This window comes from Bradyrhizobium sp. HKCCYLS3070, from assembly GCF_051167575.1.
In the GTDB taxonomy this organism is placed as follows: Bacteria; Pseudomonadota; Alphaproteobacteria; order Rhizobiales; family Xanthobacteraceae; genus Bradyrhizobium.
In genome coordinates this window covers 115,343-161,798 of record NZ_JBNPTI010000013.1, presented here as the reverse complement: position 1 = coordinate 161,798, position 46,456 = coordinate 115,343, and the positions used below count along the sequence as shown (strand labels likewise).

General features: G+C 66.0%; 41 protein-coding genes and 1 other RNA gene (1 of these 42 only partly in view). 25 read left to right on the top strand and 17 right to left on the bottom strand.

The annotated features are described in order from the left end of the window. Window positions 1–151 precede the first annotated feature (151 nt). The 4 genes from ACQR03_RS28820 (at window position 152) to dapE (ending at window position 3,836) form a co-directional block, all read left to right on the top strand. Window positions 152–844, top strand: coding sequence for a pyrimidine 5'-nucleotidase (locus ACQR03_RS28820; RefSeq protein WP_434842094.1), 693 nt, complete (start codon window positions 152–154; stop codon window positions 842–844). 255 nt (window positions 845–1,099) lie between these two features. Then, the gene (gene dapD / locus ACQR03_RS28815; RefSeq protein WP_434842093.1) at window positions 1,100–1,945 is read left to right on the top strand and encodes a 2,3,4,5-tetrahydropyridine-2,6-dicarboxylate N-succinyltransferase; all 846 of its coding nucleotides are present in this window, start codon (window positions 1,100–1,102) and stop codon (window positions 1,943–1,945) included. 68 nt (window positions 1,946–2,013) lie between these two features. After that, window positions 2,014–2,664 carry a DUF805 domain-containing protein gene (locus tag ACQR03_RS28810; RefSeq protein ID WP_315825869.1) on the top strand — a complete coding sequence of 217 codons (651 nt, stop codon included), beginning with the start codon at window positions 2,014–2,016 and terminating at the stop codon, window positions 2,662–2,664. Window positions 2,665–2,681: 17 nt separating this feature from the next. Continuing rightward, window positions 2,682–3,836 (top strand): succinyl-diaminopimelate desuccinylase, encoded by a 1,155-nt coding sequence (gene dapE / locus ACQR03_RS28805; protein WP_434842092.1) that lies wholly within the window; start codon window positions 2,682–2,684, stop codon window positions 3,834–3,836. Window positions 3,837–3,919: 83 nt separating this feature from the next. On the opposite strand, the gene truA is transcribed toward dapE, so the two are convergent. The 3 genes from truA to def form a co-directional block, all read right to left on the bottom strand. Next, window positions 3,920–4,657 (bottom strand): tRNA pseudouridine(38-40) synthase TruA, encoded by a 738-nt coding sequence (truA, locus tag ACQR03_RS28800; RefSeq protein ID WP_315752208.1) that lies wholly within the window; start codon window positions 4,655–4,657, stop codon window positions 3,920–3,922. Between the two features lie 120 nt (window positions 4,658–4,777). Continuing rightward, window positions 4,778–5,713, bottom strand: coding sequence for a methionyl-tRNA formyltransferase (gene fmt / locus ACQR03_RS28795; RefSeq protein ID WP_315752209.1), 936 nt, complete (start codon window positions 5,711–5,713; stop codon window positions 4,778–4,780). A 141-nt stretch (window positions 5,714–5,854) separates the two neighbouring features. After that, complete coding sequence (def, locus tag ACQR03_RS28790; protein ID WP_315715353.1) at window positions 5,855–6,382, bottom strand: peptide deformylase; 528 nt, start codon at window positions 6,380–6,382, stop codon at window positions 5,855–5,857. A gap of 169 nt (window positions 6,383–6,551) precedes the next feature. Between def and ACQR03_RS28785 the strand changes: the two genes are divergently transcribed. Beyond that, the gene (locus tag ACQR03_RS28785) at window positions 6,552–7,787 is read left to right on the top strand and encodes a DNA recombination protein RmuC (protein WP_315752210.1); all 1,236 of its coding nucleotides are present in this window, start codon (window positions 6,552–6,554) and stop codon (window positions 7,785–7,787) included. Between the two features lie 116 nt (window positions 7,788–7,903). After that, the gene (locus tag ACQR03_RS28780; protein ID WP_315752211.1) at window positions 7,904–9,289 is read left to right on the top strand and encodes an AmpG family muropeptide MFS transporter; all 1,386 of its coding nucleotides are present in this window, start codon (window positions 7,904–7,906) and stop codon (window positions 9,287–9,289) included. Between the two features lie 159 nt (window positions 9,290–9,448). Here ACQR03_RS28780 and ACQR03_RS28775 read toward each other — a convergent pair whose 3' ends face one another. The 5 genes from ACQR03_RS28775 to ffs form a co-directional block, all read right to left on the bottom strand. Next, complete coding sequence (locus tag ACQR03_RS28775; RefSeq protein WP_315715350.1) at window positions 9,449–9,874, bottom strand: hypothetical protein; 426 nt, start codon at window positions 9,872–9,874, stop codon at window positions 9,449–9,451. A gap of 20 nt (window positions 9,875–9,894) precedes the next feature. Beyond that, window positions 9,895–10,494, bottom strand: coding sequence for a recombination mediator RecR (gene recR / locus ACQR03_RS28770; protein ID WP_315715349.1), 600 nt, complete (start codon window positions 10,492–10,494; stop codon window positions 9,895–9,897). 25 nt (window positions 10,495–10,519) lie between these two features. Continuing rightward, window positions 10,520–10,840 (bottom strand): YbaB/EbfC family nucleoid-associated protein, encoded by a 321-nt coding sequence (locus ACQR03_RS28765; protein WP_315715348.1) that lies wholly within the window; start codon window positions 10,838–10,840, stop codon window positions 10,520–10,522. A gap of 103 nt (window positions 10,841–10,943) precedes the next feature. After that, window positions 10,944–12,782, bottom strand: a complete 1,839-nt coding sequence (locus ACQR03_RS28760; RefSeq protein WP_434842091.1) for a DNA polymerase III subunit gamma/tau — start codon at window positions 12,780–12,782, stop codon at window positions 10,944–10,946. Between the two features lie 131 nt (window positions 12,783–12,913). Continuing rightward, window positions 12,914–13,010, bottom strand: an RNA gene (ffs, locus tag ACQR03_RS28755) — signal recognition particle sRNA small type. 145 nt (window positions 13,011–13,155) lie between these two features. On the opposite strand from ffs, the gene ACQR03_RS28750 reads away from it, so the two are divergent. The 5 genes from ACQR03_RS28750 (at window position 13,156) to ACQR03_RS28730 (ending at window position 17,083) form a co-directional block, all read left to right on the top strand. After that, a complete protein-coding gene (locus tag ACQR03_RS28750; RefSeq protein WP_316201554.1) occupies window positions 13,156–13,575 on the top strand; it encodes an HIT family protein in 420 nt (139 codons plus the stop codon). Window positions 13,576–13,578: 3 nt separating this feature from the next. Continuing rightward, on the top strand, window positions 13,579–14,523 hold the full coding sequence (gene nudC, locus ACQR03_RS28745; protein ID WP_315752214.1) for an NAD(+) diphosphatase: 945 nt from the start codon (window positions 13,579–13,581) through the stop codon (window positions 14,521–14,523). A 130-nt stretch (window positions 14,524–14,653) separates the two neighbouring features. Further along, window positions 14,654–15,154, top strand: a complete 501-nt coding sequence (locus ACQR03_RS28740; protein WP_315715344.1) for an Lrp/AsnC family transcriptional regulator — start codon at window positions 14,654–14,656, stop codon at window positions 15,152–15,154. Window positions 15,155–15,266: 112 nt separating this feature from the next. Then, on the top strand, window positions 15,267–15,596 hold the full coding sequence (locus tag ACQR03_RS28735) for a hypothetical protein (protein ID WP_316169643.1): 330 nt from the start codon (window positions 15,267–15,269) through the stop codon (window positions 15,594–15,596). A gap of 20 nt (window positions 15,597–15,616) precedes the next feature. Next, entirely contained in the window at window positions 15,617–17,083 is a 1,467-nt protein-coding gene (locus ACQR03_RS28730) for a methyl-accepting chemotaxis protein (RefSeq protein WP_316167266.1), read from the top strand. A gap of 53 nt (window positions 17,084–17,136) precedes the next feature. Here ACQR03_RS28730 and ACQR03_RS28725 read toward each other — a convergent pair whose 3' ends face one another. The 4 genes from ACQR03_RS28725 to ACQR03_RS28710 form a co-directional block, all read right to left on the bottom strand. Further along, window positions 17,137–18,636, bottom strand: coding sequence for a phosphomannomutase/phosphoglucomutase (locus ACQR03_RS28725; RefSeq protein ID WP_315825862.1), 1,500 nt, complete (start codon window positions 18,634–18,636; stop codon window positions 17,137–17,139). A 224-nt stretch (window positions 18,637–18,860) separates the two neighbouring features. Continuing rightward, window positions 18,861–19,361 (bottom strand): TIGR02281 family clan AA aspartic protease, encoded by a 501-nt coding sequence (locus ACQR03_RS28720; protein WP_315799204.1) that lies wholly within the window; start codon window positions 19,359–19,361, stop codon window positions 18,861–18,863. Between the two features lie 161 nt (window positions 19,362–19,522). Beyond that, complete coding sequence (hrpB, locus tag ACQR03_RS28715) at window positions 19,523–21,997, bottom strand: ATP-dependent helicase HrpB (protein ID WP_434842097.1); 2,475 nt, start codon at window positions 21,995–21,997, stop codon at window positions 19,523–19,525. 116 nt (window positions 21,998–22,113) lie between these two features. Beyond that, window positions 22,114–23,433 carry a UDP-glucose dehydrogenase family protein gene (locus ACQR03_RS28710; protein WP_434842090.1) on the bottom strand — a complete coding sequence of 440 codons (1,320 nt, stop codon included), beginning with the start codon at window positions 23,431–23,433 and terminating at the stop codon, window positions 22,114–22,116. 151 nt (window positions 23,434–23,584) lie between these two features. Here ACQR03_RS28710 and ACQR03_RS28705 point away from each other — a divergent pair, with 151 nt between their 5' ends. Next, window positions 23,585–24,637, top strand: a complete 1,053-nt coding sequence (locus tag ACQR03_RS28705; protein WP_434848911.1) for an acyltransferase family protein — start codon at window positions 23,585–23,587, stop codon at window positions 24,635–24,637. Window positions 24,638–24,645: 8 nt separating this feature from the next. Here ACQR03_RS28705 and ACQR03_RS28700 read toward each other — a convergent pair whose 3' ends face one another. Continuing rightward, the gene (locus ACQR03_RS28700) at window positions 24,646–25,614 is read right to left on the bottom strand and encodes a quinone oxidoreductase family protein (protein ID WP_434842088.1); all 969 of its coding nucleotides are present in this window, start codon (window positions 25,612–25,614) and stop codon (window positions 24,646–24,648) included. 99 nt (window positions 25,615–25,713) lie between these two features. Here ACQR03_RS28700 and ACQR03_RS28695 point away from each other — a divergent pair, with 99 nt between their 5' ends. From ACQR03_RS28695 to ACQR03_RS28680, 4 genes are all read left to right on the top strand, one after another. Beyond that, window positions 25,714–26,565 (top strand): LysR family transcriptional regulator, encoded by an 852-nt coding sequence (locus ACQR03_RS28695; RefSeq protein ID WP_316201558.1) that lies wholly within the window; start codon window positions 25,714–25,716, stop codon window positions 26,563–26,565. A 72-nt stretch (window positions 26,566–26,637) separates the two neighbouring features. Next, window positions 26,638–29,670, top strand: a complete 3,033-nt coding sequence (gene polA / locus ACQR03_RS28690) for a DNA polymerase I (protein WP_434842087.1) — start codon at window positions 26,638–26,640, stop codon at window positions 29,668–29,670. 1,007 nt (window positions 29,671–30,677) lie between these two features. Next, window positions 30,678–31,877: a glycosyltransferase family 87 protein gene (locus tag ACQR03_RS28685; protein WP_434842086.1), complete on the top strand. Its 1,200-nt coding sequence runs from the start codon at window positions 30,678–30,680 to the stop codon at window positions 31,875–31,877. A gap of 84 nt (window positions 31,878–31,961) precedes the next feature. Then, the gene (locus tag ACQR03_RS28680; protein ID WP_316193313.1) at window positions 31,962–32,597 is read left to right on the top strand and encodes a LysE family translocator; all 636 of its coding nucleotides are present in this window, start codon (window positions 31,962–31,964) and stop codon (window positions 32,595–32,597) included. A gap of 129 nt (window positions 32,598–32,726) precedes the next feature. Here the strand turns inward: ACQR03_RS28680 and ACQR03_RS28675 are convergent, their stop codons facing one another. Next, window positions 32,727–33,353: a glutathione S-transferase family protein gene (locus ACQR03_RS28675; RefSeq protein ID WP_315715332.1), complete on the bottom strand. Its 627-nt coding sequence runs from the start codon at window positions 33,351–33,353 to the stop codon at window positions 32,727–32,729. Between the two features lie 168 nt (window positions 33,354–33,521). On the opposite strand from ACQR03_RS28675, the gene pyrE reads away from it, so the two are divergent. Together pyrE and ACQR03_RS28665 are read left to right on the top strand one after the other, a co-directional pair. Continuing rightward, window positions 33,522–34,079 (top strand): orotate phosphoribosyltransferase, encoded by a 558-nt coding sequence (gene pyrE / locus ACQR03_RS28670; RefSeq protein ID WP_315752224.1) that lies wholly within the window; start codon window positions 33,522–33,524, stop codon window positions 34,077–34,079. A 188-nt stretch (window positions 34,080–34,267) separates the two neighbouring features. Beyond that, on the top strand, window positions 34,268–35,092 hold the full coding sequence (locus ACQR03_RS28665) for a DUF2865 domain-containing protein (protein WP_316200376.1): 825 nt from the start codon (window positions 34,268–34,270) through the stop codon (window positions 35,090–35,092). A 95-nt stretch (window positions 35,093–35,187) separates the two neighbouring features. On the opposite strand, the gene ACQR03_RS28660 is transcribed toward ACQR03_RS28665, so the two are convergent. Then, entirely contained in the window at window positions 35,188–35,619 is a 432-nt protein-coding gene (locus tag ACQR03_RS28660) for a hypothetical protein (protein WP_316193312.1), read from the bottom strand. A gap of 138 nt (window positions 35,620–35,757) precedes the next feature. Here ACQR03_RS28660 and ACQR03_RS28655 point away from each other — a divergent pair, with 138 nt between their 5' ends. The 4 genes from ACQR03_RS28655 (at window position 35,758) to ACQR03_RS28640 (ending at window position 40,029) form a co-directional block, all read left to right on the top strand. Further along, entirely contained in the window at window positions 35,758–36,006 is a 249-nt protein-coding gene (locus ACQR03_RS28655; RefSeq protein WP_316200366.1) for a hypothetical protein, read from the top strand. 218 nt (window positions 36,007–36,224) lie between these two features. Then, a complete protein-coding gene (locus ACQR03_RS28650) occupies window positions 36,225–38,732 on the top strand; it encodes a glycogen/starch/alpha-glucan phosphorylase (protein ID WP_434842085.1) in 2,508 nt (835 codons plus the stop codon). Between the two features lie 126 nt (window positions 38,733–38,858). Further along, a complete protein-coding gene (locus tag ACQR03_RS28645; RefSeq protein WP_316167258.1) occupies window positions 38,859–39,218 on the top strand; it encodes a hypothetical protein in 360 nt (119 codons plus the stop codon). Further along, window positions 39,208–40,029, top strand: coding sequence for an acyl-CoA thioesterase (locus ACQR03_RS28640; protein ID WP_316167257.1), 822 nt, complete (start codon window positions 39,208–39,210; stop codon window positions 40,027–40,029). Before ACQR03_RS28645 ends, ACQR03_RS28640 begins: the two co-directional genes overlap by 11 nt. Before the next feature lie 254 nt (window positions 40,030–40,283). Here ACQR03_RS28640 and ACQR03_RS28635 read toward each other — a convergent pair whose 3' ends face one another. Together ACQR03_RS28635 and ACQR03_RS28630 are read right to left on the bottom strand one after the other, a co-directional pair. Then, complete coding sequence (locus ACQR03_RS28635) at window positions 40,284–41,897, bottom strand: phosphoenolpyruvate carboxykinase (protein ID WP_316167255.1); 1,614 nt, start codon at window positions 41,895–41,897, stop codon at window positions 40,284–40,286. A gap of 679 nt (window positions 41,898–42,576) precedes the next feature. Then, complete coding sequence (locus ACQR03_RS28630; protein WP_316167253.1) at window positions 42,577–43,302, bottom strand: HugZ family protein; 726 nt, start codon at window positions 43,300–43,302, stop codon at window positions 42,577–42,579. Between the two features lie 218 nt (window positions 43,303–43,520). Between ACQR03_RS28630 and ACQR03_RS28625 the strand changes: the two genes are divergently transcribed. The 3 genes from ACQR03_RS28625 to ACQR03_RS28615 all read left to right on the top strand — a co-directional run. Further along, the gene (locus ACQR03_RS28625; protein WP_006611449.1) at window positions 43,521–44,222 is read left to right on the top strand and encodes a response regulator transcription factor; all 702 of its coding nucleotides are present in this window, start codon (window positions 43,521–43,523) and stop codon (window positions 44,220–44,222) included. Between the two features lie 222 nt (window positions 44,223–44,444). Beyond that, complete coding sequence (locus tag ACQR03_RS28620; RefSeq protein WP_315825852.1) at window positions 44,445–46,250, top strand: sensor histidine kinase; 1,806 nt, start codon at window positions 44,445–44,447, stop codon at window positions 46,248–46,250. After that, a protein-coding gene (locus ACQR03_RS28615; protein WP_315752232.1) for an HPr kinase/phosphorylase crosses the window boundary here: on the top strand, window positions 46,247–46,456 show its beginning. 252 nt of this gene lie beyond the right edge of the window; the window shows 210 of its 462 coding nt (coding positions 1–210); its start codon is at window positions 46,247–46,249; its stop codon lies off the right edge, out of view. The genes ACQR03_RS28620 and ACQR03_RS28615 overlap by 4 nt, the downstream gene beginning before the upstream one ends.

Here is a 46,456-nt window from a genome sequence, read left to right as displayed (position 1 = left end):
TTCTAACCATCCTGAATGCCATGATGCGCGACCGAAAACCTTATGCGATCACTCCATCAACATAACAGTTGCCGGCGTTCGCCGGGACGACAGCGGAATATGCCGCCTTAGCCGGGCATGATGACCGAAGGCAGGATGGACCGACGCCCACATGACAAAATCCCCCCGCAGCTTCGACCACGTCGACACCTGGGTGTTCGATCTCGACAACACGCTGTATCCGCATCACGTCAACCTGTGGCAGCAGGTCGATGCCAGGATCGGCGAGTTTGTCTCCAACTGGCTCGAGGTCGATGCGGACGAGGCGCGGCGCATCCAGAAGGACTACTACCGCCGCTACGGCACCACGATGCGCGGCATGATGACCGAGCATGGCGTGCACGCCGACGACTTCCTCGCCTACGTGCACAAGATCGACCACTCGCCGCTGGAGCCGAACCCGGCGATGGGCGCGGCGATCGAGAAGCTGCCTGGGCGCAAGCTGATCCTGACCAACGGCTCGGTCGACCACGTCGACGCGGTGCTGGCGCGGCTCGGCATTGCCGCGCATTTCCACGGCGTATTCGACATCATCGCCGCCGAGTTGACGCCGAAGCCGGCGCGCGAGACCTACGACAAATTCCTCAAGCTCCATGACGTCGATCCTGCCAGGGCCACGATGTTCGAGGATCTCGCCCGCAATCTCGTCGTCCCGCACGACCTCGGCATGACGACCGTGCTGGTCGTGCCCGACGGCACCAAGAAGGTGGTGCGCGAGGACTGGGAGCTGGCGGGGCGCGATGATCCGCATGTCGATCATGTCACGGACGATCTGACCGGGTTCTTGCAGCGGCTGGTGGGGTGAAGCCCGCCACGCATTGAGCTGTCATTCCGGGGCGATGCGAAGCATCGAACCCGGAATCTCGAGATTCCGGGCCTGGTCCTTCGGACCATCCCGGAATGACGGAGCATGATAAGCCGCACCTCCCGCGCGGACGGCCCCCGCCACCGATGCGTCCTTGACTCTCCGGGTCCAAATCCCGAAAAAGCCGCCCTGCCCACCATGCTCGTACACGGCCGTCCCCGGCTTTCTGCCCAGGGACCAAGCGAGGATCGACCGATGTCACTGTCCGCCCTGGAATCCACCATCAACAGCGCCTTCGATGCCCGTGATGGCGTCTCGACCACGACCAAGGGCGAGATCCGCGACGCCGTGGAGAGCGCGCTGGAGCTGCTCGACAAGGGCGAGGCCCGGGTCGCCGAGCGCGGATCGGACGGCAAGTGGAGCGTCAACCAGTGGCTCAAGAAGGCCGTGCTGCTGTCGTTCCGCCTCAACGACATGAGCGTGATCCCCGGCGGCCCCGGCCAGGCGTCGTGGTGGGACAAGGTGCCGTCGAAGTTCGAGGGCTGGGGCGAGAACCGCTTTCGCGACGCCGGCTTCCGCGCCGTGCCCGGCGCGATCGTGCGCCGCTCGGCCTTCATCGCCAGGAACGTCGTGCTGATGCCGTCCTTCGTCAATCTCGGCGCCTATGTCGACGAGGCGACCATGGTCGACACCTGGTCGACGGTCGGCTCCTGCGCCCAGATCGGCAAGCGCGTGCACATCTCCGGCGGCGTCGGCATCGGCGGCGTGCTTGAGCCGCTGCAGGCCGGCCCCGTGATCATCGAGGATGACTGCTTCATCGGCGCGCGCTCGGAGGTTGCCGAGGGCGTGGTCGTACGCAAGGGGGCGGTGCTGTCGATGGGCGTTTTCCTGGGCGCGTCGACCAAGATCGTCGACCGCGAGACGGGCGAGGTTTTCGTCGGCGAGGTGCCGGAATATGCCGTCGTGGTGCCGGGCGCGCTGCCGGGCAAGCCGATGAAGAACGGCCAGATCGGCCCCTCCACCGCCTGCGCCGTCATCGTCAAGCGCGTCGACGAGCGCACCCGCTCCAAGACCTCGATCAACGAGCTGTTGCGCGACTGATTGAACCGCGGCTGCGGCCGCGGCAACGAATCTCCGGGCCGGCCAAGCCATCGGTCCGGAGGACGTCCATGGACTGGACCTGGTTTCTGTTTCGCTTCCACGGCCGGATCAACCGCGCCAAGCTCTGGCTGTCGTTGCTGGTGGTGCTCTGCTGGATGGTCTTTGCCGCCGCGCTGGTGGCGGGCGCGAGCAGGCTGCTGGGCGGCCCGACGGCCTTCAGCTTCAATCTGACCGACATCTTCGCGGTCCTCGACCCGGACACCTTTCGCGGCTTGACCCGCGCCGATATCGTCCCCGCCACCTTCCACGTCATCCTCACCCCCGTGTTCGTCTGGGTGTTTGCCGCAGGCGCCATCAAGCGGCTGCATGACCGCGACAGAAGCGGCTGGTGGACGGTTCCGTTCTTCGTCGTGCCCGGGCTGGTCAACCAGTACGCGGAGCGGATTCCCGGGACGGTCATTCCAGCGATCGTGGGCGGCGCTGGTGCGCTGCTCTCGCTGTGGGCCTTCATCGAATTGTACTGCCTTGCCGGCGATCCCTGGACCAATCGCTTCGGGCCCAACCCGTTGCCGAAGGTCCGATCCAGCGAACGCTCCGGCCAGCCAAGACCGCCCGCGCCCGCCTGGAACCAGCACAAGGAGCTGGAGTTCACCCCGCACGTTGCGAGCCCGCCGCGAGGGGAAGCGGCAATCGGCAGCACTAGCCCGCCGGCAAAATAGCATGTTAAGCGAAAGGCATGACCGATGCCCTCGCCATCACCCGCGACCTGATCCGCTGCCCCTCCGTCACCCCGGCCGATGCCGGCGCGCTCGGCGTGCTCGAGGCCCTGCTGAAAGACGCGGGCTTCACGACGCATCGCGTGACGTTCTCCGAAGCAGGCACGGCCGACATCGACAACCTCTATGCCCGCATCGGCACCGAGGGGCCGCACATCACCTTCGCCGGTCACACCGATGTGGTGCCGCCCGGTGATGAAGCGGCGTGGAGCCTGCCGGCGTTCTCGGGCGAGGTGAAGGACGGCTACATCTATGGCCGTGGCGCCGTTGACATGAAGGGCGGCATCGCCTGCAGCGTCGCGGCTGCGCTCGACTATCTGCGCGATCACAGCGGACAGCCGAAGGGCTCGATCTCGTTCCTGATCACCGGCGACGAGGAGGACGTCTCGATCAACGGCACCATCAAGCTGTTGCAGTGGGCGGCCGAGCGCGGCGAGCGGTTCGACCATTGCGTGCTCGGCGAGCCGTCCAATCAAGAGGTCATGGGCGACTGCATCAAGATCGGCCGCCGCGGCTCGCAGTCCGGTACCTTGATCGTCGAGGGCAAGCAGGGCCACGTCGCCTACCCGCACCGCGCCTCCAACCCGGTGCCGGACATCTCGCGCCTGATCGTCGCACTGTCGGACGAGCCGCTCGATCATGGCAGCGCGCAGTTCCAGCCGTCGAATCTCGAATTCACCACCGTCGATGTCGGCAACACCGCCAGCAACGTCATTCCCGGGCTGGCGCGGGCGAAATTCAACATCCGCTACAATGACTGCCATACGCAGGAGACGCTGCGCGCGCTGGTCGAAGAGCGGCTCGCCAAGGCTTGTGGCAACCGCATCCGCGCCTACATCGACTGGCTGCCGTCGAACTCCAACGTGTTCCTGACCAAGCCCGGACCGTTCACCGAGCTCGCCGTCGCCGCGATCGAGAGCGTGACGGGGCGAAAGCCGGAGCTGTCGACCACCGGCGGCACCTCGGACGCGCGTTTCATTTCGAGCTACTGCCCGGTGATCGAGTTCGGCCTGGTCGGCCAGACCATGCACCAGATCGACGAGCGCGCCTCGGTCGCCGACATCGCCACCCTGACGAAGATCTATCGCGGCATTCTCGATCGCTACTTCGCGTGACCCCCTCTCTGCGCATCATTGCGAACGCAGCGAAGGAATCCAGGACGTCTCCGCGGCAGCGATATCGAGTGGAGCGGCCGCAATTAGTAGTCGACCTTCACGAGGTAAAGCCCTTCCGGCGGCGCGACGACGCCGCAGGCGGCGCGGTTGCGCGCGGCGAGCGCGGCGGCGAGATCATCGGCGGTCCAGCGACCCTGCCCGACCCACACCAGTGAGCCGACCATCGAGCGGACCTGGCTATGCAGATAGGAGCGGGCGGAGGTGAGGATGGTGATCGCATCGCCGTCCCTCACGACGTCGAGCTGATCCAGCGTCTTCTCCGGCGATTTCGCCTGGCATTCGGTATCGCGGAACGTCGTGAAGTCGTGCTTGCCGATCAGCCGCTGCGCGGCTGCATGCATTGCATCGGAATCGAGCCGCTGCGGCACCCGCCAGACGCGGCCGACCTCCAGCGCGAGGTTGGAGCGGCGATTGACGATCCGGTAACGGTAGTGCCGCCTGCGCGCGGAGAACCGCGCTTCGAAGGTGTCGGGCATGATCTCGGCGGCGAGCACCGCGACCGGGTTCGGCCGCAGATGCGCGTTGAGCGCGTCGCGCAGCTTGTCCGGGCGGAACTCCTTGGCGATGTCGCAATGCGCAACCTGGCCGGTAGCGTGGACGCCGGCGTCGGTGCGGCCTGAGCCGTGCACACGCGTGGGCACGCCGCAGGTCGCCTGCACCGCCGCTTCGAGCGCGCCCTGCACCGACGGCAAGGTCTCCTGCAGCTGCCAGCCGCAGAACGGCGCGCCGTCATATTCGATGGTGAGCTTGTAGCGGGGCATTCGGTCTATTGCTGCCGTCATCGCCCGCGCAGGCGGACGATCCAGTATTCGCCGACGTCTCGGCGCGACAATGCACGTCTCGGCGTACTGGATACCCCGCTTTCGCGGGGTATGACAGCGTTACGAAAAACGAGCACCGCGATTCAATGGGGTGCCGCGCAGGAAATCCGCGGCCTTCATCGGGCCCTTGCCGGCGCGCTGCAGCTCGGTGATGCGGATCGCGCCGTCGGCGCAGGCGATGGTGAGCTGCTCGTCGAGCACGGCGCCCGGCTCGCCCGCGCCGCTGGCGAGCGCGCAGCGCAGGAACTTCAAACGCACCGCCTCGCCATCGAGCGTGACCTCGCTCCAGGCGCCGGGAAATGGCGACAGGCCGTGGATGTGCCGCAGCACCGCATGCGCCGGCTTCGTCCAATCGATCCGCGCCTCCGCCTTCTCGATCTTGGCGGCGTAGGTGACGCCCTCCTCGGCCTGCTTCGTCAACGTCAGCCCGCCGCGCTCCAGCGCCGCCATCGCGCGCACCATCAGGTCGGCACCGATCCGCGAGAGGCGATCGTGCAGATCGGACGCCGTCATCGCGTCAGTGATGGGCAGACGCTCGGCCATCGCGACGTCGCCGGTGTCGAGACCGACATCCATCTTCATGACCATCACGCCGCTTTCAGCGTCCCCTGCCATGATGGCACGGTTGATCGGCGCGGCGCCGCGCCAGCGTGGCAGCAACGAGGCGTGGAGGTTGTAGCAGCCGAGTTTCGGTGCATCGAGAATCGCCTGCGGCAGGATCATGCCATAGGCGACGACAACGGCGGCATCGGCCTCATGGGCGCGGAACGCAGCCAGCGCGTCCTCGGTCTTCAGCGTCTTCGGCGTGAGCACGGGAATGCCGAGCCGGCGCGCCTCGGTCTCGATCGGCGTCGGCACCAGCGCCAGGCCGCGGCGGCCGCCGGGTTTGGGCGCGCGCGTATAGACCGCCGCGATCTCGTGGCCGTGGCCGGCGAGTTCGAGCAGGGTCGGCACGGCGAAATCCGGCGTGCCCATGAAGATCAGGCGAAGCGGCATCTGGTGGAAGATCCTGCATTGCCGAATCCTCCGCGTCATGGCCGGGCTTGTCCCGGTCATCCACGTCGAGCTGCCTGTAACGCGCGGCGCGACGTAGATGCCCGGGTCAAGCCCGGGCATGACGGAGGAGAGAGTTGATCGTTACTCGCTGGCGCGCTTGGCGGCCTTGGCGAACTTCTTCATCACGCGGTCGCGCTTGAGCTTCGACAGATAGTCGATGAACAGCACGCCGTTGAGATGGTCGATCTCGTGCTGGATGCAGGTGGCGTAGAGCCCCTCGGCATCCTCCTCGCGAACCAGCCCGTCGAGATCGGTGAAGCGCACGCGCACCCGCGCCGGCCGCTCGACCTCCTCGTAATATTCGGGGATCGACAGGCAGCCTTCCTCGTAGACCGACAGCTCGTCCGACTTGGCAACGATCTCCGGATTGATGAAGACGCGCGGCTCGCGCTTGCCTTCGCCGTTCGCGTCGGGCTTGGCCAGATCCATGGTGATGACGCGCAGCGGCTGCGCGACCTGAATCGCTGCGAGCCCGATGCCCGGCGCGTCGTACATGGTCTGAAACATGTCGTCGACCAGCTGCCGGATCTCCGGCGTGACCTTCTCGACCGGCTTGGACACCAGCCGCAACTGCCGGTCCGGCAGGATGATGATTTCTCTTAGGGACATGGCGCGCGATTTAAGCCGCGGAACCGGCGCGGTCAATGTGAGGGTGCGCGGTTAAGACTTCGCTAACCATGAATTTCAACGCCTCGTTAACCATGATTCTTAACCTGGCCTTAACCATAAATGTTCTCTCTTCGTTCGCGAGCTTGTGCGAATCGGATAGACGGGCGTGATGACCGCCGCCAGCCAGTCCCTCAATCCTGTCGTCATCATGATCGGCGACCTTCCGGTCCGCGCCAGCGATGCGCTGATCGGATTTGGCGTGCTGGTGGTGCTGCTGCTCGTGATGATCGTGGCGGCCGTGGTGCGTTCCGGCCGGCGCGGCGCCGAGCTCGCGGCCCAGCAGGCGATGCGCAGCGATGAGATCGAACATCGGTTCAGCGAGATGATCCGCGTCCAGAGCGAGGCCTCCGGCCGGGTCGACGCGATGGCGCAGCTGCTCGCCGGCCGGCAGGTTGATCTTGCCCGCAGCGTCAACGAGCGGCTCGATGCGGTGACTCATCGCGTCGGACAGTCGATGGAGCAGAGTACGCGCCACACCATGGATAGTCTGCGCGTGCTGCACGAGCGGCTCGGCATCATCGACAATGCCCACCGTGATCTCAGCGAGCTGACGACCCAGGTCACGACCCTGCGCGACGTCCTCGCCAACAAGCAGTCGCGCGGCGCGTTCGGCCAGGCGCGGATGGAGGCGATCGTGCAGGACGGACTGCCGAAGGGCAGCTACGCGTTCCAGTACACGCTCGCCAGCGGCAAGCGGCCGGACTGCGTCGTGTTCCTGCCCGACGCGCGACCGCTGTGCATCGACGCCAAGTTTCCGTTGGAAGCCGTGACCGCGCTGCATGATGCGGAGACGGACGAGGAGAAGCGCACCGCCGCACAGCGCCTGCGTACCGACGTGCTGCGTCACGTCAACGACATCGCGGAGAAATATCTGGTGGTCGGCGAGACGCAGGACACCGCGCTGATGTTCGTGCCGTCGGAATCGGTCTATGCCGAGATCCATGATGGCTTCGACGACGTCATCCAGAAAGCGTATCGCGCGCGCGTCGTGCTGGTGTCGCCGTCGCTGCTGATGCTCGCGATCCAGGTCATGCAGCAGATCATGAAGGACGCACGCATCCGCGACGCCGCCGACCAGATCCGCAACGAGGTGATCCATCTCGGGGACGATCTCGGCCGCCTGCGCGAGCGCGTGCTCAAGCTGCAGAAGCATTTCGGCGATGTCGGCGAGGACATCCGCCAGATCCTCATCTCGGCCGACAAGATCGAGAAGCGCGCCGCCCGCATCGAGGAGCTCGACTTCAGCAAACAGGACACGCCGGTGGAGTCGCCACGCATCGCGCCGGCTACGGGCACCGCGCCGGATTTGTTTCCGCTGGCGGGACGCGTGCAGGCGGGCGAGTGATTGGGCAGCTGCCCCTGTCGCAGCTTGAATTTTGCCAAGACTGTCATCGTCCGGCTCGCGGACGATGACAGCTGAGATGGGGAGCGTTTCTTGCGCCAATCTGCTACCACCCATCCATGACCGTACCTGAGGCTTCTTCCGACATCACCGCGACCGGCGCAAAGCCCGAGGCTGCGCCAAGAGCCCCCACCTGGCGCGAGAGCATGGCCGTCTATCTGCAGCCGCGCGTGCTCGTGGTGCTGTTCCTCGGATTTTCGTCGGGGCTGCCGCTGGCGCTGTCCGGCTCGACCTTGCAGATCTGGATGCGCGAGCTCGGCGTCGACCTCGGGACCATCGGGCTATTCGCGCTCGTCGGCACGCCCTACACGCTGAAATTCCTCTGGGCGCCGCTGGTCGACGCGCTGCACGTGCCGCTGCTGACGCGCGCCTTCGGGCGGCGACGCGGCTGGCTGGTGTTCGCGCAACTGCTGCTGATCGCCGCCATCCTGCTGCTGGCGTTGACCGATCCGGCGCACGCGCCGTTCATGGTGGCGCTGGCCGCGCTGCTGGTCGCCGCGATGTCGGCGACCCAGGACATCGTGGTCGACGCCTTCCGCGTCGAGAGCCTGCCGGAGAGTGAGCAGGCCGCGGGCATGGCGGCGTATGTCGCCGCCTACCGCATCGGCATGCTGGTCTCGACCGCCGGCGCACTGGTGGTGGTCAGTGCATTCGAGAACTCGGGGCTGACGCGTCCGTCGTCCTGGATGTGGGGCTATGTTGCGATGGCCGGACTGGTGCTGATCGGCACGATCACGGCCCTCGCGGCGACCGAGCCGGCCCAGTCGCAGCAGGCGGAGGCCGCGATGGGGGCGGACACCGCGCTCACCCGCGTGATGCATGCGGCTGCCGGGGCCTTCGTCGAGTTCCTCGGCCGACGTGATGCGCTCACGGCGCTCGCCTTCGTCGTGCTGTTCAAGTTCACCGACGCCTTCTCCGGCACGATGACCGCGCCGTTCGTGATCGATCTCGGCTTCAGCAAGGTCGACTACGCCGCGATCGTGAAAGGCGTCGGCCTCGCCGCCACGCTCGCCGGCGGCTTTGCCGGCGGTTTCGTCGCGCGGCGCTATTCGCTCGCCATCAGCCTGTGGATCGGCGGCATCGTGCAGGCGCTGGCCAACCTGTCGTTCTCATGGCTCGCCATCGTCGGCGTCAATCAGTGGGCGCTGGCGCTGGCGATCTCTGCGGAGAACCTCACCAGCGCGATCGGCACCGTGATCTTTGTCGCCTATCTCTCTGCGCTGTGCCAGAACCCGCTGCACACCGCGACCCAATATGCGCTGCTCACCGCGCTCGCCGCGGTTGGACGAACCTATCTGTCATCGGGCGCGGGCTATGTGGCGAAAGCGACCGGCTGGCCTGCATTCTTCGTCATCTGCGTGCTCGTCGCGATCCCGAGCCTCGTGCTGCTCGCTTGGCTGCAACGGCGTGGGCATTTCGATGATTTGGGGCCGGTGAAGTTGTAGCTGCCGCCTCACCGTCAACTGTCGTCACTCGCGAAGGCGGATGACCCAGTATTCCAGAGACGTCAGCTATCAACCGAGGGCCGCGGCGTACTGGATCGCCCGGTCGAGCCGGGCGATGACTGCAGAAGTCAGGAGGCGGCGCTCGCAGCGTCCCAAGTGTCACCGCTTCACCAAGCTCCACTTGGTCACGACCGCCTCGCTCATCTGCCCCGCATCCTGGGCGCAGGCGATCTCGTCGACCTTGACCGCGATCTGCTTGCCGAGCAGGCCCTTGAGCTGCGAGGCCTGCGCCGTGTTCGCGGTGACGAGCTGGAACGTCTCCGGTCCGGTCTCGAGATTGCACAGCCCGCTCGGCGGCGGCAGGCGGCGCGGCTCGCTGGTGATCTGATAGGCGGCGGAGGGCTGGCCCGATTTGGCGCCTTTCAGCTTCAGCGCCGTCAGCTCGCCCGACAGCACGTCACCGGCATTGAGCGGACGCCCCGCCTTCTGCGGTGCCTCGCTTTGCTGCGCCAGCACCGACGGCGCCGAGAGTGCCGCCAGAATCGCGCCCAAAGCCAGCCGTTTGCCGAATCCGCGTTTCGTCATCAATTCACTTCCGTCTGTGCTTAGAACAAGGTCCGCTGCCGCATCGCGGCCGAGAGCGTGCCTTCGTCGAGATAGTCGAGCTCGCCGCCGACCGGCACGCCATGCGCCAGCCGCGTGACCTTGACGTTCGCCTCCTGCAGGAGGTCGGTGATGTAGTGCGCCGTCGTCTGGCCGTCGACCGTCGCGTTCAGAGCGAGGATGATCTCCTGCACCTCCGGCGCATGCGCGCGCTGCACCAGCGCGTCGATGGTGAGATCCTGCGGACCGACTCCGTCGAGCGGCGACAAGGTGCCGCCGAGCACGTGATAGCGGCCGTTCGAGGCCTTGGCGCGCTCCAGCGCCCAGAGGTCGGCGACATCGGCGACGACGACGATCATCGCGGGATCGCGCCGCGGATCGGTGCACACCGTGCAGGGATTCTGCGTATCGATGTTGCCGCAGGTCTTGCAGACCTGGATGCGATCGATCGCGACCTGCAGCGCCGAGGCAAGCGGCACCATCAGCGCCTCGCGCTTCTTGATCAGATGCAGGGCGGCGCGCCGCGCCGAACGCGGCCCGAGGCCGGGCAGGCGCGCGAGCAGCTGGATCAGGCGTTCGATCTCAGGACCAGCGACGGCCATCAGTTCACGAATGTCATCAGGTCAACTAACCAAAACCGAAGCCGGGCGGCAGGCCGAGCTTGCCGGTGATGGCCTGCATCTTCTCCTGCATCGCGGCTTCCGCCTTGCGCCGTGCATCGCCATGCGCGGTCACCAGCAGGTCCTCCAGGATCTCGGCCTCCTCCGGCTTGAGCAGCGACGGATCGATCTTGATGCTCTTCACGTCCATCTTGGCGGTCATGCGCACGGCAACCAGACCGCCGCCCGAGATGCCCTCGACCTCGACGTTGCCGAGTTCCTCCTGCATCTCCTGCATCTTCGTCTGCAGCTGCGCCGCCTGTTTCATCATGCCGAGAAAGTCAGCCATCGGAGCACCTCATCATCAGCCACCTTGTTGAGCATGATCTCCGCGCAAACGCCTCTGGCGTTTGTCGCGAGGAAAACCGGTTTCCACTTTTCCGGATCATGCTCTAGAAATCATCATCGTCGGACTCGTCGGGCGGCTCGACAGCACTGGCGTCCGATTCGGGCGGCTCGGGGGCGAGCCGGCGCACTTCGACCACCTTGGTGCCCGGGAACCGCGCCAGGATCTCCTGTACGCGCGGATCGGCCTCCGCCGCCGCCTCTCGCTCGCTCTTGGCGCGCAGATTCTGCTCGCGCAAGGTCGCCTGACCCGGCTCGTTGGAAACGATCACCGTCCAGCGCCGGCCGGTCCAGTCTTCCAGCTTGCGGCCGAGGTCCGAGACAAGCGAGCGCTGCGCCGTCCGTTCCAGCGCGATCTCCAGCCGTCCCTCCTCGAAGCGGACCAGCCGCACGTCCATCTCCAGCGCGCTCTTGGTGATCAGGTCACGATTCTTGCCGGCCAGCGCGACGAGTTCCTGAAAGCTCGCGATGCGTAGCGCGGGCTGGTCGTGTGTTGCCGGCGCCGGCTGTGACGACATCGCCTGCGGGCGCATCGAACCGCCGACCGCGGCGAGCGTCGGGCCTTGCGCGCGCGGCGCCTGCATCGGCGCCGACGTCATCACAGGCGGCGTTCCCGCGCTCATGGTGGATGCCGGCGCAGCACGCGCTCCGCCGCCGTTCGTGACAACGGGAGATCCGCCGCCGTTCTGGTCGATCATCCGAATGGCTTCGTCGGGCGTCGGCAGATCGGCCGCGTAGGCAATCCGTACCAGCACCATTTCCGCGGCGGCGGCCGGGCGCGTCGCACCTTGGGTCTCGGCGATGCCCTTGAGCAGCATCTGCCACATCCGCGACAGCACCCGCATCGACAGCTTGGTGGCGAAGTCGCGCGCGCGCAGCCGCTCGGTCTCGCTGAAGGCGACGTTGTCGGCCGTGGCCGGCACGACCTTCACCCGGGTGACGAAGTTCACGAACTCGGCCAGATCCGACAGCACGACCACGGGGTCGGCGCCGACGTCATATTGCTCGCGGAATTCCTTGAAGGCGGCGGCGATGTCGCCGCTGGCGAGATGGTGGAACAGGTCGATCACGCGGGTGCGGTCGGCGAGGCCCAGCATCTGACGGACATCGTCGGCGCGGACTTCGCCGGCGCTGTGCGCGATCGCCTGATCGAGCAGCGACAACGAATCGCGCACCGAGCCTTCGGCGGCGCGCGCGATGATGCCGAGCGCCTCGGGCTCGATCGTCACGCCTTCCTTGGTCGCGATGCCCGAAAGATGCTTCATCAGCACGCCGGCCTCGACGCGGCGCAGATCGAAGCGCTGGCAGCGCGACAGCACCGTCACCGGCACTTTGCGGATCTCGGTGGTCGCAAACACGAACTTGGCGTGCTCCGGCGGCTCCTCCAAGGTCTTCAGGAAGGCGTTGAACGCCGCTGTCGACAGCATGTGGACTTCGTCGATGATGTAGACCTTGTAGCGCGCGCTGGCCGGCGCATAGCGGACGCTGTCATTGATCTGGCGGACGTCATCGACGCCGGTGTGGGACGCCGCGTCCATCTCGAGGATGTCCATGTGCCGGCTTTCCATGATCGCCTGGCAATGGGTGCCGAGCACCGGCATATGGATGGTCGGCCCCTTCACCGAGCCGTCCGGCAGCTCGTAATTCAATGCGCGGGCGAGAATGCGGGCGGTGGTCGTCTTGCCGACGCCGCGGACGCCGGTCAGAATCCAGGCCTGCGGAATCCGGCCGGTCTCGAACGCGTTCGAGACGGTGCGCACCACGGCCTCCTGGCCGATCAGATCTGCGAAGCTGGAGGGGCGGTATTTGCGCGCCAGCACCCGGTAGGGCTTGGCGGGAGCGTCGGCGCTGTCAGGCGGAACAGGTGGGGCGCCAGCGTCGGTCATCGAGCGATCCGCAAGTGAGCATTCCAGGCCGGCATCGATCGCGATCGTCGACGCAATCAGCCGGAGCGCGGTCGAGCGCCCGCCCTGCGCGGGGTCCCCGCCATCTTTGCGCGATTCGCTCGAGAAAACAGGTAGGAGACTGACGAGCGACCCGATCCGGACCTCGTTAGGGCTGCTTCCTTCCGGACCTGACCCGGTTGGCGAGTGGCTCGTCCACCGCCAATCTCCCGCTGCCTATTTGGGGCCAAATGGTCCGGAAAGCAAGCGCGAGCTTCGCCGGCCTAGTCTACCGCCCCGCGGGCTTGTGCCGCAGCTCGGAAAGGCTTTAGGTGCCCGCGAGCTCCCCACCTGACCATCCGCCAGGAACCGCCGCATGCCCGAATCATCCTGGTCGCTGCATCCGCAACTTGCGAAGGATACGATCGACATTGGCGACCTGCCGCTGTCCCGCGTGCTGGTGATCAAGGACGCGAACTATCCTTGGCTGCTGCTGGTGCCGCGGCGCGAGGGCGCGGTCGAGATCATCGATCTCGACGAGGTCGCGCAGGCGCAGCTGATGACCGAGATCACGCGGGCGTCACGCGCGCTCAAAGAGATCACCAAATGCGACAAGCTCAACGTCGCCGCGCTCGGCAACATGGTGCCGCAGTTGCACGTCCACATCATCGCGCGACGCACAAGTGACGTGGCCTGGCCGCGACCGGTGTGGGGCGCCGCGCCGCCTGTGCCCCACGATGCGCAGGAGGTGCAGCAGTTCATCAGCGCTATCAGGCGCAAGATCTGGCTAGGGTGAGAGATGTCGCCATTCGACTTGTTTCCGTTGGGCAAGCCGGCCTTCGTCGGCCATCCGATCGATCGCGCCGCCCATCTGCGCTTCCATGACGAGAGGCTGCTCGGCTTCGAGAGCAAGCCGTCGACGCGGGCCTATGTCGTGCATCGCGATTCGCTGGTGCTGAAGCGCGAGGGCGACAAGCTGCGCGCGCTGCTGTCGATCGACGAGGCGCTGAAGTTCGGTGCCAATCCGGGAACGATCTTCCTCGGGCTGCAGGACGGCGCGGCGGTGTTCGGCATGGGCATCTCGCCGGCGGCCGTCGAGAAGCTCGCCGGGCGCGACGATGTGGCGGTCACCGAGCTGCGCGGGGTGGCGATGCAGGGCGCGATCCCGGTCGACCAGTTGGCGACGATCGCGATGGCGAAGTCCCTGGTATCATGGCATCAGCGCCACGGCTTCTGCGCAAATTGCGGCGCCAAGACCGCGATGCGCGAGGGCGGCTGGAAGCGCGAATGCCCGAGCTGCAAGACGGAGCATTTCCCGCGCACCGATCCGGTCGTGATCTCGCTGGTCGCCTCGGGCGACAAGTGCCTGCTCGGGCGGCAGAAGCAGTTTCCGGCCGGCATGTATTCCTGCCTCGCCGGCTTCGTCGAGGCGGCTGAGACGATCGAGGACGCCGTCCGGCGCGAGGTGTTCGAAGAATCGGGCATTCGCTGTACCGACGTGACTTATTACATGACCCAGCCTTGGCCCTATCCGTCGTCGTTGATGATCGGTTGCAGCGCCCGAGCGCTCAACGAAGACATCGTCATCGACCGCACCGAGCTCGAGGACGTGCGCTGGTTCAGCCGCGACGAGGCCCGGCAGATGCTACTGCGGCAGCATCCGGATGGCTTGGCGGGACCGCATCCGTTCGCCATTGCTCATCATCTGGTCGGCCGCTGGCTGAAGGAGAACGACGAGCGGTAACAGGAAACCAGCCCGGCCCTCTGCGGAAACGGCCAGACCCGGCCGCAAAGGGCTGAACGGCCGATCCTTGCCTTGGAACGATTTTCTCTATATGAGGGTTTTATAGCCTTCCTATGGAACAAGTTTCTCCATGACCGATGTCGCCGCCCAAGGCTCCGAGGCCAATCGCCGGCTCGATGCCATTGACCGCAAGATTCTGATGGTCCTGCAGGAGGACGCATCGCTCTCCGTCGCCGAGATCGGCGATCGGGTCGGATTGTCGTCGACACCGTGCTGGAAGCGCATCCAGCGGCTGGAGGCCGATGGCGTGATCCTGCGCCGGGTGGCCCTGGTCGATCAGAACAAGATCGGGCTCGGCATCTCCGTGTTCGTGTCGGTGGAGAGTGCCGACCATTCCGAGGCCTGGCTGCGCAAATTCGCCGAGGCGGTCAGCTCGATGCCGGAGGTGATGGAGTTTTACCGGATGGCCGGCGACGTCGACTACATGCTGCGCGTCGTCGTTGCGGACATGCAGAGCTACGATGTCTTCTACAAGAAGCTGATCAGCGCGGTGCCCCTGAAGAACGTCACCTCGCGCTTCGCCATGGAGAAGATCAAGTCGGTCACGGCGCTGCCGGTGCCGCCGGTCTGAGCCGAGCATTCCGGGCCGCTTGGACGTTGCAGCGCCGGCGTCCCGAACTCCAGTCGTCATCCCTAACGAACGTTTACCGGAAGTTATTCCCATCCCTCTATTCTTGGATGTGATGACGTCCGGTGCAACCATACCTCCGTCTTCGCGCCCGTGGCTCAATGCCACGGCGCTTCTGATCGCGAGCTTTGTCGCGGTCGCAGCGCTGTCACTCCAAGTGCGCGCGGGGAGCGAAATCGTGGCCGTCGCTTTCCCACCTTGGTGGAGCGCGCAACACGCGATGCTCGCTGCGGCCTCGGCTGACGCCGCGCTCGTGCGCACAACGACCATTTCATCGCTGCTGGTCGTTCGTCCCGGCGAACACGACGGCTCGGCGCGGCTGCGCGAGGCCGGAGCCTGGCTCATCATCGATCCGCAGGCGGTCTCCGCCTGCCTTGCAAAATGATCTCTTTGGGGGAATCGGAAATGAACGTCGAGACCAGCGATCTGGCAACCCTCCGGCACACGACCAGCAAGCTTCTGCTGGCGGTACTCTGGGTTCACGTTCCGCTCTCCCTCATCATCGGGCTGTCGCGCGGCGACTGGCTGATGCCGACCATGCTCATGGTCGTCATGGCGGTGGTGGCGACCCTTTCCTGGCGCAGCGCCGGCGACACCTTGTCGACCCAGCTCACGGTCGCGGTCGCCGTCATGGGCGGTGTATCTGTGCTTGTCTACCAGATGTCCGGACATGCCTGGCAGATCGACATGCACATGTATTTTTTCGCCGCGCTCGCCTGTCTGGTCGCATATTGCGACTACCGGCCGATCCTGGCCGGCACCGTCGCCGTCGCGCTTCACCATCTGGTCCTGAACTTCGTCTTTCCTGCAGCGATCTACCCGGGCGGCGCTGATTTCGGCCGCGTTGTGCTGCATGCGGTCATCCTGCTGATCGAGGCCGGTGTTCTCATCGCCCTTGCGCTCAAGCTGACGCAGTTGTTCGAAACCAGCGCGCGCAAGACCGCGGAAGCCGAATCGGCGATCGCTGCCGAGGCGCGCGCCACCGCCGAGCGGTTCGAGGCCGAGCAACGCGTCAAGCAGCAGGCTGATCTTGCCCGTCGCGAGCTTGCGGAAGGCTTCGAGCGCAAGATCGGCGGCATCGTCGAGGCGGTGGCCGTCGCCGCCAACGAGATGCAGAGCCTGTCCTCGTCGATGAGCCGGAGCAGCGCGGAGTCCTCGCGCCAGACGTCGGCCGCGGCCGGCGCCTCGCAACAGGCGTCGACCAATGTCGAGACGGTCGCTGCCGCAACGGAAGAGCTGACTGCGTCGATCAACAGTATCTCACAGCAGGTGACGCGGTCGGCGGAGATCGCCGCGAAAGCGGCGGACGAAGCTCGCCGCACCAACACCGTGGTCGCGAGCCTGGCTGCCGGCACTCAGAAGATCGGCGAGGTGGTGACGCTGATCCAGACGATCGCCAGCCAGACCAACCTGCTGGCGCTGAACGCCACCATTGAGGCGGCGCGCGCCGGCGAGCACGGCAAGGGCTTTGCCGTCGTGGCAAGCGAGGTCAAGGCACTCGCCAACCAGACCGCGAAGGCCACCGAGGAAATTTCCAGCCAGGTGCAGAGCATCCAGAGCGCAACGGGTGACGCCGTCTCCGCCATCCAGGCGATCGGGGGAACGATTGCCGAGATCGACGACATCTCCAAGGAGATCGCCACCGCGGTCGAGCAGCAGGGCCTCGCCACCGGAGAAATTTCCGGCAACGTGCAGCAGGCGGCCGAAGGCACGCGGCTGGTCAGCCAAAGCATGGGCAGCGTGACCCGTGCCTCCGACGAGACCGGCAGCGCCGCCTCGCGCCTGCTGGAGTCCGCGACCGGACTCACCTCGCAATCGACCCGGCTCAAATCCGAGGTCGATCAGTTCCTGAGCTCCCTGAGGGCCGCTTGATCCCATCGAGTAGGATGGGATCAGCGCCCTAGCGCGACATCATCGACGCGGCCTCAGATCGTCTGGTTGTAGGCGCCGACTTCGGGATGCGTCCGCAGCACCTCGTTGACCGCCTCGAACATGTCGTGCATGCGCTGCTCGGACACCGGGCTTTCGACCACCACCACGAGCTCGGGCTTGTTGGATGACGCTCGCACCAGACCCCAGCTGCCGTCCTCGACGGTGACGCGGACGCCGTTGACGGTGACGAGATCGCGGATCTTCTGCCCCGCCACCTTGCCGCCCTGCTGCTGCAGCGCCTGGAAGTGCTTCACGACAGCGTCGGCGACGCCGTATTTGACCTCGTCGCCACAATGCGGCGACATGGTCGGCGACGACCAGGTCTTTGGCAGCGCGTTCTTCAGGTCGGCCATCGACTTGCCCGGCGCCCGGTCGAGCATCTCGCAGATCGCGATCGCCGAGACCAGACCGTCGTCATAGCCTCGCCCGAACGGGCGGTTGAAGAAGAAGTGGCCCGACTTCTCGAAGCCGGCGAGCGCACCGAGCTCGTTGGTGCGGCGCTTCATGTAGGAATGGCCGGTCTTCCAGTAGGCGGTCTTCGCGCCCTGCGCCTGCAGCACCGGATCGGTCATGAACAGGCCGGTTGACTTCACGTCGACGACGAACTGCGCGTCCTTGTGGATCGCCGACATGTCGCGCGCCAGCATCACGCCGACCTTGTCGGCGAAGATCTCCTCGCCGGTATTGTCGACCACGCCGCAGCGATCGCCGTCGCCATCGAAGCCGAGGCCGACATCGGCCTCGTGCGCGAGCACGGCATCGCGGATGGCGTGCAGCATCTCCATGTCTTCGGGATTGGGATTGTATTTCGGGAAGGTGTGATCGAGCTCGGTGTCGAGCGGGACAACCTCGCAGCCGATCGCCTCCAGCACCTGCGGCGCGAACGCGCCCGCGGTGCCGTTGCCGCAGGCCGCGACCACCTTCAGCCTGCGCTTCAGCTTGGGACGGCTGGTGAGGTCGGCGATGTAGCGCGCCGGATAATTCTCATGGAACTGATAGGAGCCGCCGCTGCCATTCTTGAACGCGGCCTCGAGCACGATCTCCTTGAGCCGGGTCATCTCTTCGGGGCCGAAGGTGAGCGGGCGGTTGGCCCCCATCTTCACGCCGGTCCAGCCGTTGTCGTTGTGCGAGGCGGTCACCATGGCGACGCAAGGCACGTCGAGGTCGAACTGGGCGAAATAGGCCATCGGCGTCACGGCAAGGCCGATGTCATGCACCTTGCAGCCGGCGGCCATCAGGCCCGAGATCAGGGCGTATTTGATCGAGGCGGAGTAGCCGCGGAAATCGTGCCCGGTCACGATCTCCTGCTTGACGCCGCGTTCGGCGATCAGCGCGCCCAGCCCCATGCCGAGCGCCTGCACCCCCATCAGATTGATCTCCTTGTTGAACAGCCAGCGCGCGTCATATTCGCGGAAGCCCGTCGGCTTCACCATCGGCTCGGATTCGAAGGCGTAGGTATTGGGAACCAGGACGGGCTTGGGTTTCGGAAACATCAGGAGACGGCCTCGGCAATATCACATCAATGGAAGAAGGCATTCGTGCTTAGCACGACGTCAGACAACAGTGTCAGAAGGCAGAGGAATGCAGGCAACAATCGGGCAGGACCGCTCGAGCAGGCCACCCGACGAACTATTCAATGACTGCGACTCGGGATCGGCCTGCCTGCCGGTATGTGGGGGCCGGTGACGCGCAAAACAACATTCCGCTTCGGTGCAGCCTACTGCTCCAGCACCATCTGACCGTTGGCGTAGGCGAAACGCTTCAGCTTGGACAGGAAGGACAGGCCGAGCAGATTCTCCGACAGCGCCGTATCGGGCAGCACCAGGGCATCGACGTCACGCACGGTGAGCTCGCCGAGCTCGACCATCGCAAGCCTGGCCCGGGCGGCCTTCACGGTGCCGTTGGCCGTAGTCACGGTGGCGGTGTAGTCGCCGCGCGCCGGACGCAGGCCGAAACGGGCGGCCGAGCTCTCGTTCAGCGCGACCATCGAGGCGCCGGTATCGACCATGAAGCTGATGCGCTGGCCGTCGATGCGGCCGTCGGCGCGGAAGTGACCGCGGCGGTCGGTCGGAATGCTCAGGCTGCGCTGGCCCGCAGCAGACGGTTCCGCCGTGGCAACCCGCGCGGACGGCGTCGCGGATGCCGACGCGGGGGTCAGGCGATCGGCCAGTTGCGCCATGAAGGTGCCGAGACCGACGAGAACGGCCGCGAAGATCATTATGTTACGCATGACGCAAACGCCCGACTTTACCCCGCAACCGATTTGACCATCAAAGCCGCTGACGGGCGACTGCGAGCGACCGGCTGCCGCCGCCATTTTGGCGAAAACGATGAGTGAAGCGTTAACGACAACGACGGCGGCGGTACAATTTGCATGAGCTACGTCCCCCGCGGCTTGGCCCGCCGGGTCGGCTCGGCATGGGCCGGATCGTCGGGCCAAGGATGGCGCGGATAGCGGCCGCGCAGGTCGGTGCGGACCGCGGCATAGGAGCCGCGCCAGAAGCCGGGCAGATCGCGCGTCACCTGCACCGGCCGCTGCGCCGGCGACAGCAGCTCCAGCACCAGGGGCACCGCGCCGCGCGCGATCGAGGGATGGACGTTCAGGCCGAACAGCTCCTGCAGCCGCACCGCGATGGTGGGCCCCTGCTCGGCCTCGTAGTCGATCGCCAGCATGGTGCCGGTCGGCGCCTCGAAATGGGTCGGCGCCTCCCGATCGAGCCGGGCGCGGAGATCCCAGGGCAGCAGCGCCATCACGGCGTCGGAGACGTCGCCGGGCGATATGTCCTTGAGCGAGGTCTTGTCGGCGAGCAGCGGCACCAGCCAGTCCTCGCGCCGCTCGGCCAGGCCCGCCTCCGACAGGTCCGGCCAACTGTCGCCTTCCGCCTTGCGCAGGAAGGTGACGCGGTCACGCCACTGCCTGGCGGCCTTCGACCAGGGCAGCCGGTCGAGCCCAGCCGCGCAGATCCCCTCCGCGAAGATGCGCGCGGTCTCCTCCGACGGCGTCAGCGCGACTGGCGCATCGGCCATGGTGATCGCATGCAGCTTGCGCCGGCGGCGCGCCCGCAACGCCATCGCGTTTTGATCGAAGCTGACCTCGTCTCTCGCTTCGATATGTGCAGCAAAATGCCGCTCGATATCCTCGATCGCCAGCGGCGCCGCCAGCAGGATGCGGCCGCTGGCCGCCGTTCCCGTCAGCTCACCGACCGCGATATAGGGCACGCGCGCCAGCGACGAGGCGGGGTCGACGGCGGCGCCGCGGCCATTGGCGAGCACGAAGCTGCCATTGCCGCGATTGCGCGCGACCCGGTCGGGAAAGGCGAAGGCGAGCATCAGGCCGGTGGAGATGTCCGCGTCTCCGGCGCGGGCGGACGCGGACGACACCTGCTGCGCCCACCGCCGCGCCAGATCGCGGGCACTTTGCGCGCGCGGCGAGCGGTCGCGGCGGAACTGATCGAGCCGCACCTCGAGATCAACGCTGTCGCCGCCCAGCCCGCGCTCGGTCAGGATGGCGGCGATGTCGGCGGCCTGCGCCGCCGCGCCGTGGTCCGCGGCATCGACGATCATCCGCGCCAGCCGCGGCGGCAGCGCCAGCGCCCGCAGCCGCCGGCCCTCGTTGGTCAGCCTGCCATCGGCATCGAGCGCATCGAGCTCGCGCAGCAGGTCCCTTGCCTCCTTCCAAGCCGGTTGCGGCGGCGGATCGAGGAAGCTCAGCGCGGAGGGGTCACTGACACCCCATTGCGCCAGATCGAGCACCAGCGAGGACAGGTCGGCGCTGAGGATTTCCGGCTGCGTATAGGCCGCCAGCGAGGCCGTCTGCGGCTCGTCCCATAGCCGGTAGCAGACGCCAGGCTCGGTGCGGCCGGCGCGGCCGCGGCGCTGATCGACGGCGGCGCGCGACGCCCGCACCGTCTCCAGCCTGGTGAGGCCGATGTCCGGCTCGTAGCGCGGCACCCGGGCGAGGCCGGAATCGACCACGATGCGGACGCCTTCGATGGTCAGCGAAGTCTCGGCAATCGACGTCGCCAGCACCACCTTGCGCTGCCCTTTCGGGGCGGGCGAGATGGCGCGGTCCTGGACGGCGGAATCGAGTGCGCCGAACAGCGGCACGATCTCAACGCTGGCATCATGAACGCGCTCTGCGAGCATGGTCTGGGTACGCCGGATCTCGGCCGCGCCCGGCAGGAAGGCGAGCACGGAGCCGGCATCGGCGCGCAGCGCGCTGGCGATGGTCTCGGCCATCTGGCGCTCGACCGGCGCATCCGGCTTGCGGCCGACATAACGGGTCTCGACCGGATAGGCGCGGCCCTCGCTCTCGACCACCGGCGCATTGCCGAGCAGTCTGGCGACGCGGGCGCCGTCGAGCGTCGCCGACATCACGAGGATACGGAGATCCTCGCGCAGCCCCTGCTGCGCATCGCGCGCCAATGCGAGGCCGAGATCGGCGTCGAGCGAGCGCTCGTGGAATTCGTCGAACAGCACGGCAGCGACGCCGGTCAGTTCGGGATCATCGAGGATCTGCCGGGTAAAGATGCCCTCGGTGACGACCTCGATGCGGGTCGCGCGCGAGACCTTCGAGCCGAAGCGCACGCGATAGCCGACGGTGTCGCCTACGCGCTCGCCGAGCGACTTCGCCATGCGCTCGGCCGAGGCGCGGGCCGCGATCCGGCGCGGCTCCAGCACGATGATCTTCTTGTCCCCAACCCAGACTGCATCACGCAAGGCCAGCGGCACCCGCGTGGTCTTGCCGGCGCCGGGCGGCGCCACCAGCACGGCGGTGTTGCTGCGTTCGAGCGTGCCGGACAGTTCGTCCAGCACGTCATCGATGGGCAGCGGTGTGTCGAAGCGGAGGGGCAATAGCAGCAACCCGTCATCACCCGCGAAGGCGGGTGATCCAGTAAGCGCAAATCTCGCGGATCACGAAGATCGGGCGTACTGGATACCCCGCCTGCGCGGGGTATGACAATGCCATGTCAACCGCCCTTCACCGACGGCCTGCCGACGCTCTCGTAGACGAAGCCGTGGGCGGCCATCTCGTCGGGGCGGTAGACATTGCGCAAGTCGACGACGACCGGATGAGCCATCACCTCCTTGAGGCGATCGAGATCCATGGCGCGGTACTGCACCCACTCGGTGACCAGCACGATCGCATCGGCGCCGGTCGCGCACTCATAGGGATCGTCGTAGTAGGCGATCTCCGGCAGCTCCTTCTTGGCCTGCTCGATGCCGACGGGATCATGCGCGCGGACCTTGGCGCCCATGTCGAGCAGACCGGTCACCAGCGGGATCGACGGTGCCTCGCGCATGTCGTCGGTCTCCGGCTTGAAGGTGAGGCCGAGCACCGCGACCGTCTTGCCGCGCAGATTGCCGCCGACGGCATGCGCCACCTTGCGCGCCATCGCGCGCTTGCGGTTGTCGTTCACCGCCAGCACGGATTCGACGATGCGCAGCTGCGTGTCGTAGTCCTGCGCGATCTTGATCAGCGCACGCGTGTCCTTCGGGAAGCACGAACCGCCGAAGCCCGGACCGGCATGCAGGAACTTGGAGCCGATGCGGTTGTCGAGACCGATGCCGCGCGCCACCTCCTGCACGTCGGCGCCGACCTTCTCGGCGAGATCGGCGACCTCGTTGATGAAGGTGATCTTGGTGGCGAGGAACGCATTGGCGGCGTATTTGATCAGCTCGGCGGTGCGGCGCTCGGTGTACATCATCGGCGCCTGGTTCAACGACAGCGGGCGATAGATGTCGCCGAGCACCTTGCGGCCACGCTCGTCCGCGGTGCCGACGACGATGCGATCCGGCCATTTGAAATCGCGGATCGCAGCACCCTCGCGCAGGAATTCCGGATTGGAGGCGACGACGACATCGGCCGTCGGATTGGTCTCGCGGATGATGCGCTCGACCTCGTCGCCGGTGCCGACCGGCACCGTCGACTTCGTCACAACCACGGTGAAGCCGGTGAGCGAGGCCGCGATCTCGCGCGCGGCGGCATAGACGTAGGTGAGGTCGGCGTGTCCGTCGCCGCGCCGCGACGGCGTACCAACCGCGATGAAAACGGCGTCGGCCTCCGCGACCGGCTGCTTGAGGTCGGTGGTGAAATCGAGCCGCTTGGCCTTGACGTTGGCCGCGACCAGCGCATCCAGGCCGGGCTCGAAGATCGGGATTTCTCCGCGATGCAGCGCGGCGATCTTGCTCTCGTCCTTGTCCACGCAGGTCACCTGGTGACCGAAATCGGCGAAGCAGGCACCGGACACCAGACCCACATAGCCCGTGCCGATCATCGCAATTCGCATCGAAACCCATCCTTCAAGGTTAATACTTTCGCGTCTTAAACCATTTGCGGTTCAAGGGGAATTTAGAAAACGGCATGACGTTTGGATGACAAGGAGGAGTATTAACGGCTCTGCCCGACAATGCGGCAGCTCCGCGCCAAAGAGGGACAGCATGACCGCGAATGGTACGCCGAAAACGGCCGGAACCGAGACGCGCATCGACTGGGTGGACTACGCCAAGGGTATCTGCATCATCATGGTGGTGATGATGCACTCGGTGCTCGGCGTCGAGCTCGCCGCCGGCGAGACCGGCTTCATGCACGCCGTCGTCGCCTTCGCCAAGCCGTTCCGGATGCCCGACTTCTTCCTGATTTCCGGCCTGTTTCTGCCACTGGTGATCGACCGGGACTGGCGTACCTATCTCGACCGCAAGGTGGTGCATTTCGCCTACTTCTACGTGCTGTGGGTGACCATCCAGTTCGGCTTCAAGGCGCCCGGCTTCGCCGCCGCGTCCGGCTGGCCGCACGCCGGCTACCTGTACCTGGAATCCTTCATCGAGCCGTTCGGCACGCTGTGGTTCATCTATCTGCTGCCGATCTTCTTCGTCGTCATCAAACTGACACGAAAGCTGTCGGCGCCGGTGATCTGGGGCATCGCGGCCGGCCTCGAAATGGCGCACATCGTCACCGGCTGGACCGTGATCGACGAATTCTGCGCCCGCTTCGTCTACATCTATTCGGGCTATCTGTTCGCGCCTGCCATCTTCGCGCTGTCGGATCGCGCGCGGGCGCAGCCGATGCTCGCCATCGTCGGCCTGCTCGCCTGGGCGGTGATCAACCAGTCGCTGGTGAACCTCGGTGTCAGCGAGTGGCCGGCTGTCTCCCTCATGCTCGGCTATGCCGGCGCCGTCGCCATCATCATCGCCGGCACGCTGCTGGCGCGCGCGCAGCTCCTCAACGCATTGCGGTTCTGCGGCGAGCATTCGATCGTGATCTATCTCGCCTTCTTCCTGCCGATGGCGGCGACGCGCACCTTGTTGCTGAAGACGGGCGCCATCGCCGACATCGGCACGATCTCCCTGCTCGTGACCGTCGCCGGCGTGCTCGGCGCGCTCGCGATCTGGCGCCTCGCGCTGCGCCTCGGCGCACGCTTCCTGTTCGAGCGCCCGATCGCATTCTGGATCGCGCCGCCGAAGCCAAGAGCCGTGTTGCAGCCGGCGGAGTAGCGTCACCGTCAGGGCACCAGAAGCAGCGCGCCACGGCTGCGGCCGCTCTCCAGATCGATATGGGCCTCGACGACCCGCGCCAGCGGATACACGGTGCCGTGGCCGACGAGATCGCCATTGGCGAGCGCGGCGAGAACCGTCGCCGCATCCCTGCGATAGTCGGCGACATCGTTGACATGGGCCATCACGCTCGGGCGTGCCAGCGACAGGCTGCGGCGCGGCCCCAGCTCCTCGACGGCAAGGCTTGGAATTGGACCGCCGGACTGACCGATGCTGGCGACCGTCCCGAACGGCCTGACGCAGGCGAGCGTTTGCGCAAGCGTCTTGCCGCCGACGCCATCGTAGGCGACATCGACGCCGCGCCCGTCGGTCAATCGCTTCACGGCATCGACGAAGTCAGCATCCCGGCCGACGATCAGATGGCGCGCGCCGGCGGCACGCGCGAGCTCCGCCTTGGCCTCCGAGCTCACCGTGCCGATGACGGTCGCGCCGCGCAGCCGAGCCAGTCGCGTCAGCACCTGGCCGAGCCCGCCGGCGGCACTGTGCACCAACAGCGTCGTTCCGGCTCCGACGGCATAGGTACGATTGAGCAGCATCACCGCGGTGATGCCTTTCAGCAGGGTCGACGCAGCGCTCGCTTCAGACACGGCGTCGGGCAGCGGCATCGCGCGCCAGGCGGGCAGATTTCGCTCCGAGGCATAGGCGCCGACCGGGGCGCCGGCATAGGCGACGCGGTCGCCGACGGACAACTCTGTCACGTCCGCGCCTTTCGCCGTCACGATCCCCGCCCCTTCGACCCCAGGAATTCCATCGGGCAGCGGATAGAGGCCGCTGCGCTGATAGATATCGATGAAGTTCACGCCGATCGCGGTGTGGCGCAGCCGGATCTCGTTGGCGCACGGCGCCGGCAGCTCAACATTCTCCAACACCAGATTCTCCGCGCCACCCGGTGCCTTCAGTCGAACGATAGCAACCATGCCCGTCTCCACACATCTTGCCTTGATCCGGACAGTGTGGTCAGCGTTGGCATTCTGCGGAATTGCCCAATTTGGCTCCCCTATTGTGAATATTCGAACATGCGGATCGACTGGACCGACCTTCACCACTTCGTGACCCTGGCCCGCGAGGGCACGCTGTCGGCCGCCGCACGTGGTCTCGGCGTCGATCATGTCACGGTGGCCCGCCGGGTCGCGGCCCTGGAACGGGCCACCGGGCTGAAGCTGGTCGACCGCCGAGCGCGGGCCTATGAGCTGACCGAGGACGGCCGCCGCCTCGCCGCGGCCGCCGGCCCGATGGAGCAGGCCGCGTTCGCGATCGAGCGCGCCGTGGTCGCATCGCGTCCCGGTCTGGCCGGTGAGGTCTCGGTCAGCGCGCCGCCGACGCTCGCCAACAGGCTGATCGCGCCACGGCTGGTCGAGCTGCACCGGCGGCATCCCGCCATCATCATCAAGCTGATCGGCGAGAAGCGCAGCGCCTCGCTCAACCGACGGGAAGCCGACGTCGCTCTGCGACTGTCCCGTCCCGACGAGCCCGGCCTGATCGCACGCAAGATCGGCCGCTTCGGCTTCAACCTCTACGGCGCGCCGCACTATCTCAAGGAGACGCCGCAGCATGCGCTCGGATTCATCGCCTATGATGCCAGCATGGACTCGGCACCCCAGCAGCAATGGCTGAAGGCGGTCGCCGGGCAGCGCCCGATCGTGTTTCGGAGCAGCGATCTCGAGAGCCAGGCCGCAGCAGCGCGCGCAGGGCTGGGGCTCGCCGCCCTGCCGCATTTTGTCGGCGATCATGATCCCGACCTCACCCGCTTCGAAGCCGGCGCGGCCATCAGCAGGGACATCTGGCTCATCGTTCATCGCGACCTCAGGCGCACGCCCCTCATTCGCGCCGTCATGGAGTTCCTGACCCGCTGCGTCCGACCGGACTGAGGGGCGGAAAAATCCGGTGCGCATGGCGTCGTCACGGCTGTCAATGCGAGCGAAAATCCCTACATTGCGGCCATGCCCAAAGCTCCCCAGAAAGCCGCCGCCACGCCCGCCGCCCCTGTGCCTGCCGCCGCCAAGAATTTGGCGAAGGGCGCGGCCAACGGCGACCATGTGTTCCTGGTCGACGGATCGTCCTACATCTTCCGCGCCTATCACGCGCTGCCGCCGCTCAACCGCAAGTCCGACGGGCTGCAGGTCAATGCCGTGCTCGGCTTCTGCAACATGCTGTGGAAGCTGCTGCGCGACATGCCCGAGACCGACCGACCGACGCATCTGGCCATCGTGTTCGACAAGTCCGAGGTCACGTTCCGCAACAAGATCTACGCCGACTACAAGGCGCACCGGCCGCCGGCGCCCGACGACCTGATCCCGCAATTCGCGCTGATCCGCGAGGCCGTCCGCGCCTTCGACCTGCCGTGCCTGGAGCAGTCGGGCTTCGAGGCGGACGACCTGATCGCGACTTATGCGCGGCTTGCCTGCGAGCGCGGCGCCACCACCACCATCGTGTCCTCCGACAAGGATTTGATGCAGCTCGTCAACGACTGCGTCACGATGTACGACACGATGAAGGACCGACGCATCGGGGTCGCCGAGGTGATCGAGAAGTTCGGCGTGCCGCCGGAGAAGGTGGTCGAGGTGCAGGCGCTGGCCGGCGATTCCACCGACAACGTGCCGGGCGTGCCCGGCATCGGCATCAAGACCGCCGCGCAGTTGATCACCGACTATGGCGATCTCGAAGGCCTGCTGACGCGCGCGGGCGAGATCAAGCAGCCGAAGCGGCGCGAGGCGCTGATCGAGAACGCCGAGAAGGCGCGGATCTCGCGCCAGTTGGTGCTGCTCGACGACAAGGTCGTGCTCGATGTGCCACTCGACGACCTCGCGGTGCACGAGCCCGATCCGCGCAAGCTGATCGCCTTCCTCAAGGCGATGGAGTTCACCACGCTGACGCGCCGCGTCGCCGAGTATTCGCACATCGATCCGGCCGACGTATCGGCGGATGAGCAGTTGAAGGTGGGATCGAGTCCGGCCGCAGCCCCCACCCCGCCCTCCCCCGCAAGCGGGGGAGGGAGCACACTGAGCAAGCCAGCCGCCGCTCCTCGCAGCGGTGACCCGCGCACCGACAAGTCGGCGATGAGCAAAGGCACACCCGCCAGCCTCGCCGAGTCCAGGGCCGAGGCGGCCAAGAGCGCGCGGATCGATCGCGATAAATATCAGACCGTGCGCACCGTACCGGAGCTGAATGCGTGGCTCGCCCGCGTCCATGACTTCGGTCGGGTCACCATCGACGTCAAAGCCAGCTCGATCGATCCGATGCAGGCCAGCCTGTGCGGCATCGCGTTGGCGCTGGCGCCGAACGACGCCTGCTACATCCCGCTGGCGCATCGCCAGGCCGGCGATGGCGGCGGCCTGTTCGATGCCGGGCTCGCACCTGGCCAGATCAGGGACAGCGAGGCGCTCGCTGCCCTGACGCCCATCCTGGAATCGGCCGGCCTGCTCAAGATCGGCTTCAACATCAAGTTCACGGCCGTGATGCTGGCGCAGGCAGGCATCACCCTGACCAACGCCGACGACGTGCAGCTGATGAGCTACGCGCTGGACGCCGGACGTGGATCGCAGAAGCTCGACTCGCTGTCCGAGCACGTGCTCGGACACGCCATGATCAGTGAAGGTGAGCTGATCGGGAGCGGCCGGAACAAGCTGACCTTCGAGCAGGTCGCCATCGATCGCGCGACCGCGCATTCCGCGGAAGCCGCCGATGTCATCCATCGGGTCTGGCGCGTGCTGAAGCCGCGCCTCACGGCGGAGCGCATGACCGCGGTCTACGAGACCCTGGAGCGGCCGCTGGTGTCGGTGCTGGCGCGCATGGAGCGGCGCGGCATCTCGATCGACCGCCAGGTGCTGTCGCGCCTGTCCGGCGACTTCGCCCAGACCGCGGCGCGCGTCGAGGCCGAGTTGCAGGAGCTGGCCGGCGAGCCGATCAATGTCGGCAGCCCGAAGCAGATCGGCGACATCCTGTTCGGCAAGATGGGCCTGTCGGGCGGCACCAAGACCAAGACCGGCGCCTGGTCGACCTCTGCCTCCATCCTCGATGATCTCGCCGAGCAGGGCAACGATTTCGCGCGCAAGATCCTGGAATGGCGCCAGGTCTCGAAGCTGAAATCGACCTATACCGATGCGCTGCCGACCTATGTCAACCCGCAGACGCATCGCGTGCACACCACTTACGCACTGGCGGCGACCACCACCGGCCGGCTGTCGTCGAACGAGCCGAATCTGCAGAACATCCCGGTGCGGACCGAAGATGGCCGCAAGATCCGCCGCGCCTTCATCGCGACGCCGGGCCATAAGCTGGTGTCGGCCGACTACTCGCAGATCGAGTTGCGGCTGCTCGCGGAGATCGCCGACATCCCCGTGCTGAAGCAGGCGTTCAAGGACGGGCTCGACATCCACGCGATGACGGCATCCGAGATGTTCGGCGTGCCGATCAAGGACATGCCGAGCGAGGTGCGCCGCCGCGCCAAGGCGATCAATTTCGGCATCATCTACGGCATCTCCGCGTTCGGCCTCGCCAACCAGCTCGGCATCGCCCGCGAGGAGGCCTCGGCCTACATCAAGCGCTATTTCGAGCGCTTCCCCGGCATTCGCGACTACATGGACGCGACCAAGGAGTTCTGCCGCAAGCACGGCTATGTCACCACGTTGTTCGGCCGCAAGTGCCATTACCCCGAGATCAAGGCCTCCAACGCCTCGGTGCGCGCCTTCAACGAGCGCGCCGCGATCAATGCGCGGCTGCAGGGCACCGCGGCCGACATCATTCGGCGCGCCATGATCCGCGTCGAGGAGGCCCTGGCGCAAAAGAAGCTGTCGGCTCAGATGCTGCTGCAGGTGCATGACGAACTGATCTTCGAGGTACCGAACGACGAGGTCGCCGCGACCTTGCCGGTGGTGCAGCACGTCATGCAGGACGCCCCCTTCCCGGCGGTGCTGCTGTCGGTGCCGCTACATGTCGACGCGCGGGCCGCCGACAATTGGGACGAGGCGCATTGAGCTGATCGCGGTGATCTCTGCTTCGTCATCGCAAGCGCCGAAATCCGTCCACGAGCGAGATGCCACCCTCCCCTGGAGGGGGAGGGTCGATCGCACGCGAAGCGGGCGAGCGGGGTGGGGTGAGCCGCGGGCGCTGGCGCCTGTGGAGAGATCACCCCACCCCGCCTCCCATTCGCTGCGCTCATGAGAGGCGACCCTCCCCCTCCAGGGGAGGGTGGGCAGCGTGCCTCGCAACGCAGCCCTCATACGCATCCGTTTGATGCTCCCCAATACGATGATCATTGGCTGCAACGCGAGCCGTAGACATGCCTCAGCCTTCTCGCAGCATGATTTTGCTCGAGGGATGCATGTCGTTCGCCCTCTGAATTTTGCAGAGGGCGCAGGGAAGGCCGGGCCTCGGCTGAGGCCCGTGGCCCGCCTGCTCAAAAGAATGCAGGCGGCAGGTACCACAGGTTCAGCCGGACAGACCCGGCCCTCCCTGCGCGATGGGCTTAACGTCTGCTCCGAGCTCTCCCCGGGGACCGGCTTGTTTGCCCCCGTCACCAGCGCGACACGTGATGTCACGCAGGCTTGGCGCCAGCTTCGGGGCGCCAGGACCACACGGCTTGAACGTCCGCGAGCTGCCAATCGTCCAGCGCATCAGCACCTGGCAGGCCCGCGGCCACCGCTCCCCGCCTCAACGTATCGTGACGACGCGTACGCCCCTCTGCATGAGGACGGGATGGCTGAATAGAGCATGACTTCGGAAAAATAGCAATACAAATCTTGACGAGCGCGTTGCCCGATGCGGAGCGATGACGCCGTCCCCTGTTCACGGTCACTCGGAACGCGGCGATTTTACCCCTCGTTAGGCACGATGAGATCGCGCCTGGCCGGATGGACGGACGGTAACACGACGTGCAGCGCACCCTGGCAAGGTTGGAGAGGCACCGCACGCGAGCGATCGCTGACAGCTCCGATCATCCCCCATGCCACGACTGCGCCGAGGGCGCAGAACGAAGAGCTCCATGACCGCGACCTCATCCGCAGCTCACCCCAAGACGCGCGACCGGCGCGCGGTGCTGATCCTGCTGGTCGCGATGGCGCTCTACAACGGCGCCTATCTCGTCGGCTGGGCGCTGTCGTCGCCGCAGCCGGCGTTTGGCGACTTCTTCGGGCTATGGTCGTTCGGCAGATTTGCCGCGCTGTCCGGCGCCAGCATCTACGATCCGGTTGCGCTCGCGCGCTATCAGCAGACGCTGGATCCGACGCTGGGCGGCGGCGGCTTTCCCTATCCCTATCCGCCGACCTTCCTGCTGGTGCTGATACCGCTGGGCATGCTGGCGCTGCCGGTAGCCTATGTCTGCTGGATCTCGGTCACCTTCGCGCTTTATGGCTTGGCGACGCTGGGGCGCGATTGGCGCTCGTTAACCTCTCTGGCGCTGCTCGCGGCGCCGACCACGCTCATCAACGCGATCACCGGCCAGAACGGTTTCCTGTCGGCGGCCTTGCTGATCGGCGGATTGCGCCTGCTCGCGCGCCACCCGATCGTTGCCGGCACGCTGCTCGGCCTGCTCGCCTACAAGCCACAATTCGTGCTGCTGATGCCGGTCGTGCTGCTGGCGTCACGCAACTGGCGCGCCATCCTCTCGGCCATCGCCACGACCGTGATCGTCGCGGTCGTCACCAGCGCTGCGCTCGATCCGTGGATCTGGCTCGAATGGATCGTGAAATTTCCGAGCTATCAGGCGCAATTGCAGGCCAACCAGGTCAGCCTCGATCACATGATGCCGACGGTCATCGCTGGCTTGCACGCGCTCGGCGCGCCGCCGCCGATCGGCTACCTGGTTCAGCTCCTGTTGTCCTGCTCCGTCGTCGTGATGGTCTGGGATGCCTGGCGACGCGGCTCAACGCAGCAGGCGATCGCGCTGGTCGCGGTCGGCAGCATCATCGCCACGCCCTATGCGATGATCTACGACATGCCGATGGTGGCGGCGGGGATTGCGATCCACTGGAAGGCGCGGAGCGACGCCGGCGAGCCGATCGCGCCGCTGGAGATCGGCCTCGTGATCGCGCTGGGAGCCTGCCTGCTCGCCATGATCGGGCACTCCGTGCCGTTCGCGGCGGCCATTCTGCTGGTCCTGCTGGCGTTGAGCATCGCCGGTGTGTTCGACCGCTCCGGCCGGAGCGCGCCTGCATTGAACATGACGCCGCCCGCCGCGGGTTGATTGTTCTCGGTGCAATTGACCGGATGACGATCGGCGATCGGCTGCGCTAAGCAGGCGGAGGAGATCCCCATCGTCACGCCGGTCATGCCCCCCGCATCTTCCCTGCTCGCTTTCGCCCTCGTCTCGCTCGGCATGGTGCTGACACCAGGGCCGAACATGATCTATCTGATCTCGCGCGCGATCACGCAGGGTCACGTCGCGGGCCTGGTCTCGCTCGGCGGCGTTGCCGTCGGCTTTCTGGTCTACATGCTGGCGGCGGCGTTCGGCATCACGGCGCTGCTGTTTGCCGTGCCGTTCGCCTATGACGCGCTGCGCCTCGCCGGCGCTGCCTACCTGCTCTATCTGGCGTGGCAGGCGGTGAAGCCGGGTGGACGCTCGCCCTTCCAGGTGAGGACGCTCGCCATCGACAGCCCACGCCGGCTGTTCCTGATGGGGCTCGCCACCAATCTGCTGAACCCGAAGATCGCGATGCTGTATCTGGCGCTGCTGCCGCAGTTCATCGATCCCGCTGTCGGCAGCGTACTGACGCAGTCGGTGGTGCTCGGCGCGATCCAGATCGTGATCAGCGTCAGCGTCAACGCCATGATCGCCATGGCGGCAGGATCGATTGCCCTGTTCCTGGCGACACGGCCGAGCTGGGCGCTCGTGCAGCGCTATCTGATGGGCACGGTGCTCGCGGGACTTGCGGTGCGCATGGCGCTGGAGGCGCGGCGGGGGTGATTTCCATCGGCTCCCCCGCCTTGTCCGCCGAAGCCTCTCGGCAAAGGCGGACGAGAGCGGGAAAGGGGGCACCGCGCGTGCGGAAAGATCTCGGAAGTCATCGTCGGCAAGGAACGGCCGATGAGCTTCTCAGTCCAGCTTCGCTTCCATGCCGCGCTTCACGGCGGGGCGGGCCATCAGGGTATCGTACCAGCGCTTGACGTTCGGAAAGTCGGCGAGATCCACCTTGTGGCGCGGGTGGCGCCAGGCCCAGCCGACGATGGCGAAGTCGGCGATCGAGAGAGCGCCTGCGACGAACTCGTGCTGCGCCAGCCGGCGGTCGAGCACGCCATAGAGCCGGACCGTCTCGGCCATGTAGCGCTTGAGCCCGTAGGCACGGTCCTGTTCGTTGGTCAGCGCGATGAAATGGTGCACCTGGCCGGGCATCGGGCCGAAACCGCCCATCTGCCACATCAGCCATTCATAGACCGGGATCCGCTCGGCGAGGGATTTCGGCAGGAACTGGCCGGTCTTCTCAGCCAGGTAGAGCAGGATGGCGCCGGATTCGAACACGCTGACCGGCTTGCCGTCGGGGCCGTCGGGATCGACGATCGCCGGGATCTTGTTGTTGGGGCTGATCGCCAGGAATTCCGGCGCCATCTGGGCGCCCTTGGTGATGTCGACCGGAACGACGCGGTAGGGCAGCCCCATCTCCTCCAGCGCGACCGAGATTTTGCGCCCGTTTGGGGTGTTCCAGGTGTACAGCTCGATCGTCATGCGGGGCATCCTTCCCAACCGTCCTTGCTTGGTCGCGGGCTCCCATTAGCTCGAAACTGCATCCGGCTTCAAACGTACCGTTGTTGATGGGACATCGTGGCGGCTGGTCTCCGCCGCCCGCCCCCGATAGATTGCGCCACCCAAGAATCCACCCTCAGGGGAAACGCCGTGTCCAAATCCGCCTCCCGCGCCCGCCTCCTCGAGATCATCCGCAGGCGCTCGTTCGGCCGTGGCGAGGTCACGCTGGCCTCCGGCCGCAAGAGCGATTTCTATTTCAACCTGAAGCCGACCATGATGGACCCGGAGGGCGCCACCTTGCTCGCCGAACTCACCTATGAGGCGCTGAAGGACGAGGGCTTCGATTATATCGGCGGCCTGGAGATGGGCGCGGTGCCGCTCGCCGGCGCGATCGCCCAGATCTCCTGGATCAAGGGCCATCCGATCGCGGCCTTCTTCGTGCGCAAGAAGCCGAAGGAGCACGGCGCCAGGCTCGCGATCGAGGGCCTGACCCGGGACGAGACCCTGGCGGGAAAACGCATCGTCGTGGTCGAGGACGTCACCACCACCGGCGGCTCGGCGATGAAGGCGGTGGAAACCCTGCGCGAGGCCGGCGCCGAGGTGGCGCTGGTGTTCACCATGGTCGACCGCGAGGAAGGCGCCGCCGAGACCTTCGCCCAGGCCGGCCTGCCGTTCCGGGCGCTCTACAAGGCGCACGAATTCCTCTGAGGCGCCTGGCGCGCGGCGCAATTCGCGACCCGCGCATACCGCTCATTTACCAACGCCCGTTAAGGTTACCGCAAAGCTGATGGCGCCATGCCTTGGGCAAGGCGCGTTCGATCGCACATGATCGAGCGACGCGGGTTGCCGCGTCACGGCGTGGCTTTGCGGTGAAGATCCTGGCGATGGAGCGGGCGTTGCGTAGCGTGTTGTCGTTTCGGCGGAGGTCCCGCCACGTCGCTGTCGCGGCGACGGTCGGCCTCGTCGCGGCCGGCGCGCTGGCGCCGCGAATGGCGTCGGCCCAGGGCCTGTTCGACTTCCTGTTCGGCGGCTTCAACAAGCCGCAATCCCAGCGGTCGGCCCCGCAAGGCGGCTTCTTCACCGATCCGTTCGGCACCAACCCGCAGGCCCCCGCCCAGCCGCGCGCCGCGAGCGGTGGATCCGGCGCAGCGTTCTGCGTGCGCACCTGCGACGGCCGCTATTTTCCGCTGACGCGGGGCCTCGCCTCGCCGGCCCAGATGTGCCAAGCGTTCTGCCCGGCCAGCCCGACCAGGATCTATTTCGGCTCCAACATCGACTACGCCACGGCGGCGAACGGCGAGCGCTATGCCGACAGCGAGAACGCATTCGCCTATCGCCAGGCGCTGCGCGCCGACTGCACCTGCAACGGCCGCGATCCGGCCGGGCTGGCGCCGGTCGACCTGTCGCTCGACACCTCGCTGCGCCCCGGCGACGTCGTCGCCACCAGCGACGGCCTCGTCGCCTATTCGGGCACGCGCGGCAGCGGCGGCCAGCCGGCCGATTTCAAGCCGGTCGCCTCCTATCCCGGGCTGAACTCGGACATGCGGGCCAAGCTGAGCGAGATGAAGGTCGCACCGGTGCGCGCCGAGATGCTGGCGGCCGATGCGCTCGCCGCGATGCCGCCGCCGGAGGCCAGCGCCAGCAATGTCAGCGTCGCGCCGCCGCTGACGATCGCGCCGAAGCCGGCCACCGGCCGCGCCAAGCGCGCGGATGTGGATTGAGCCCGGACTCGTCATTGCGAGCGCAGCGAAGCAATCCAGAGTCCCGCACACCACCCTGGATTGCTTCGCTGCGCTCGCAATGACGGAATGCTGACCTAGCGCGCGACGATCACGCCGATGACGTTCGGCGCTTCCAGATATTTCTCCTCGATCGCCGCCCGCGCGGCGGCGCGGTTGTCCGGCGTCAGCAGGCCGCGTTTCTCGGCCAGGATCATCCAGCAGAAGCCCCACCAATCGGTCAGCATGCCCTCGTCGTCGACCAGGTCGTAGCCCTGCTCGGCGGCGAAGATGCGCGCCCGCGCCTCGTCGAGGCCATCGAGGAAGGTGTGGTCGGTGGCCGAGAACAGATCGTCGGAAATGTCGTCGGTGGTGTAGCCCCAGACCGACATGCAGACGGCGTTGAAGGCGCGGTCGATCTGGTCGTCGTCCACCGCCCGCCGGCGAGCCGTCTTGTGCAGCCGCGTCAGGCTGCGCGCAAAATCGGCAATGCGGGTCAGGGCCAAGGGATCGAAGGCGATATTGGACATGGGTGTCCTCGCGGGATGCACTGATGCCGGGGGCTGGCGGATCGAATCGCTGTCAGGATAAACGATCGCTTGCTAAATTGTTCTTAATTTGTTCCTAGCCGATTGTCCATCCCTTCTCAAAGGAGGCGCGCCGCTCTCATGGAGAATTCCAACACCGAAACCGATGCAGCCCTGCGCAAGCGTCTCGACTGGCTGCTGCGCGACCTATGCGTGGACTGGGGCTTTTGCAGCCGCCCCACCGCGGACGACCTGATGCTGGACGGCCAACCGCCCTCTCCGCAGGCGTTCGCCGCGGCCGTGCTGCGGGCCGAAGGCATGAACGCGGAATACGAGCCGGATTGGCGCCGTCGGATCGAGCAGATGTTCGTCGCTCGCCTCACAAGGTGAGTCTGGATCCCGGCTTTCGCCGGGATGACGATGGGGAGAGCCCTCAACTCCACGACGCACCTGCACCATCCTAGCGTGTTCCGCCCCAGGAACTCCGGCCCCGTTTTTGCATCGTTTTCCATCACCTTGCTGTGCGGACCAGCCTTTCCCCGGGTTTCGGACCGCGCGCAACCATCGTATGCTTTTACCGGTTCCTCGTAGCATCACAGGTTTCCAAGGTGACAGATCAGCCGTCCCAGCGCAGCTTCGTAAGCACCGGCCAGCCCGTCGACGAATTGGCGGTCGCGGAGATCAAGAGCGACATCCTGGCCAAGCTTCGCCTCGCCATCGGCAAGGAGGCGAGCCAGGCGACGCAGCAGGACTGGTACCACGCCGCGGCGCTGACCTTGCGCGACCGCATCGTGCATCGCTGGCTGACCGCGGACAAGGAGAGCTACGACGCCGGGCGCAAGCGGGTCTACTATCTCAGCCTCGAATTCCTGATCGGCCGGCTGTTCGCCGACGCGCTCAACAACATGGGCCTGATGAAGGTGTTCGAGACCGCGCTCGGCGATCTCGGCGTCGGCCTGATGGACCTGCGCAAATGCGAGCCCGATGCCGCGCTCGGCAATGGCGGCCTCGGACGGCTCGCGGCGTGCTTCATGGAGAGCATGTCGACCTTGCAGATCCCTGCGATCGGCTACGGCATCCGCTATGATTTCGGCCTGTTCCGCCAGGTCATCGTCGACGGCTGGCAGCACGAATATCCCGACGTCTGGCTGTCGTTCGGCAATCCCTGGGAGTTCCAGCGCCCCGAGGTGGTCTATCACGTTCATTTCGGCGGCGGCGTCGAGCACATCGACGACAAGGGCCGGGCTCGCGCGATCTGGCATCCAGGCGAGACCGTGCAGGCGGTGGCCTATGACACGCCGATCGTCGGCTGGCGCGGCCAGCACGTGAATGCGCTCAGGCTATGGTCGGCGCGCTCGCCCGATCCGCTGAAGCTCGACGTGTTCAACTCCGGCGACTATCTCGGCGCCTCGGCAGAAGAAGCGCGCGCCGAGGCGATCTGCAAATTCCTGTATCCGAACGACGAGAGCCCGGCGGGACGCGAGCTGCGGCTGCGCCAGGAATATTTCTTCGTCTCGGCTTCGCTGCAAGATCTCGTCAAGCGCCATCTCGGCTCCGACGGCCAGTTGCGCAGCCTGGCGCAGAAGGCCGCGGTGCAGCTCAACGACACGCACCCCTCGCTCGCCGTGGCCGAGCTGATGCGGATCCTGGTCGACCTGCACAATTTCCGATGGGACGAGGCGTGGAAGATCACCATCGCGACCTTGTCCTATACCAACCACACGCTGCTGCCCGAAGCGCTCGAGACCTGGCCGGTCGAGCTGTTCGAGCGGCTGCTGCCGCGCCATCTCGAGATCATCTATCGCATCAATGCGCAGCATCTCGCGCTCGCCGAGCAGCGCGCACCGGGTGACATCGACTACCGCGCCTCGGTGTCCCTGATCGACGAGAAGAGCGGCCGCCGCGTGCGCATGGGCCAGCTCGCCTTCGTCGGCTCGCACCGCATCAACGGCGTCTCGGCGATGCATTCCGACCTGATGAAGGAGACCGTGTTCCACGATCTCAATCATCTCTATCCCGGCCGCATCACCAACAAGACCAACGGCATCACTTTCCGCCGCTGGCTGATGCTGGCCAATCCCAAGCTGACGAACCTCTTGCGCGAGGCCTGCGGCGACGCCGTCGTCGACGATCCGACCTTGCTCTCGAGCCTCGAGAGCTACGTCGCCGACGCCGGCTTCCACCAGAAGTTCCGCGCGGTGAAGCACCACAACAAGGTTCTGCTGGCGCGTCTGATCGGCGAGCGCATGAACGTGCGCCTCGATCCGGGCGCGCTGTTCGACGTGCAGATCAAGCGCATTCACGAATACAAGCGCCAGCTCCTGAACATCCTCGAAGCGGTGGCGCTGTATCTGGTCATGAAGGACGACCCGCAACGCGACTGGGTGCCGCGGGTGAAAATCTTCGCCGGCAAGGCGGCGGCGAGCTACCGCTATGCCAAGCTGATCATCAAGCTGATCAACGACGTCGCGGAGGTCGTCAATAACGATCCCGCGATCGGCGGCAAGCTGAAGGTCGTGTTCATGGCCGACTACAATGTCAGCCTGGCGGAAACGATCATTCCCGCAGCCGACCTGTCCGAGCAGATCTCGACCGCCGGCATGGAGGCGTCCGGCACCGGCAACATGAAGCTGGCGCTGAACGGCGCCCTTACCATCGGCACGCTGGACGGCGCCAATATCGAGATCCGCGACAATGTCGGCGCCGACAACATCGCGATCTTCGGCATGGAGGCCGACGAGGTCATGCTCCGCCGCAAGCAGGGACTGGACGCGTCCGACGTGATCCACCGGTCACCGCGGCTGGCGCGCGCGATCGATGCGATCGCGACCGGTGCGTTCTCGCCAGACGAACCCGGCCGATTCGAGCCGATCGCCCATGCGCTGCGCCATCTCGACCACTACATGGTTTCGGCCGATTTCGATTCCTACTACGAGGCCCAGCGCGGCATCGATGCGCGCTGGCAGACCGTGCCGGCCTGGACCCGCGCCTCGATCCTCAACGTCGCGCGCATGGCCTGGTTCTCCTCCGACCGCACCATCCGCGAATATGCCGACGACATCTGGAACGTGCCGGTCGGGCTGGCGATGGCGCCGGTGCAAGCGCAGCGGGCGTGAGCGGTGAGACCTACCCGTCGTCATTGCGAGCGAAGCGAAGCAATCCAGGGCCGAACAAGAACACTGGATTGCTTCGTCGCAAGGGCTCCTCGCAATGACGGCAGAGATCGAGAGTAGTCACTGTAGATGCAAGAGCGCGAATATGTCAGCCCCGACGGCCAGCTGAAGTTTCTGGTCATCTGCCCCGACGGCGATCTGACCATGGGGTTCGATGGCTACCCCTGGCATACCCACGGCAGCATCCTGGCGGACCTGTCCGGATTGAGTGAGGCCGAAGCCACCGAGCGCCTGGTGACCGACCTCATGACGAATATCAGCGTCATCACGGTCCGGCGTATCGGCGGCAACATCACAGACGCCTGGATCTCGGATGATCCATCCGATGATCTTGCAAGCTATCAGCAATACGGCGAACCGACCGAAACGATTGAATTTCGGCGGTGGGACGGCACGCCAGTCGAGGTGCAGACGAACCATGCCTCCTGAAAGCACGAGCCACCTGTTCGACGAGGCCACCGGCGTCACCGCCGGCGACAGCCGCTGGCAGGGAAGGACCAGCCCGGATTACTGGGCGTTCGTCGGCCCGTTTGGCGGCGTCACGGCGGCGACCGTGCTGCGCGCGTTGATCCAGCATCCGCAAATTCAGGGCGATCCGCTGGCGATGACGGTGAACTATTGCGCGCCGATCGCGGAAGGGCCGTTCGATCTCGACGTGCGGCTGGTGAAGGCCAACCGCTCCTCGCAGCATTGGTGCGTCGAGCTGAGCCAGGGCGACTCTGACGCGGCGACGCTCGCCACCGCCGTGTTCGCCGAGCGCCGGCCGTCCTGGTCGCATCAGCCGGCCACAAAGCCCGAGGCGCCGCCGTTCGATCAGGTCAAGCGACATCCCGACACGAACATGTCCTGGACCAAGCAGTACGATTTCCGCTTCATCGAGGGCCGTCCAGCGTTTGGTGCATCGTCGTCGGGGGAGCCGCACAGCAGCTATTCCCGGCTGTGGATCTCCGACCGCAAGCCGCGCAAGCTCGACTGCCTATCGGTGCTGTCGATGTCGGACGCCTTCTTCGGCCGCGTCTTCCACGCCCGCGGCGAGCTGGTGCCGTTCGGCACGGTGTCGCTGACGACCTATTTCCACGTCAGCCGGGACGAGCTCGCGGCCGAGGACATCACGCACGTGCTCGCGACCGCCGACGCCAAGATTTTCAACCGCAGCTATCAGGACCAGCATGGCGAGCTATGGTCGCCGTCCGGCCGGCTGCTCGCGACGACGACGCAGATCGCGTATTTCAAGGCGTGAAAGCCGGGACGCAAGCCAAGAAAACGGCGTCGTCCCGGCCTTGAGCCGGGACCCATAGCCACCGTCGCCAGTTTTGGAAGGCTGGAGCGACCAACACGCCTCAACCACTCCGTCCTGTGGTTATGGGTCCCGGCGTTCGCCGGGACGACAGCTGTGGGTATGGCTTGAGCTCGCGCCTCTCGTGCATTGAACGGGGCGGAGCGGGAAAATGTGGGGTCAGCCGCAATGCGACCGCCCCCTTGACGTTTGCAGCCCTACTCCGCCGCCAGCTTCAGATCCGGCGCGGCGTTACGGACCTCGGCATCGACCTGGGCTTCGAACTTGGCAAAATTCTTCTGGAACATGCCGACCAGCGCGCGCGCAGTCTTGTCGAACTCGGCCTTGTCCTTCCAGGTGTTGACCGGGTCGAGGATCTCGGTCGGCACGCCCGGCAGCGCGGTCGGCACCGCGAAGCCGAAATATTTGTCGGTGCGGAACTCGACGTTGCGCAAGCTGCCGTCGAGCGCCGCCGTCAGCAGCGCGCGCGTCACCTTGATCGGCATGCGCGAGCCCGTGCCATACTTGCCGCCGGTCCAGCCGGTGTTGACCAGCCAGCAGTCGACATTGTGCTCGGCGATCAGCTGCCGCAGCATGTTGCCGTAGACGGACGGATCGAGCGGCAGGAACGGCGAGCCGAAGCAGGTCGAGAATTCCGGCTGCGGCTCGGAGCCCAAGCCGCGCTCGGTGCCCGCGACCTTGGCGGTGTAGCCGGACAGGAAATGGTACATCGCCTGCGCCGGCGAGAGCTTTGCGATCGGCGGCAGCACGCCGAAGGCGTCGGCGGCGAGCATCACGACGTTCTTCGGATGCGGCGCGCGGCCGGTGCGCGAGGCGTTCGGGATGTAGTCGAGCGGATAGGCCGAGCGGGTGTTCTCCGTCTTGGAGCCGTCGTCGAAATCGGGAACGCGCGTATCCTCATCGAGCACGACGTTCTCGAGCACCGCACCAAACCGGGTCGACGCCGCATAGATCTGCGGCTCGGCTTCCTGCGACAGCTTGATGCACTTGGCGTAGCAGCCGCCCTCGAAGTTGAACACGCCGGACGGTCCCCAACCATGCTCGTCGTCGCCGATCAAGGTGCGGTTCGGATCGGCCGACAGCGTCGTCTTGCCGGTGCCGGACAGGCCGAAGAAGACAGCGGTGTCGCCGTTCGAACCGACATTGGCCGAGCAGTGCATCGGCATCACGCCGCGTTCGGGCAGGTAGTAGTTGAGCGTGGTGAACACGCTCTTCTTCATCTCGCCGGCATAATAGGACCCGCCGATCAGGACGATCTTGCGGGCGAAATCGATCGCGACGACGTTCTGCGAGCGCACGCCGTGGCGTTTCGGGTCGGCACGGAAGCTCGGCATGTCGATGATCGTGAGCTCCGGCACGAAGGTGTCGAGCTCGATCTTCTCGGGGCGGATCAGAAGCGTGCGGATGAACAGCGAATGCCAGGCGAGTTCGGTGAAGACGCGCGTCTTGATGCGGAAGCTCGGATCGGCGCCGCCATAGAGATCCTGCGCAAACAGGGTCTTGCCTTCGGCGTGCTTGATGAAGTCCTGATGCAGCGCCTCGAACTGCGCGGGCGTGATCGCCTGGTTGCCCGCCCACCACATCTTTTCGGTGGAGGCGTCGCGCACCGTGAACTTGTCCTTCGGGCTGCGGCCGGTGAACTCGCCAGTATCCGCGCACAGCGCCCCGTCGGCCGACAGCACCGCCTCGCCTGCCGCCAGCGAATACTGATAGAGCTGGGGAGCGCCGAGATTCCAGTGCACCTGCTTGAGGTTCTTTAAGCCGAACTTGTCGGCACCGAAGGCGCCGTTGCGAATACCCGTCTCTTGCACGAAGATCCCTCCTGAGAGCCCGCATCTGTTGCGCGCAGTCGCGCGCGTTGCGCGGTGACCGTTGCCGTTACATCGCCTTATCGAAGCGCGGTCGCCGACCTAATACTGATCAACGCTGGTCTTGCCAAGACGATCCGGCCCAATTGGTTATTGGCAAACCGTGATGTACGTAGCTCATGTTTTGCCGCGCCATGCACATTCCAGCAGCAGCCGCCTGCGCCCCGCGGAGTTGCTGCAACGCAACAGATATATCAGCGCGTTTGGGTTTCACGAGAACGACGAACGACGCTCAAATCGACGAATTCGCGCCGGCAAGCGAAGACCAAAACGAAGACCGAGCATCCGGCCAACGCCCGTCGCAGCGCATCGCTGCAACCGATCAAGGGACGCCGCCCGAGCCGACGGAATGCGTCGGTGATCAGCCGTGTCGTCGCCCACCCGATCAGCCAGCTTCCATTCACGATTGCCTCGCGCTTGCGGGATCACTTAATCCGATTCTCCCGGCCGCGACGTCAATGAGCTCACTCGCGCCCACGCCATGGGTTTGCGCGGCGCTCACCTTCTGCTGGACGGGGAGCGTGCACATCGAGCTTCACCGCAACTGCGTTCATGCGTGAACTTTGTCGTCTTTCGTCACGAGAGGATGAACACAGCCATCAAAGCGGGCTCGAACTACACCTCACTTCGCGCGTGCCTCGTCAGCAAGCCGCACAAGCATCTTGCGCAACGCCCCGGGCGTGGTTACGCGCTCGGGAAACCCGAGCCGTAGCGTCTTGCCGTCGGCCATCAGATCCAATCCTTCCGGGTCACAGCCGCTACACCGCCACTCCGCGGCTTCGGCGCCGAGCAGCTTCGTCGCGTAGAGGGCGAGCGCCTCGCGGTGATCTTCGTTCATGTGATCGACAGCGCCCTGCTCTGCCAGAATCAGTTCATCAGCATCGGAGATATCCGTGTGAAACTGCTCGGGCTTGAGATCGACGATGCGGCCGAATCCGGCGACGAGATGCGCGCCTGACGGACGAATCACGAAGAACGAGAAGTCGGCGAAATCCGCATAGTCCGCAGCGGACGGATGCGCATTAAGATACCGACGGCGCATCATCTCGCGATTGTCGTCGGTGGCCTGCTCGGCCTTGCCCGACAGCATGATGCGAGTTCCCTCCAGCGGATCGCCCGGCGCCCGTTCATCGAGCATCAGCGATACGCGCGAATCGGCAAGTACATTCCTGGTGTGTACAGCTAATCGCGAGATCAGGATGATCGGAGCACCATCGGACGCGGTGGCGACGTTGACGAGGGAGCAGTAGGGATCGCCCGTACCAACCATCAAGGTCGCAAGTGCGCCCTGCCGGCTTCGGCGCAGCAGGGATTGCGTCACGCGGTTAGGGTTAAAGCTCGCAGACATCGTCTTTTCCCTCGTCCATCCAGTTGCAATGAAGGCCTTTTTTCGGCTAAACGGGCCACAAACCTGGGCGCGGCACAAGACTTTGCCATGGTATTTGTGGAACTCGGTCACACTTCAGCCCAGCTTGCATTGCTCGTTGACCATGTTCGAAGCCCAAATATGCGGCCCTTATCTTGATTCTCGAAGTCTCGGCGTAACCAGACTCTGAAAGCAGGCTCATGCCCACAATCGCCTTGGTCGATGACGACCGCAACATTCTGACATCCGTCTCCATCGCGCTCGAGGCCGAGGGTTATCGGATCATGACCTATACCGATGGTGCGTCGGCGCTCGACGGTTTTCGGACCAGCCAGCCTGACCTCGCCATCCTCGACATCAAGATGCCGCGCATGGACGGCATGGAGACGTTGCGGCGGCTTCGCCAGAAGTCCGACCTGCCGGTGATCTTCCTCACCTCCAAGGACGAGGAGATCGACGAGCTGTTCGGCCTGAAGATGGGCGCGGACGACTTCATCCGCAAACCGTTCTCGCAGCGCCTGCTGGTGGAGCGCGTCAAGGCCGTGCTGCGCCGCTCGCAGCCGAAGGATCCGACGGCTCTGCCGAAGGAGAACGACGCCAAGGCGCTCGATCGCGGCCTGCTGCGCATGGATCCGGAGCGTCACACCTGCACCTGGAAGAACGAGCCGGTCACGCTGACCGTCACCGAGTTCCTGATCCTGCAGGCGCTGGCGCAACGTCCGGGCGTGGTCAAGAGCCGCAATGCGCTGATGGACGCGGCCTATGACGACCAAGTCTATGTCGACGACCGCACCATCGACAGCCACATCAAGCGGCTGCGCAAGAAGTTCAAGATGGTCGACGAGGAGTTCGAGATGATCGAGACCCTCTACGGCGTCGGATATCGCTTCAAGGAAACCTGAAGCCCTGCGGCAAGGGACCTGAAGCATTGCCTTGCGCGACGTCATGCGAAATTGCGCGCTGACGTCGCGGTCTCGATTGGATAGGCTACGCCTCCTGCGCGTTTGTCCGAGCGCAGATGCCGGAACGGGGCCATTGTTGCGGCGAATTCGGGTGCGGCAAGTCGAGTTCTCGCGGGAATTCGCCGCACAACCCCTACGAAATTCGGAATCGGAGCACTCACATTGCTCGATCGCACGCAGCTTGACCCAGCCGTGAATGCCCACGACGCCGCCGCCGCGATCGCGTCCGAGGCGGCGGAGGAGACCCCGCAGGTCTCCGGCTGGCAGCGTCCGCTGAGCTGGCTGCGCCGCGCCGGACAGTTCCTGTTCGCGCTGTCGTTCTCGAGCCTCACCCGCCGCATCGTCTCGCTGAACATCGCCGGCCTGCTCGCACTGGTTGCAAGCATCCTGTACCTGTCGCAGTTCCGCGCCGGCCTGATCGACGCGCGCGCGCAGAGCCTCCTGGTGCAGGCCGAGATCATCGCCGGCGCCATCGCCGCCTCGGCCACGGTGCAGACCAACACCATCACCATCGATCCCGAGCGCCTGCTCGATCTCAAGCCCGGCGAGAGCTACGGCGCGCCGGACGAATATTCGCCGCTCGACTTCCCGATCAATCCGGAACGCGTCGCGCCGGTGCTGCGCACGCTGATCTCGCCGACCAAGACGCGCGCGCGCATCTATGATCCGAATGGCGGGCTCCTGCTCGACAGCCGCAACCTGGAGAACGTGCTGCGCTTCGACCTGCCGCCGCCGTCGAGCGAGAAGCCCGGCTTCGTCGAGCGTGCGCTGATCTCGGTCCGCACCTGGCTCAATCGCGGCGACCTGCCGCTGTACCGCGAATATGGCCCCGAGAACGGCAACGGCTACGAGGAAGTCGCGGACGCGCTGAAGGGCCAGAAGCGCAGCATGGTGAGGGTCAATTCGCGCGGCGAAGTGATCGTTTCGGTCGCGGTGTCGGTGCAGCGCTCGCGCACCATCCACGGCGCCCTGATGCTGTCGACACAGGGCGACGACATCGACCAGATGGTCACCGCCGAGCGTCTTGCCATTCTGAAGGTCGGCGGCGTCGCCTCCGCCGTCATGATCGTGCTGTCGCTGCTGCTCGCCAGCACCATCGCCGGTCCGGTGCGCCGGCTCGCCGACAGTGCCGAGCGGGTCCGCCGCCGCATCAAGACCCGCGTCGAGATCCCCGACTTCACCCGCCGCCGCGACGAGATCGGCCATCTCTCCGGGGCGCTGCGCGACATGACGGACGCGCTCTACAACCGCATCGAGGCGATCGAGATGTTCGCCGCCGATGTTGCCCACGAGCTCAAGAACCCGCTGACCTCGCTGCGCTCGGCGGTCGAGACGCTGCCGCTGGCGCGCAACGACAACAGCCGCGCCCGCCTGCTCGCCGTGATCGAGCACGACGTGAAGCGGCTCGACCGGCTGATCTCCGACATTTCCGACGCCAGCCGGCTCGATGCCGAGCTGCAGCGCCAGGACATGACCCTGGTCGATCTGCGCCGGCTGCTGAACACGCTGACCTCGGTCGCCAACGAGACCAAGCTCGGAACCGACGTCACCGTCGAGGTCCGCTTCGAGGGCCGCGGCGCCAACGACACCTTCTCGGTGCCCGGTCATGATTCGCGGCTCGGCCAGGTGATCTCCAACCTTCTCTCGAACGCGCAATCGTTCTCCGCGGCCGGCGGCAAGGTGCGCATCACCTGCCGGCGCGTGCGCTCGGAGATCGAGATCACCGTCGATGATGACGGTCCCGGCATTCGCGAGGACGCCCTGCAGCGCATCTTCGAGCGGTTCTATACCGACCGGCCGCACCAGGGCTTTGGCCAGAATTCCGGGCTCGGCCTGTCGATCTCCAAGCAGATCATCGACGCCCATGGCGGGCGGATCTGGGCCGAGAACCGGCCCGGCCCTGTTGACGCCGACGGACATCCGACCTCGGCCGGGGCTCGCTTCGTCGTCCGGCTGCCGGCGTCGTGACGAACGAAACGGCGAGCATCCATGCGTCTGCCGTCCAGGTGGGGGAGCAGGCCGTCCTGATCCGGGGCCCCTCCGGTTCCGGTAAATCCCGACTCGCCTTCGATCTGATCCTCGCCGGACGCGCGGGACAGCTGCCGCCAACGGTTCTGGTGGGCGACGACCGTGTTCATCTCGCCACACGCGGCGGGGAAATGTGGGTGAGCCCC

Coding starts and splice junctions, on each gene's coding strand:
- ACQR03_RS28820 (WP_434842094.1), top strand. CDS start 152: ATGACAAAATCCCCCCGCAGCTTCGACCACGTCGACACCTGGGTGTTC.
- dapD (WP_434842093.1), top strand. CDS start 1,100: ATGTCACTGTCCGCCCTGGAATCCACCATCAACAGCGCCTTCGATGCC.
- ACQR03_RS28810 (WP_315825869.1), top strand. CDS start 2,014: ATGGACTGGACCTGGTTTCTGTTTCGCTTCCACGGCCGGATCAACCGC.
- dapE (WP_434842092.1), top strand. CDS start 2,682: ATGACCGATGCCCTCGCCATCACCCGCGACCTGATCCGCTGCCCCTCC.
- truA (WP_315752208.1), bottom strand. CDS start 4,657: ATGCCCCGCTACAAGCTCACCATCGAATATGACGGCGCGCCGTTCTGC.
- fmt (WP_315752209.1), bottom strand. CDS start 5,713: ATGCCGCTTCGCCTGATCTTCATGGGCACGCCGGATTTCGCCGTGCCG.
- def (WP_315715353.1), bottom strand. CDS start 6,382: ATGTCCCTAAGAGAAATCATCATCCTGCCGGACCGGCAGTTGCGGCTG.
- ACQR03_RS28785 (WP_315752210.1), top strand. CDS start 6,552: ATGACCGCCGCCAGCCAGTCCCTCAATCCTGTCGTCATCATGATCGGC.
- ACQR03_RS28780 (WP_315752211.1), top strand. CDS start 7,904: ATGACCGTACCTGAGGCTTCTTCCGACATCACCGCGACCGGCGCAAAG.
- ACQR03_RS28775 (WP_315715350.1), bottom strand. CDS start 9,874: ATGACGAAACGCGGATTCGGCAAACGGCTGGCTTTGGGCGCGATTCTG.
- recR (WP_315715349.1), bottom strand. CDS start 10,494: ATGGCCGTCGCTGGTCCTGAGATCGAACGCCTGATCCAGCTGCTCGCG.
- ACQR03_RS28765 (WP_315715348.1), bottom strand. CDS start 10,840: ATGGCTGACTTTCTCGGCATGATGAAACAGGCGGCGCAGCTGCAGACG.
- ACQR03_RS28760 (WP_434842091.1), bottom strand. CDS start 12,782: ATGACCGACGCTGGCGCCCCACCTGTTCCGCCTGACAGCGCCGACGCT.
- ACQR03_RS28750 (WP_316201554.1), top strand. CDS start 13,156: ATGCCCGAATCATCCTGGTCGCTGCATCCGCAACTTGCGAAGGATACG.
- nudC (WP_315752214.1), top strand. CDS start 13,579: ATGTCGCCATTCGACTTGTTTCCGTTGGGCAAGCCGGCCTTCGTCGGC.
- ACQR03_RS28740 (WP_315715344.1), top strand. CDS start 14,654: ATGACCGATGTCGCCGCCCAAGGCTCCGAGGCCAATCGCCGGCTCGAT.
- ACQR03_RS28735 (WP_316169643.1), top strand. CDS start 15,267: ATGACGTCCGGTGCAACCATACCTCCGTCTTCGCGCCCGTGGCTCAAT.
- ACQR03_RS28730 (WP_316167266.1), top strand. CDS start 15,617: ATGAACGTCGAGACCAGCGATCTGGCAACCCTCCGGCACACGACCAGC.
- ACQR03_RS28725 (WP_315825862.1), bottom strand. CDS start 18,636: ATGTTTCCGAAACCCAAGCCCGTCCTGGTTCCCAATACCTACGCCTTC.
- ACQR03_RS28720 (WP_315799204.1), bottom strand. CDS start 19,361: ATGATCTTCGCGGCCGTTCTCGTCGGTCTCGGCACCTTCATGGCGCAA.
- ACQR03_RS28710 (WP_434842090.1), bottom strand. CDS start 23,433: ATGCGAATTGCGATGATCGGCACGGGCTATGTGGGTCTGGTGTCCGGT.
- ACQR03_RS28705 (WP_434848911.1), top strand. CDS start 23,585: ATGACCGCGAATGGTACGCCGAAAACGGCCGGAACCGAGACGCGCATC.
- ACQR03_RS28700 (WP_434842088.1), bottom strand. CDS start 25,614: ATGGTTGCTATCGTTCGACTGAAGGCACCGGGTGGCGCGGAGAATCTG.
- ACQR03_RS28695 (WP_316201558.1), top strand. CDS start 25,714: ATGCGGATCGACTGGACCGACCTTCACCACTTCGTGACCCTGGCCCGC.
- polA (WP_434842087.1), top strand. CDS start 26,638: ATGCCCAAAGCTCCCCAGAAAGCCGCCGCCACGCCCGCCGCCCCTGTG.
- ACQR03_RS28685 (WP_434842086.1), top strand. CDS start 30,678: ATGACCGCGACCTCATCCGCAGCTCACCCCAAGACGCGCGACCGGCGC.
- ACQR03_RS28680 (WP_316193313.1), top strand. CDS start 31,962: ATGCCCCCCGCATCTTCCCTGCTCGCTTTCGCCCTCGTCTCGCTCGGC.
- ACQR03_RS28675 (WP_315715332.1), bottom strand. CDS start 33,353: ATGACGATCGAGCTGTACACCTGGAACACCCCAAACGGGCGCAAAATC.
- ACQR03_RS28660 (WP_316193312.1), bottom strand. CDS start 35,619: ATGTCCAATATCGCCTTCGATCCCTTGGCCCTGACCCGCATTGCCGAT.
- ACQR03_RS28655 (WP_316200366.1), top strand. CDS start 35,758: ATGGAGAATTCCAACACCGAAACCGATGCAGCCCTGCGCAAGCGTCTC.
- ACQR03_RS28645 (WP_316167258.1), top strand. CDS start 38,859: ATGCAAGAGCGCGAATATGTCAGCCCCGACGGCCAGCTGAAGTTTCTG.
- ACQR03_RS28640 (WP_316167257.1), top strand. CDS start 39,208: ATGCCTCCTGAAAGCACGAGCCACCTGTTCGACGAGGCCACCGGCGTC.
- ACQR03_RS28630 (WP_316167253.1), bottom strand. CDS start 43,302: ATGTCTGCGAGCTTTAACCCTAACCGCGTGACGCAATCCCTGCTGCGC.
- ACQR03_RS28625 (WP_006611449.1), top strand. CDS start 43,521: ATGCCCACAATCGCCTTGGTCGATGACGACCGCAACATTCTGACATCC.